The following is a 57671-nucleotide window of genomic DNA, read 5'->3' as shown; positions in this document are numbered from 1 at the left end:
TATTGTAGCAGTCTTTTTACGGGGTTGTCAATAAATATAAGCAAAATTCGACAAGAAGGTAAGACCTGAGTTTTCCCCTTATCCGATGACTAACCCGCTCTAAGACTCCCTCTTCTAGAAGTGGGAGTTAAGAGCGGATAAGTCCCTGGATAAGGGCGACTAACCTTCAGGTGGGGTTAAAACCCCATCTGAAGCTAAGTCTACTTTATAGTTCTCCGCAATTAGATTATTCGAGAGGTGTTTAATTTGCCAGAAATGAATGAACAAGACATATTTCCTGCGAAAGAAACTCATAAGTTGGTCTTAAACTATCAAGTAATATTATTCGACTTAGATGGAACGCTGACAGACCCCAAAATTGGCATTACAAAATCCGTACAGTATGCTCTGGCAAAATTCAATATTAACGAGCCGGATTTAGACAAGTTAATCCCGTTTATTGGTCCGCCGCTCGTAGAATCCTTTCAAGAATTTTATTCGCTGAGCAGAACGGAAGCCGATGTGGCGGTTACGTATTACCGGGAGTATTTCACTCAGTCCGGTATGTATGAGAATGCTGTTTATCCTGGAATCAAGGAAATGCTCGCAAAACTAGTAGATGCCGGTAAGAAATTAATAATCGCAACATCCAAACCTACTATATTCTCTGAAAAGATCCTAGAGTATTTTGGTATGACATCGTTCTTTAAGGTTATCGTGGGTAGTAACCTTGATGGATCACGCATCCACAAAACTGAGATTATTGATTATATACTGTCAGATATTCCACATATTGCAAGGGAGAGCATTGTAATGGTTGGCGATAGAAAACATGATATTATTGGGGCGCAGAATAATGGCATTGATTCTATTGCTGTGAGTTATGGCTATGGGGGCCTGGAAGAGCTTCAACAAGCAGGCCCTACTTTTATTATTTCGTCGGTTAATGATTTGGAACAATTATTCACACGCAAATAATAGGTGAAGCTTGACTCGGCATGTTAAAAACTGCTTCGCATTGAAAAAGACATTTGGCAGAAACTATAATTAATAGTTTTGGGAAGGAGGCGAATTTGAGTGAACCACAAAGTGCATCACAAACACAGTAAATCTCTTAAACGTAGACTCAAACGCATGGCGGCAGCTGCGGCAGTTGCTGGTGCAGCGTTTGTATCATCTGCATTCATGCCGGGCTTACCGGCTACTGCTCATGCTTCGGCTCTTCCTGATAATGTTATCCAACCAGAAACTACCGTTCAGCAGATGGTAAAAACCTCGAAAGGTACCTTTAATCTTCAGACAGACAGCAGAACTCCTCTTAAGAAGCTGGCCAGAGCACAGGCCAAGGCTGCAGCTCAGCAGGCTCAGCAAGTTAACAATCAAGCTATGGCAGACAAAAGGGCAGCCAATAAGCAAATAACGAAAAAGGTCCAGGCTACTCCAGTAACTGCTAAAGCAGCAACAAATGCCCCTGATAATTTCCAAAAGGTATTAGATGTCAGGGCCACTGCTTATGCACCTGGCCCGCATGATAACGGCCCATGGGGTGACAAAACCCATATCGGCACGACCGTTCGCCCTGGTATCATTGCGGTAGACCCTAATATTATCCCTCTGGGTTCGCGTGTATATGTTGAGTATCCTGATGGCACTGGTCAGTATGCGGTAGCAGAAGATACGGGCGGGGCCATCAAAGGCAACCGTATTGATGTTGCTTTAAGCTCAGTCGGTCAGGCCTATGATTTTGGCATTAAGAACGCAAAGGTATATGTATTAGGACCGAAAGCGTAGGAACATTTCTCGGTTCCTCAAGTTTTTGATAATAGTAAAACCTGCAGACCCGCATAAAGGTTTGTAGGTTTTTTTCTGTTATAGCCAAAATGATGCACCGGTTATAATGTTTGTAATGTACGAAAAAGGGTAGTACCAAGGATGTACCAATGAAGGAAAATTCTAACAATGACTTTGGAGGCAGTACATAAGAGTGGCGTGTACTTGCAGGGGGAACAAACAGTAAAAAAAATACTAACAATCAGTGAAAGTTATCACTGATTGTCTTGAAAAGTATAAACCTATGTAATATAATGTAGAACTATAGCGGACGAGATTATAAAAATACTATAAAAGTATCTTGGTAGTATACTTTTATGCGTGCGTTTAAGGTCGTGTAGCAACATGACCAAAAAGAGGGGGAAAATTTTTATAATGAGTAAGAGAAGTGTAAGACTGGCAGCTGTAGTCACGGTAATGATGTTTATGACCGGTATGTTGGCCGGTTGCGGTGGTCTGGCCTCAAATGACATTAAAATTGGTATCCTTAATGAAATGACTGGCGGTAACGCAACTTTTGGCACCTCGTCAGCAAACGGAGCCAAGATGGCTATCAAGGAAGCAAATGCTAAAGGCGGCTTACTTGGCAAGCAGATTCAAGCCGTTATTGCCGATAATAAAAGTGAACCGTCAGAATCGGCCAATGCCATGACAAAGTTGGCAACACAAGACAAGGTTGTGGCTGTAACTGGTATGTTTGCCAGCTCTAATGCTATTGCGGCATCGAGTGTGGCTGAATCAACCAAAATACCTTTCCTTGCTGTAGGTGCGACAAATCCCAAGGTTACAGTTGATGAGAAGAGCGGTAAGGTAAAAGACTATTCTTTCCGTGTATGCTTTATTGACCCGTTCCAAGGCACCGTCGGTGCAAACTTTGTACTCAATACTTTAAAGGTTAAAAAAGCAGCTATCCTGGTTGATAGCAGCAGCGATTACAGTAAAGGGTTATCAGCCTTCTTTAAAGATGGGTTCACTAAAGGCGGCGGCAGCATTCTGGCGGAAGAAGCTTACTTACAGAAAGACCAGGATTTTAAAACCATCTTAACCAAAATAAAAGCGTTAAATGCCGAGGTTATTTATGTACCAGGCTATTATGAAGAAGTAGGCAAGATCGTAAAGCAAGCCCGTGAATTAGGCATTACCGTCCCTGTTGTCGGTGGTGATGGCTGGGATTCGCCTAAATTAGTAGAAATAGGCACTGCAGCAGCTTTGAATAATACTTATTTTACTAATCACTACTCAGTGGATGATACCAGTGCGGCCTCCAAGACCTTTGTCGATGCTTATAAGAAAGAGTATGGACAAGCACCTGATGCCATGGCTGTACTTGCTTATGATGCCGCCAATGTACTCATTGATGCCATCAAACGCGCTAACAGCACAGAACCTGCGAAAATTCGCGAGGCTCTGGCTGCAACCAAGGATTACCCGACTGTAACAGGATCAACCACCTTGAATGCCACCCATGACGCTGTGAAAAATGCAGTCATTATTGAAATGAAAGATGGAAAGCAAGTATATAAGGCTACTGTTAAGCCGTAGGATAGAAAGCCTGCAGTTCTTTAATGGACTGCAGGCTTTTTTAGTCTACCAGAATTTATAATGCAATTCTGTTGACATAAGAACGACTAAGGCTTCTGCCGGCGTCCTGAGGGACTTGGCACAAGCCAAGTCTTTTCTTATCTCAATTGTCTTGACGCAAAGGGAGCTCCTTTGTTATAATGACCACAGTTACATACGATGAACGGTTAAGGTGCCTCCCAAAACCTGGGGGGAGAATAGGGAAGTCGGAGTATGGGAGATTCCATACATACGCGCGGGCCCACCACTGTACCGGGAAGACCTTACATATGTCACTCGCAAGGGGAAGGCGTAAGAGTTGATGAACCGGGAGCCAGGAGACCTGCCTTACACCGCTAAACCATCCTTCATGGAAAAGAAGGCTTTTTTGGGATTACCCAAAAGAGCCTTTTGTTTTTTCTCTGTCATAATTGTATTTAAGATGCGGGGGGTTATTATGAGTTTGCTACAAGAAACATTACTGAGAATTACGGCTCCGGACACTGCTCTGATGCAGCAGGTACAGGATAGACTGGATGGGCAGCTAAGGCCGGCCGGCAGTCTTGGACGCTTGGAACAAATGGTGCGGCAGTACGCAGGGATAATCGGCCAGTTGCAGCCTGAGGCGCCTCGCACCTGCATGGTTGTAGCCTCGGCAGATCACGGGGTTGCCAAGCAAGGGATAAGCGCATACCCAGTAGAAACCACCATCCATATGACGGCCAATTATCTAATATCAAAAGGCGGCAGTGCGAATGCTTTTGCTAATTTCTGTGGGGCCGATATGGTGGTGGTTGATATGGGAGTAGCTGGTGACTTATCGCATGTCCCAGGGCTGTGGCACCGGAAAATAGCCTATGGCACTCAGGATTTTACCCAAGGCCCGGCTATGACACGGGAGCAGGCCGTGCAGGCAATAGAAACAGGTATTGAAATTGTCAATGACCGGGTACGGCAGGGGTATACCTGCTTTAGCCTTGGGGAGATGGGGATTGGCAATACGACAGCCAGTGCAACCATTGTCGGGGCGTTTACTGGTTTGTCACCCGAACAGGTTACCGGACGGGGTACAGGGATTTCTGACAGCCGGATGCAGGTGAAAATTGATATTGTTCGCCGCGCGCTGGAATTAAATAAGCCTGATGCCAGGGACGGACTTGATGTTCTGGCTAAGGTGGGAGGGTTTGAAATCGGGGCATTGGCAGGTGTTGTTCTGGGATGTGCAGCCAACCGGTGTGCCGTTGTGATTGACGGGCTCAATACCACGGCAGCAGCTTTAATTGCCAACGCCATTCACCCCTTGAGCAAAGAGTATATGTTTGCTTCTCATCTGTCAGGTGAACCAGCTCACATTATTGCGCTGCGGTATCTTAATCTGGAAGCCTGTCTAGATATGGGGGTACGCCTAGGTGAAGCCATTGGGGCCTCAGTAGTTGTTGATATGCTCGAAGTATCCAGCAAGCTGCTAAATAACATGGGGAGGCAAGGCTAATGTTTAAAGAGACAATTGCGGCAATCAAGCCATTAGATACAGAAGCCATGGAGAGGTGTCAGCTAAGGGTTGACAATTTGACAAAACCATTAAACAGTCTATATTCCTTTGAACATATTGCTTGTCAGCTGGCAGGCGTCACCGGCAACCCCCGCCCCGGTAGTCTGGAAAAAGCTATTATTATTATGGCTGCAGATAACGGGGTAGCTGCTGAAACTAGCTATGAGCAGCAGGTGACAACAGCTCAGCGGGTGATTGGCTTCTGCCAGGGCAGTGCGGCCATTAACGTATTTGCTGAGCATGTTCATGCTAGGCCGGTTTTAGTAGATATCGGCGTTGCCTCAGACCTGCCGGTGCTCTCGGCGATCCGGCATGAAAAACTAGCTTATGGTACAAACAATAGTAGTCAGGGCCCAGCCATGACACGGGAACAGGCTGTCCAGGCCATTGAGGTGGGCACAAGGCTGGCCCGCGAAGAAGTTGCCAAAGGTGTACAGATCATAGGCTTAGGTGAGATAGGGATGGCAGGTATTATTCCAGCTCTTGCTGTTACCGCTTGTTACAGTGAGCAACCGTTGGCCGGATTATCCCAGCAAGAAGCAGCGCTTATTAAGAAAATATTAGAAGTCAACAGTCCTGACAAAACCCATCCCCTTGATGTATTGACAAAAGTGGGCAGTTTAGCCATAGCTGGGTTAGTAGGTGTCATATTAGGGGCGGCAGCTGGTCGGGCGGCGGTGGTCTTAGATGGCCTTGCCACTAGCGCGGCGGCACTGATTGCCATTAACCTGGCACCTGGGGTTAAGGACTATTTGATTGGTTCACATTTTGCTGCAGAGCCGGCCCACCAGGCTGCTCTCAATATTATTGGTATACCTGCATATCTAAAGCTTGAGATTAATCTAGGTGAGGGAACAGGTGCTGCTCTTGGAATGTCGCTCATTAATGCTGCGTTACACATGTTAAATGATATGAAAACCTTTGGCGAGGCCGAAGTCGCTGTGGCGCAAGACGGGCCAGGTGCATTAAAGCAAAGCAAGGATGTTAGAGATTAGGCTAACGATGGCAAACGCATATGGTTTTTGGGTACTATGGATTGGTACAGTAGCCTCCTTGTTGTTTAAATCTGTCCTGCTTATAGGGGTTGTGAACTATACCGAATTTTTTAAAGCCGCTTTCTGGGATGTTTGCTCTGTTGTCCCCACATATACTGTCTATCTGGCTTTTTTAGTCATTCTCTTGTCGACCTGCTTTTTGCTGCCGCGCCGCTGTCGTCTATGGTTTTTGCTTGCAGTCAACTGCGGGCTTTCTTTTATATTTCTCTTTGATTTATGGCATTTCAGAGCTTTCGGTACTTTTCTATCAGTCCATGTGGTAAGTCAGGCTGCCAACCTCCAAAACCTTGGCAGCAGCGTACTGTCGATGAGCCGGGAAGAGGATGTCCTGCTGTTTTTGGATATCCCTCTCTTATTGGTTGGTGCCTTATTTGGCCATAAACGCCACTGGCAGACCGCTCAGAGCAAACGGCTATATTGGCTCTTGACAGGTGCTGGTGCAATCTATCTGCTTTATGCCCATTATGTGTTTGATATCTCAGCAGAGCGCGGGCAAAAGCAGTTCCTGTTTGCCATGTGTTGGGCTCCCAGCCAGACTGTTACCGGGTTATCGCCTTTGGGATATCATGCTTTTGATGTCTATAACTATCTTGCGGAATGTCGGACGCTGGTGCTGAGTAATCAAGAAAAAGAGGGGATCGAAGCCTGGTACAGTCAGAAAAGGGAAGTGCTGCCAGCTAATGAGTATAAAGGGCTATTTAAAGGGAAAAACCTTATCTTTATCCAGGTTGAATCCCTAGAGAGCTTTTATTTGAAAAACTTATTAAACGGTCAGGAGATTACACCTAACCTTAATAAGCTGCTCAGTAACAGCCTCTATTTCTCTAATTTTTATGAACAGGTCAGCAATGGCACCACCGCTGATGCTGAGTTTATGGCGAATACTTCCATCTATCCCTTGCGCCGGGGAACTGAGTATTTTCGCTATCCCAATAATACATACAATTCGCTGCCCAAGCTGCTCGCCAAGCGAGGCTATTCAACGTTGGCCATTCACCCTGACAACAAAGCGTACTGGAACTGGCAGTACAACATGGAGTCAATTGGCTATGACCTATGTCTGGATTCTTCAAACTTTGTTATGGATGAACAAATCGGGTTAGGGCTAAGTGACGGCTCTTTTTTTCGTCAGACATTGCCGATTATCCGAGAGCAAAAGCCGCCATTTTTGACGTTTATGATTACCCTGACAAACCATAGTACCTATGAACTTCCCGATAAATATAAGGAGCTTGTACTAGACGAAAAATTTGCAGGAACAATGCTGGGGAAAAGCTTTCACACGGTGCATTACACCGACCAACAAATAGGAAAATTGCTGACCAACCTGGATGAAAGCAAATTATTGGATAATACTGTTGTTATTATTTATGGCGATCATACTGGTGTACATAAACTATATCCCCACCAGATAAATAGTATTATACCTGCTGAAGACTGGTGGCTTGATAATCATCGACAAATCCCCCTGATTATTTTCCAGAAGGGGCTAGTCGGACAGGAAATAAAAATCAGAGGTGGTCATATCGATATATTACCGACAGTGGCCTATCTGATGGGGGTCGACGAAGAGGCATATGGTCATACTGCTATGGGGCGAAATCTGCTCAATACTGGCAAAGATTTCGCTGTGCTGGCTGACGGACAGTTTGTTGGTTATGCGGCAAGCGAGCAGGAAAAGGAGCAGGCCGTTCAAGGCTGGGAGCTGGCAGACAAAATTATTAGCAGCAGTTATTTTGGTACACGAGACTGAGGGGAGCTTGCTTCACCCTGAATTTCTGGCAGCTATGCATGCAAGAAGAACAGCAGGTGGTATTTTGTGAAAATTGTATTGATGTTTGCATGAGTGATCCGTTCCGGATTGTAACGTGGAACACGTTATAATCATCAGGAACGGATTTGTTTTTTTTAAATATTTCCATGATATAGTATTATTTTTCATGATGTGGAATGAAACGTGGCAGGTATTTTAAAAATCTTGTCAAATTATTAGTTTCTGTTGTCATCTGTCTTGATCATTAAACGCAGATGTTTTAAATCAGGACTAACAGGCTCCAATTCTGGCAGGGGATATAATCCCAGAAAGCAATGTGAAAAAAACACAAAAAAATCTAAATTTTTTCGTATTTTTAATATATATTAGTCATGCTAGTATGGTAGTGTGTGATTGTGGAGACGAAGGAGGCTGCCGGAAAGTTGCTGATTATAGAGCAAAACCCTCACGAGTCAATTCGCGAGTATGTATACAGGTTTTTGAAGTTAAATATTATAGATCTCAACCTTCCGCCAGGGCAAAGTATTTCGGAACAAGATGTGGCAACTCAATTAAGGGTCAGCCGCACTCCGGTAAGAGAAGCTTTTATCAAGCTGTCACAGGAGAATCTATTAGATATTATTCCACAAAAGGGAACCTATGTTTCCTTAATTGACACAGATCAAGTCGAAGAGTCTAAGTTTGCTAGGGAAACGCTGGAAAAAGAGGTTATTCAGCAGGCTTGTGCTGATTTTCCCAGTGAGGAATTATTTCAACTACAATCTTGCTTAGCACTCCAAGAGTTATGTATCAGCGAAAAAAACTATCATCGCTTTTTTGAACTTGATGAAAATATGCATAGCATTATTTTCAAGGGGTGCAAGAAGGCTCGCATCTGGAATATGCTGCAGCTGATGAATGCACACTACAATCGGGTTCGCATACTGAATCTTAAAGGAAAGGAATTTGAATGGGATCAGCTGCTTGAACAGCACCGCGAGCTTGTTAAAGCTATTCGGGAAAAAGACGTAGCCTTGGGCAAAAGGACAATTGATTTGCACCTAAATAAAGTAGTTGTTGATTTGGAGCACTTAAGAAAAGAACAGGGACATTATTTTTTGACGACTAAACAGCAAGTATTTACTGTGACTAACAAGTAGGAGGATGTTATTATGCTAATGTCTTTTCGATGGTATGGTAATAAGCTGGATAAAATTCCGCTCAAGTATATCAGACAAATTCCAGGTATGAAAAATGTGGTCAGTGCCATATACCATATCCCTGTGGGCGAAGTGTGGCCTTATGAGGATATCCTGGAGATTAAAAATCAGATTGAAGCAGCCGGTCTCACGTTTAAGACTGTTGAAAGCGTAAACGTTCATGAGGATATCAAACTTGGCCTGGCGACCCGTGACCGTTATATCGAAAATTACTGTATTACATTAAAGAATCTGGCTAAAGCAGGTGTCGATGTAGTCTGCTACAACTTTATGCCGGTCTTTGACTGGACGCGGACCGAATTGGCGAAAGAGCTGCCTGATGGTTCTACTGCTCTTTTTTATGACGAGAATATTATCCGCAACCTAGAACCTTCAAAGATGGTTGAGGAAATGGAAAAAGGATCTAATGGTTTTGAACTTCCAGGCTGGGAGAAAAGCCGTTTAGCCTCCCTTAAACAGTCATTTGAGTTATATAGAGATATCGATGAAGAAAAATTGTTTGCAAACCTCAAATATTTCCTGGAAGGCATTATTCCCACTGCCGAAGAGTGTGGCATTAAAATGGCCATTCATCCGGATGATCCCCCCTGGTCTGTGTTTGGTCTGCCGCGAATTGTAACCTGCAAGGAAAACCTTGAACGAATTGTCAAGCTTGTTGACAGCCCGTCTAATGGTCTTGCGCTGTGCAGTGGTTCGCTGGGAGCAAATCCGAATAATAACATTCCAGAGATTTTTGGTCACTTTGCTCAAATAGGTCGTCTCCATTTTGCCCATGTGCGCAACATTAAGATTTATGAGCCAGGTGTGTTCAGTGAAGTTGCGCATAAAGACGATACTTCCTCGCTTGATATGTACGCTATTATGAAAGCGCTCCATGATGCAGGTTTTACCGGTCCGCTGCGTCCTGACCACGGTAGGATGGTGTGGGGTGAGGAAGGCATGCCAGGTTACGGTCTCTACGACAGGGCGATGGGTGCTGTATACCTATATGGCTTGTGGGATGCGATCGACAGGTGTTCCAAAGGTTCCTTTTCCGCTAAATGATGATTAAGGAGGCAAAGACTTGGAATCTCTAAAAAAAGTTGCTTTAAAAATTGACACGCTATTTGAAACTTGCGCAATATTTGCTTTGCTTGGTGTTATTATCGTCATGGCTGTTCAGGTATTGACTCGCAAACTGTTTAACTTTGTTTTTTTCTGGTCAGAAGAAGCCATTCTGTTGTGTCTGGTATGGTTTGCTTTTATGGGTATTGCCATTGGCTTCCGCGAGGGTGTGCATATGGGCGTCGAAGCGTTGACTGACCGCATGTCTCCTAGGGTTAACTTCTGGCTTGACAAGTGGATTGAGATAATGGGACTTCTCTACGGCTTATACTTTGTTGTCTACGGCTGGGAGTTTACTGTACTCATGTTTGACTCCACCCTGCCGGCCACCAAATTGCCTAACAGCATTGTGTATCTGGTTATGCCAGTAAGCGGCCTTATGGTTTGCGCTTATTCGCTCTTGCACCTTGCCGGCATTGATACCAAGCGCCACACAGGTTCTGATCTTGAGATTGGCGGAGACATGGAGGGCAAAGCGTAATGGACGTAAATGATATTGCAGTATGGCTGCTGGGAATTAGCTTTATTGGAACCGTACTTCTTAAACTGCCTGTAGCCCAGGCGTTATTTGCCTCATCTTTGTTAACCATGATATTTCTTGATGTTCCCCTTCCTACTATTGGGCAGCAAATGATTAACGGTGTTAGCACCTTCTCCTTGTTAGCTATTCCGTTTTTTATTCTTACCGGCCAAATCATGGGTGAAGGCGGCTTGGCTCAGCGACTGGTCAATTTCGCCAGTCTGTTGGTAGGCAGGATTCGTGGTGGTCTTGCGTTGGTAAACTGTATTGCCTGCATGTTTTTTGGCAATATTTCTGGCTCAGCCGGTGCTGACGCTGCTTCTGTCGGTTCAGTTATGATCCCGGCCATGAAGAAAAAAGGCTATGATGCCGACTATGCGGTTGGTCTTACCATTTCTTCAGCCATCCAAGGTGTTGTTGTACCGCCTAGCCATAACTTAGTATTGTACTCTATCGTTGCTGGTGGTATTTCTATTAAGAGTTTGTTTCTTGGCGGTATTGTTCCCGGTTTTATTTTACTTGGTTCACTTATGACTGTAGCTTATTTAATGGCCAAGCAACGTAATTACCCAATCAGTGATCCAGTTGACAGAAAAGATATACCTCGTATTGTATTTGACGGACTGTTATCTATTTCACCGGCCTTCATTATCCTTGGTGGTATTATTTCTGGGGTGTTTACTGCCACTGAATCAGGGGCTTTGGCGGTTGTCTATTCCTTTATTCTGGCTTTCGGCTTTTACCGTGATGTACCGGTAACACGTATGTGGAGTGTGCTTAAACGTACTTTGCGTACGGTATTGATGGTGTACTTCCTAATTGCCGCATCGGCTGCCTTTGGCTATGTAATGGCCTACCTCAGCATACCTGATATGATTACCTCTTGGTTTTTGAGTATATCAGACAATAAATATGTTATCTTAATGCTTATGAACATCTTGCTCATAATTTTGGGCGGGCCGATGGATATGGCACCGATGATTCTGATTTTGACACCTGTCCTGCTGCCAGTAGCGGTAGCGTTTGGCATGGATCCGGTTCACTTTGGTCTTATGCTGGTATTTAATGCCGGAATAGGATTATTGACGCCTCCGGTTGGAACAGTATTGTTTATCGGCTGCGCTATCGGCGGCGTCAGTATATCCCAAGGTACGAAAGCCATGATGCCATTCTTCTATGCTATGCTGGTAGTTCTGGTCCTAATCACCTATGTTCCGCAAACTGTTCTATGGCTGCCATCTCTCTTTAAATAGAGTCTAATTAGGGTTTGCAAACGGATGGCAGAGGGGGCGATTTGTACAGAAACTGTCACGCTTTATAGGTATCCGTACTAATATTAAGGGGGAGAACAATGAAAAGTAAAAAATGGTTAGCAGCATGTTTAGCAGTTGTATTAGGGGCAGGCGTTGTAGTCTCAGGCTGCGGCGGTGCTAAAAAAGACGCACCTGCAGGTGACGCTCAGAAACCTAAGTACACTTTCCGTTTGGCAGAAGCCCATCCATCCGATTATCCGACGACTCTTGGTGACAAAAAATTTGCCGAGCTGGTAAATGAAAGAAGTAAAGGTCGCATTCAAATAAAAGTATTTGATTCTGCTCAGCTTGGTGATGAGAAGTCAGTTGTTCAGCAGATTCAAATGGGTTCTCTTGAATTCACCCGGGTAAGTACTGGTAACCTGGCCGAGTTTAATAAGGCATTTGGTGTTTATTCCCTGCCGTATATCTTTAATGATGATGCCCATGTATGGAGATACCTTGACAGCGAATCAGGTAAGCAAATGTTAGCCAGCCTTGATAAATCCAAGATGGTGGGACTTGCCTACTATAGCTCAGGCTCACGCAGCTTTTACACCAAAAACCCTGTTAAGTCGCCTGATGATTTAAAGGGTATGAAAATCCGTGTTATTCAAAACGCTATCAACATCGACCTGATGAAAGCCTTTGGTGCTAGTGCAACTCCGATGGCCTATGGTGAAGTATTCAGCGCCCTGCAGACAGGGGTTATCGACGGTGCTGAGAACAATGCTCCCAGCTACCTGACTGCCAGCCACAATCAGGCTGTAAAAAACTATGTTTTGGATAGCCATCAAAGAGTTCCTGAAGTGTTGATGATGAGCAAGCTTGCTTGGGACAAACTGTCTGAAGAAGATCGCGCGCTTATCAAACAAGCAGCTCAAGATTCTGTCCCATATCAAAAAGAACAATGGAACAAGTTTGAAAAAGACGCTATGGATAAGCTTATTAAGAGCGGCGTAGTTGTTACTGAAGTTAAAGACGTTAAACCTTGGCAGAATGCTGCCAAGCCAGTTATTGATAAATACGGCGTTGACTTCAAAGCCGAACTGGAAGCTATCCAAAAATTAGCTAAATAGTAGAGTGTAAAAAAGTATATGTGCGGCGGCTGTTCATCCAAATGATGAACAGCCGTTTGCTTACTAATTTGTGGTAATTGGCAGGTATGGTATAGTTGTCCTGTGCTAATAATTTTAGCAGTAGTATTTGGCTTTTCAAACAGGTAACAAGAGAAGAAGGGAGTCAACTAATGTTACATTTAAACAAAGATAGTATCAAAAATACCGCCATGTGGGAACAGGCAGGTATCGAAAGTATGAAATTTAATTATGATCAAATGACAGCTATGACACAGGCAAACCCAACATGGGTACACTTTGGGGCTGGCAATATCTTCAGAGGTTTTATCGCCATGCTGCAGCAAACATTGCTAAACTCTGGCAAAGCCGATACCGGCATTGTGGTTGTTGAAACCTATGATTATGAAATCATAGAAAAAATTTATGCGCCTTATGATAATCTAGGATTATTGGCTATTATGAATACAGATGGCAGCTTAGAAAAAAAGATCATCGGAAGTATTAGCGAAAGTCTAGTAGGCGATCCTGCTAGAAAAACTGACTGGCAGAGGCTGAAAACCATATTTGCTAACCCCTCATTACAACTAGCCAGTTTTACGATAACCGAAAAAGGTTATAGCCTAAAGAATGCCGTCGGCGATTACTCAGCCGATGTCCAAGACGATATGGAAAACGGGCCGGAAAACCCGAAAAGTGTCATGGCCAGGATTACCTCCTTAGCATATACACGCTATCAAAATGGAGAATTGCCGATTGCTTTTGTAAGTATGGATAATTGTTCCCATAATGGTGATATCCTTCATAGCTCAGTTGCGGCAATTGCTGAAACCTGGAGTCAAAGGGGCTTAGTCGCAAAGGATTTTGTACAATATATAAATAACCCTGCCAAGGTATCATTCCCTTGGAGCATGATTGACAAAATTACCCCCAGACCTGCCGAGAGTGTTAAGCAAGGCTTGAATGAAAGCGGTTTTGCCAGCACCGAGATTCTGTGTACAGCTAAGAATACCTTTATTGCACCTTTTGTTAATGCTGAGAAATCCGAATATCTGGTCATCGAAGATAAATTCCCGAATGGCCGGATGCCGCTTGAACAAGCTGGGGTAATCTTTACCGACCGGCAGACTGTGGATCGGGTAGAAAAGATGAAGGTATGTACTTGCTTGAATCCTTTACATACCTCACTGGCTGTTTTTGGCTGTTTGCTTGGCTATACGTTGATTGCAGACGAGATGAAAGATACCGAATTAAAAAGGCTGGTAGAAAAAGTAGGTTACGAAGAAGGCATGCCAGTTGTTGTCAATCCGCAAATTATTGATCCCAAGGCTTTTATCAAAGAAGTAATTGAAGTAAGGTTCCCCAATCCGAATATTCCTGATACACCACAGAGAATTGCCACAGATACATCCCAAAAAGTCGGCATACGGTTTGGCGAAACCATTAAGGCCTATGGCGAAAGAACAGATTTGGATGTTAAAAGTCTTACTTATATCCCCCTTGTTATTGCGGGCTGGTGCAGATATCTGATGGGTGTCGATGATCAGGGCAAGGAGATGAATTTAAGTTCAGATCCGTTATTGAGTACCCTGAAATCTCATGTTGCAGGAATTAAATTTGGGGACAGTGAATCTGTACAAGATCACTTGAAACCAATACTATCTAATAAAGATCTGTTTGGCTCAGATCTTTACAGTGTCGGCTTAGGAGAAAAGATTGAAGCCTATTTTAGCGAAATGATAGCTGGAGCCGGTGCGGTAAGAGCTGCCTTGCAGAAGTATTTATCTTAATAAAAACAAAGCTCAAGCAGTGGTTTGATGCCTGCTGCTTGAGTTTTACTATTTGAATGGAGCAATAACATGGAGATCAGACAATTGGAGTATTTTATTGAGGTTGCACGTCAGAAAAGTTTCAGTAAAGCGGCTGAAACGCTGCACGTGTCGCAGCCTTCTATTAGTAAGGCCATCAAAGAGCTGGAAAATCAGCTCGGCTCAGTATTGTTTTACCGGAATCCTAAATATGTTGAACTGACAGATGCTGGCGATGCAATCCTTGAACAGGCTCAACAGGTTATTTCCTCTTTTCAAAATATCAATGCACAGCTAAGAGGAATTACCCAGATGCAGACAGGAAAAATCCATATAGGGTTGCCTCCTATCACTGGCGTGAGTGATTTTGCCCAACTGTTGGGAAGATTTAAAAACGAATATCCCAATATCCAAATTAACTTGTATGAATATGGTTCCAAGAAAATAGAAATGGGAATTCAAGATGGTACGCTGGATATGGGGATAATCTATGTACCCTGCGAAGCAGAACAGCTTTATGAGGCAATCTCTTTTGTCCAGGATCCGCTCAAGATTGTTATGCACCCGCAGCACCCGCTAGCTAGCAAATCTATTGTTACCTATCAGGAACTTAGAAATGAGCATTTCGTTTTGTATAGCAGTGATTATATCCTGCATGACAAAATTATTGAACGATGTAAAGAGGCTGGTTTTTCACCCCATATTATCTTTGAAACATCACAGCGAGAGCTGATGACTCAGATTGTTGCCGCTCGTCTTGGTGTTGCTTTACTTCCAAGCAAAGTCTGCCAGGAACTGAATGCTGGCACCTTTACTACGCTGCCTATGGCTGATCCCCAGGTTTTTTTAAGATTAGCTATGGTTTGGAAAAGCAGGCGGTATTTATCACATGCGGCCAGAGCACTCATCGATTTTGTAAAAAAGCAGCTTTGATTTATCCTAATAATTTGAAAATTACTAAGTTTAATAAAGGATTAAGCAATAAAGCGTGGAATATATAAAAATATAGCGAAAATACCATTAATTTCCAGGAGGAGCTCGGATGAAAAACCATGATAAAAACGATTTATCTGCAGAATCAAGAGAGCTTCGGCACCGAATAAGTCTGTTAGAGAGGGAAAACGCGCACATAAAGAATGCATTATTGGAAAGTGAGGAGAAACTAAGTACCCTAATCTCTGCCGCTCCGGACCTGCTTTGCTTCAAAGATCAGTATGGCAGATGGCTGGAGGCCAATGAGTTTACGCTTAATCTATTTGGCTTAGACCAGTATCAATACAAAGGCAAGTCTGATTTGGAGTTAATGGAGATTTGCAGTAATTACCCCGATGCGTTAGACTACTGTGCCTGTACTGACAAGCAAGCGTGGTTAGCCGGCAACCCGATTAAAGTGGAATTGGATATCAGTACAAAGAACGGTTATACAATTACCTTTGACATTATAAAAGCGCCTATTTATTATCCTGATGGATCTCCTAAGGGGATTGTCGTTATGGGCAGAGATGTTACTACTCGTAAACAGATGGAAGAAGCTTTACGGCAGCGGCAAAAAGAGTTTAGAACCTTAGCCGAGAACTCTCCTGATGTCATTATCCGTTTAGACAAGAATCTGACCTACCTGTATGTTAGTCCGTCAGTCACCCGTTATACAAAGATTGACCCTAGAATGTTTATCGGAAAAAGTATGGGTAAGATAGCCCCCAGTAAAGAATATATAACCACTTTCCAAGAATGGAAACGAGAAGTTTTAGCCGTAATAAATACAGGTAAACCATCGACAATCGAATCTGAGATGAAGCTTTGGTGGCGTAGAGGTGAGCTAGTCGCTTATCATGCCCGCTTTATTCCTGAGTTCTCCGAAAGTGGTTTAGTAGAGTCGGTGCTTTGCATTATACAAGATGTTACTGAGAAAAGACTATTGGAAAAAGAGTTTGCCCGGCTGGATAGGCTCAATGTAGTTGGAGAAATGGCCGCTAGTATCGGCCACGAAGTAAGGAATCCAATGACTACTGTTCGCGGATTCCTGCAGATGCTTAGCAAAAAGAGTGGCTGTGTTCAATATAACGATTATTTTACTATCATGATTGCAGAATTGGACAGGGCTAATTCGATCATATCGGAATTTCTGGCACTTGCCAAAAATAAAGCAATAAATCGCGAGCTTTACAATATTAATGAAATTATAAATTCTATGATGCCTTTGCTAGAAGCTGATGGTCTAATGGCCAATAAATATATAAAAACAAGCCTGGGTGAAATTCCAGATATACTTGTTGATCACAAAGAAATCCGCCAATTGATTCTTAACCTTGTAAGAAATGGACTAGAAGCAATGGAAGCTGGCGGAACGCTAACAATTAGAACCTATTTAGAGGGTAATGATATTATTTTAGCTGTTGAGGACGAAGGGAGCGGAATTGAGCCTGAAGTAATGGATAAAGTAGGAACGCCATTCTTTTCCACCAAGGAACAGGGGACCGGATTGGGGCTGGCCGTATGTTATAGTATTGCTAATCGCCATGATGCGATGCTTAGATATGATACCAGTTTAAAAGGTACAATCTTTTTTGTCATTTTTCAAGACCGCAATGGTACAGCCAAAGAGGCGATAAGCTGAAGGGGCATGCCAAAATAAAATCCTGCGGGAGTTATAGTCTGAACCCATAGGTTGGGACTATAACTCCCGCAGGATTTTTATTTGAGAAAACAAGCCACTGGAGATATAAAAAGGTCGAGGCTGCTAGCTTTGAAGGGTCATCCAGAATCTTTTCTCTCAGTAGTGTTGCCAAGTAGCAGAAAAAACACGTTTTCGAAGCCTTTCTCAAAACGCAGAGATCTAAGTATGCCGTGCTGCTCAGAGAATCGGCTGTCAATGATGATTATATCAGGCATTAGGGATTTAGCTCTTTTTATGCAGTCGTCACTATCATCGGTACTAAAGACGATATAGCCGCTTGCCGCCAGTGATTGGGTTAGATGTTGAAGAAGGGTCTGGTCGTCATCGACAACTAAGATGTTTTTTCGATGACTTTCAAGAGATAATAGGGATTTGATCTCGCTCAGTAATACTTCGATATTGACTGGTTTGGTCAGATAACGGTCAACACCAATTGAGTAACCGCGCTGCTGGTCTTCAATAATCGAAAGCATAACAATCGGGATATGCATGGTATCCGGGTTATTTTTTAGTATAGCCGCAACGTCAAATCCACTCATTTTTGGCATCATGACATCTAAGATAATAAGGTCTGGTGTGGTTCTGTCAGTACGGAGCGTATGGTAAATGCGTTCTAGAGCCTGCAAGCCGTCACTGGCTTCTTGTACTGTATAGTCTGAAGCTTCCAGTTCCTGACGAAGGAGGGTGCGGATGTTGGCCTCATCGTCTATGACCAGGATGTTTTTAGCGCTTTCATCACCTCTTTTGCTGTCTCGTGTGTGGCATTTGACCTGGTACAGTAATAGATCTCGATTAATACTGCTTAATTCTCTATTTGCCTGTGGCGAGACTGGGAGCGTGAAACAAAAGCTGCTTCCTTGGTCAGGTTGGCTTTCTACCCATATCCTGCCACTGTGATGTTCAATAATTTGCCGGCAGATAGGCAGTCCCAGGCCTGTGCCTCTAGGTTTCTCGGTAAGAGTGTCACCAATTTGTTTGAACTTTTCAAACACTGTCTGCTGATCTTCCTTGGCGATACCGATGCCAGGATCGCTAACTGTAACTAATACCCCGTCTGCCGTCTTTACGGCGCGGCAAGTAATAGAGCCTTCGGCTGTAAATTTGACTGCATTGGAGATGAGATTGATGAGCACTTGAATCAATCTATCCCGGTCAGCAGGCACAGGGGGGAGGTCTGATTGGATCTCGGTAATAATCGTAAGCCCTTTTTGGGAGACAAGAAATTCAGTGGAATTAACTGCTCTAGTAATGATATCTTTTATAGCTTGCGGTTCTATTTTCCAATTAACCTTGCCTGCCTCCATCTTAGCTAAATCAAGCACATCGTTGATTAAATCGGTCAGGCGTTCGCCTTCTGCGACAATAATATTAATATTGCCGTTGATTTGTTGCATAGCTTTAGTTACTTTTAGGTCATCGGTAGTGATTTGCGGCAAGATCACAGTTTCTAATTTTTTTTGGATAATCCGGGCGAATCCGAGAACAGAGGTTAATGGGGTTCTTAGCTCATGAGATACCGTAGATAGAAAAGAAGACTTCATTTCATCCAACTGTTTTAATTCTGCGTACGCCTGTTTCAATTCAAATGTCCGTTCGCTAACCAAATCCTCGAGGTTTTGGTTGTGGAGTCTAAGTTTTTGCCTCATTTGCTCAAATGTCTTAGACAGGTAGCCAATCTCATCTTTGGAATGGGCAGTAATTTCAGTGTCCAAATCGCCAACAGCCAGGCGGTTTGCTGCACTAACAAGTAGTTTGACTGGTCGAATTAAGGAACTGGTTAGCAACCAGATTACAGCAAGTATAACGAACCAGCCAAGTAGAAAGGATTTTGTTACACTGCGTATAGCATCTCCGGTAATTTTGTCGACAAAACTCTTATCGGCTCCTACATACCATATACCAATAATCTTGCCTGTTTCATCCCGGAGAGGCCGATAAGCTGCCTGATATTTAACGCCTACTACGTCAGCCTCGCCGAGGAATTCCTGTCCTTCACCAAGCACAATTTGAGATACTTCAGCAGAAACTTTTGTACCAATTACCCTTTTTTCCGCCCTCATTATGTTGGTGGCAACTCGGGTATCTCCCTGAAAGATAGAACAGGTGTCTCCTGTTTGCTGCCCTACTTCATCTACAAACACAAAATCCTCATTAATGAGGGTAGCGCCTTTATATAGTTTGCCATCACGAATTGCCCAAGGACCAGGATAGCGGCTGTGGAGCAGAGCTTCAGTCAAATTCAAATCGCCACGCACTTTCTCCATGGCAACTAATTCGGCTTCCTGGCGGATTTGCTCAGTGGTCCATAGTATCGTCATACATAGGCCTAAGACGACTGCGAGACTAATTGAAATAATAAACCGCCAGCGGATGGAATAGATTCCGAAGGAGTGACTGTTTGTCACGCCCAACCCTCCCTAGATTTTTAGGATTTGTGCTGCCTTTGCCAGAACAGCATCTGGATCAAATGGTTTAAAAATGTATTCATCAGCTCCGGCCTGCAGGCCTTTTTGACGGTCTGTCTCCTGACCTTTGGCAGTCAAAAGTATCAGATAGCAGTCGGTCTGTTGTTTGATTTGTCTACAAGCGTCATAACCATTTAGTTTAGGCATCATAATATCAAGAAAAATAAGTTCTGGTGATTCTTTTAAGGCGAGAGCCAAACCCTCTTCTCCGTCTTTGGCAAATAATAATTGAACTCCTGAATCATCAAGGTCTTCCAGCGTTTGTTCCAGCAGCGCCCGGATATGAGGCTCGTCATCGACGATGAGTATCTTTTTGGTCGTCACAGTTTTTTCGCTCCTTCCATTCAGGATTAATATTATTAATATCTTGCCACCAGTGGGTGTCGGTGTTTAGAATGCTTGAAAGGACATCGACGATCAGGGGATCCAGATAACCAGCCTCAGCCTCACCGCGTAAAATGTCCAGCGCCTTGTCGGTAGTAACCGGTGACCGATAGGGACGGTCTGACGCCGTGAGTGCTTCAAATACATCAGCTACACAGAGTATTTTAGATTCTAACAGTATTTCTCCCGCAGACAAGCCGTTGGGGTAACCATTTCCATTCAAACGTTCATGGTGCTGGTAGGCAATATCGGGGATCTGGTGTAAATGAGAGGGAAAAGGTATTTGTTTTAATATTCGGTAACTTTTTTCTGCATGGGTTTGTATTTTTTCAAACTCCTGCTGCATCAAATTACCCCTTGATACGCAGAGCGCTTCTGCTTCTTCCGGTAATAAGAAGGGTTGGGGCAGCTTCTCCAGATCAATATAAGTCCGCTGAGTCAGTTCTTGTACCAGACGACATTCGGTAGCTGACAGGCTATGGGCCTCGTTTATACCTCTTATGAAAGACAGTTCCTCAGACATGTTTTGCCCAGTAGTCACTGTGATAAAATCAAACCTGGTCTTGATGGCCAGCAGCCGGTCCGGGGACAGTCTAGCCCGTTTAGTCAAGATTGCTTCAGGCACGCCGATCTTACCAATATCATGAAGAAGGGCGGCATATTCCATCTCCTGTAGTTTGATGAGCGGCGCTTTTTTAGGGCGCCCTTCTTTTTGCGCAGTATCATATAGTTGGTTTAATTTTTTTGCGATAGCTAAAGAAATATTGGCAACCCTGCTGGAGTGGCCAGCAGTACAAGTATCCCGTTCATCGATGGTAGCACCGGCCACAAGGATAATGGAATAGGCCATATCCTCTATTTCATGGAACAGTCGAGCTGTCTCAAAGGCTGTTGCTACCTGAGAGGCAATGACCTCAGTAAGTTTCAAGTCTTCTGATGAAAAGCAGTCTGAGTCTGATTTATGGCTTAAATTAATAACACCTAGAATGTGATTATCCAGCTTTAAGGGAACACATAAAAGTGGTTCTGGGCAGTCTGTAACTACTGCCAAACGAGGATCCAGGCAGGCATCATCCACTATTTCTGATTTGCCACTGGTGAGTACAATCTCTGCTAGTTGATAGGCTGCATTAGTCAGAGCACCAGCACAAGAAGCTACTCCATAGCTGGCAGTAACCCCTAGTTTGCCTGTTTTCGGGCAAGTTAGCATTAAGGAGCCAGCCTGCGCTTTAATAAAGATTCGAACCTCTGATAGTATAATTTCTGCTAGCTTATTTTGGTCAAGACATGAGCCGATTTTTTCCCCAAACTGATATAACAAAGCAAGCTCGCGATAACGCGTCAGGCTGTCATGGGTGATACATCGCTGTTCCCATTGCTTCTGAGCAAGCTGAGAAAGCAGTTTGCCCCCGAAATCAGCTAACACAGCTTGCAGCCCAGCAACCCCTTGGTGGCAGCCCGCAGGCAGACTGGTTCTTACTGTGCCAACTAGTTGATTATCCACTACGATCGGGCTTTGGGCGGTTGGCTTAGTTGCTGTCTCCGGCCCGGATAAAAAGAATACATTTTCGTCCAAATCAAAAACGCCTAAGATAATATCGGGGAAAACAGGAGATATAGATGCGAACAGTGTTTGCACAAAAGTCCTATCAAGCAACCGGCTGAGCCGGGTTGTTGTCAGAGATGAATTCATCAAGGCCCGCCCTTTCACCCCAAGTCATATTTGCTCAAAAATGTACAAGTAAGTACTACTTCCATGGAAATATTTAAATTACCTGCAGCATTTGTCTAACTTTTGGAAAAAAATACTACAAAAAATGGCACTTGGAAATAGCTATATATGTCAAAAGAAAGGGCTTAGTCCTTTTATTAAATCCACAAGCTAAGAGTGTATAAGTCCAAACATAGAAGGATAATGAAGGTAATTGTCGAATAATAGCTGTGGTTCGAGAACCTATTCTTTTTTGAGGAGGTTGTTTTTCTTATGGAATTGAATCTGCTAGACCTTCAAAAATTATTGCAGAACTTCGGTGTGTTAATCAGTTTTTCGGGTCGTTTTACTCAGGCAATTATCGAAGAGTTGGGCGATGCGGTGAAAAAAAATTTAGAAACAGAAGCTACATCGCAGAATGATACATATAATGTCTTTTCTGTGTTTATTGAACAGACACAGAATATTAAGAACTATGGTGCCCAAAAGAGCGGATCTGCTATGGGGGACCGGATAGCCAGCTCTGGTATTGTCGCAATCGGTAAATCAGAGGCTGGCTACTTCGTTTCCTCAGGAAATCTTGTTGAAAATAAGGATATTGCTTTGCTTACGCCAAGGTTGGATGAAGTTGCGACTTTGGATAAGGCAGGATTAAAGAAATTATATAAGGAGCAAATGAAGAAAGATGTTCCACCAGGCAGTACCGGAGCTGGTCTTGGCTTTATTGATATGGCGCGACGCGCTAGCCGGCCATTGAACTACTCAATGGTGAGATTAGATGAACACGTATCATTTTTTACATTGAAGGTCTACGTTTAGGAGGATTGGCATGAAAGGTTTATATGTTGAAAAGACGAAGTCAACACCTGAGATTCAATTTGAGCCCGAAAAGTTTAAACTGCGTATTGAGGGGCAGTCTTATCCCGAAAATGCCTTTAAGTTTTATGAACCAATCTTTGCATGGATAGATGATTACTTACAGCAACTAGAGGCAGAAGTGGTGTTAGAGATATATTTTCACATGCCTTATATCAATACAAGCAGCTCTAAATGTGTGATGATGCTGCTGGAAAAGCTAGAAGACGCATATCAGGCAGGGAAAAAGGTAGCAATCCGCTGGTATTATGACGTGGAGAATGAAACGGCATTAGAATGTGCGGAAGAATTCAGAGAGGATCTAACAATACCTTTTGAGATAAGTTCTGTGGAGGAAGTAAAATGAGTAGGATGAACAACGACTTGGAACCGCAGGTTCCACCTCCTGATCGAACAGGCATTATCCACGACAGAGGAACGATCAAGGTCGTTGTTTTTGCATGCTTTATTATTGTACTGGCAGTAGTGCTCACCGGAGGCATAAGCTATTTTATAACCCGAAATGCTGTAGTGGACAAGCTGAAATCCCGGGATCTCGTATATATTATCGAATCTATATCCGCTAAAATTGACGGTCGCGTTGAACGGGCGAAAGAAACGTCCTTGATCTTGGCAAAAGATCAAGCGATAATTCAATGGATCGCTAGCGCAGAAAAGGATGAGAAATTAGGAGAATATTCCAAAGCAAAGATAAATGAAATTGCTCAAAATTACGACTATGCCAATTCATTTATAGTCAGTGCTATAACCAAGAACTATTGGGCAGAAGGGTCAAAAATAATCAAAGTCATGTCTAAAACAGACCCCAATGCGAGCTGGTTCTATGAGGCACTTAAATCTCGCAAGGCTGTTGATTTGAAGATAGACTACGATAGCGGCAGACGAGACACGTTTGTCTTCCTTAATGCTTTGGTTGGTGATGTAGAGCATCCTATCGCGGTAACCGGTGTGGGGCTCAGTCTCAAAGACATTGCCCAAGAATTCCAGCGGTACAAATTCGGCGAAAAGAGCAATTTGTGGCTAGTAGATAGTAAAGGAAAAATCCATTTGTCAGATGATTTCAGTCACAATGGCAGATATCTCAATGATTTTGTTCCAAGTAGCGTAGTTTCTCAGGTTATTCAGGACAAGGATGACATTTCCTCCAAGCCACAAATCATTGAATACATAGATGCACATGGAGAAACGGTAGATTTGGCCTATCAATCGACAAAATCGACAGACTGGAAAGTCGTGTTCCAAATCCCTCGTAGCGAAAGCATCGCTATCCTTGGTAATATCAAACTTAATACTGCAATTGCCAGCCTAGTAGCACTGCTATTGATGATATTTGTCTTTTATACTGTGTCTCGCCGAATCGCCGATCCCTTAAAACGTGCGCTGCTGCTTACTCAAGAAATGGAAAAACAGGTAAATGAACGTACCCGGGAGTTGGCTGAGAAGAATCAACGAATTATTGATAGTATTGATTATGCAAAAAGGCTTCAGGAATCAATCCTGCCGACGGCAGAGGAGTTGCGGACCATTCTCGGTGACTATTTTATCCTTTGGAAACCTAGGGATATAGTTGGCGGCGATTTTTATTGGGTACGGCGGATTGATGACGACAGAAGCCTGGTTGCGCTGGCAGACTGTACTGGTCATGGCGTCCCAGGCGCCTTCATGACCATGGCCGTGAACTCCATCCTTAATCATATTGTTGATCAAAATCATACAGATCCTGCCGACATCTTGGCAGAATTAAACCGCCGGATGAAGGCGACCCTGCATCGGAACGACCAGTGCCGGATGGTCGACGATGGCTTGGATATTGCTATCTGCTGTATCGAAAAAAACGAGAGATTGACCTTCGCCGGTGCTAAAATCCCGCTTTATATCAAGCGCGGGGATCAGATCCATGTGATTAAGGGGGATAAAAGGAGCATTGGCTACCGCCGTTCAAGCAACGATTTGGAGTTTACCAACCACAGTTGGGAGATTGAAGCGCAGGATAGGTTCTATCTGACAACTGACGGTTATATTGACCAAAATGGTGGGGTTAAGGATTATCCATTAGGCAGGAAAAAGCTGATTCAGGCTATCATCGAGCAGGATGCCAAGCCACTGCCTGAGCAACAAGAAGCCTTTGAAGCGGTGTTAAGCAATTACATGGGAAATGAGTCGCAGCGGGATGACATTACGATAGTGGGATTCTCACTATGACTACAGAAAGGTGGTTTGGTCATGGGCAGAATTAATGAAGAAAGCTTGTTTGAAGCTGAGCAAGAAGCGTTGCAGATAGCCATGGCTGACGTTGCTAATGACCAATACTCTGGCAATGAACTTTTGCCACGCTATAAATCCCTGGTCACCCATTACCAACGGTTGCTGAAAACTACCAAAAAGATTTTTTACATCAGTGACAGCCAAGGCCAGGTCTTGCAACGGCACCAACACGAGATTCAGAACTTGTTGGATAACGCGAATCAAGGTTTTTTGACTTTTGGTCAGGACCTAAAAGTAGACCGGCAATACAGTGCTGAGTGCACAAAGATTTTTGGCAGAAAACTTGCTGGCATTCCAATCGTCGAGCTCCTGGGTCAAGGGAGCAACGTTTCCCAGGAGACATTAGCGGAAATATTGGATCGTACTTTCTCCTGTCCCGAAGACCTCAGACAGCTGGAGTTGCAACAGGTTCCCCACATTTTTCGAATTGGTAATAAAGACATTCGCGTAGAGTGTAAGCTGATATCGCAACCGGATAATGGCGTCGAGCGCACTCTAGTTATGATGATTTTGACAGACATAACCGAGCGGCTGAGAGCAGAAGAACAGATTCGTTTCCTCAGTTATCATGATAAACTAACAGCGCTCCATAATCGTGCCCATGTTGAGGCAGTACTGCCAGAGCTGGAGAAACCGGAATCTTTACCCCTGAGTATTATAATGGCTGATGTGAACGGACTAAAACTGGTCAATGATGTGTTTGGTCATCAACAGGGGGACTTGCTATTAGTCGCACTGGCTAAGGCACTGAAAAAATCATGCCGGCAGACAGATATTATCGCCCGATGGGGAGGCGATGAATTTCTTATTTTACTTCCAAAGACTGACAAGGATGACTGCTTAAAGGTCTGTGAGCGAATTCAAAATAGTTGTAATGAGACGGTAGACTGTGCCATTCCGCTCAGTGTAGCAGTTGGAACGGCAACAAAAGACGCAGGGGTTGCTCACCACGCGGAACTGTTTAGTGTTGCAGAAAATAGGATGTATAATGACAAACTGATAAAAAGTAGGAAAGTACGAAAAAATATTACCGCTAGCTTGGCAGGTATGCTCCAGAACCGCTGCTTTGAGAACAATGGTCATGGCGAAAGAGTGAAACAATTAGCTGTTAATTTTAGTGCCTTTCTCGGCCTTGACCTGGAGGGGCCTGAATTACAACCATTGAATCAGCTTGTTGCGCTTCATGATATTGGTAAGGTTGCTATCCCCACGGAGATATTAGGAAAAGCAGGACCATTGACACCAAGCGAATGGGAGATTGTGAAAAGTCATAGTGAGATAGGTTATCGAATGGCGCAGTCTATCGGTGAGCCGGCTGTGGCAGATATCATCCTTGCGCTCCACGAGCGATGGGATGGTGAAGGATATCCTTGCAGACTCAAAGGAGAGCAAATTCCTTTCTTGGCTCGTATTTTTTCTCTGGTAGATGTTTATGACGTTGTTACTCATGAACGCCCATACAAGGCAGCGATGGATAGAAAAGCGGCTTTAAGAGAAATTGAGTCTGGAATGGGTTCTCAGTTTGATCCAGCGCTGTCCAAGAGTTTTATCGAGTTTATGACCAGGAAGCATTAAAACGTAAAAGCATTTTCCGCTATAAAGCTGGCAATAGAGTCAAAAATTTGCAAATTGGCTAATGGTTGTAATATAATAGAATAACTAGTTAGTGATCGGCGTTAAGTTTAATCATATTGTGCGGATGATAATGTAACGTTGAGTAAAAACTAGGACCTAACGGGGTCCTAGTTTCTAATTTTATCCGATGACTAAGCCGCTCTAAGATTCCCTCTTCTATGAAGTGGGAATTAAGAGCGGCTAAGTCATCGGAAGTTAAGGCTTAGTGAATAAAAATTTTTATGGAGGTTCCTGTTGAACAAGAACGACAAACTTTTAATTATACCACTCGGGGGTCTTGGTGAGATCGGGAAGAATATGACGGTGTTTCGCTACGGTGATGACATTGTTATCCTGGATTCAGGGCTGGCCTTTCCCGAGGAGGACATGCTGGGTATTGATTTAGTCATACCTGATATGAGCTATCTTATTGATAACAAGGATAAAATCAGGGCAGTTGTTTTAACCCATGGCCATGAGGATCATATTGGTTCCTTGTTTTATCTGCTGCGCCAGGTCGATGTACCTGTGTACGGTTCCCGGCTTACCTTAGGTTTAGTGGAGGGGCGGCTTAAGGAATATGATGTATCAGCCCATAATCTCACTCCGGTTGCTCCCGGAGATTCTATCACCCTTGGGCAATTTGAGGTCGGTTTTATCCGGGTTAACCATTCGATTGCCGATGCTTTGGGTATTTATCTAAAAACTCCAGTGGGAACGGTTGTTCATACTGGGGACTTCAAAATAGATCAGACCCCTGTTGATGGTAAAATGATCGACATTCACAAATTTGCCGAGCTCGGGAATCAGGGGGTACTGGTCTTGATGTCTGACAGTACCAACGCCGAGCGTCCGGGCTACACTAAGTCAGAACGAACCGTGAGTGTGGCGATAGATGAGCATTTTCGTGTGGCTAAGGGGCGAATTATTTTAACAACCTTTGCCTCTAATGTACCTAGACTGCAGCAAGCCATTACTTCGGCCTGCAAATATGGGCGCAAAGTGGCGCTGCTTGGCCGAAGTATGGTAACGGTGATAACCAAGGCTCAGGAACTGGGTTACATGACGATACCAGATGGAATCCTGATCGGTGTTGATGAAATCAGCCGTTATCCTGACAACCAGATGGTCATTCTGACGACAGGCAGCCAGGGCGAACCCATGGCTGCGCTCAGCCGGTTAGCATCAAGAAATCATCGTAGTTTAGAATTGGCTCATGGTGATACTGTGCTGATCGCGGCAAGTCCGATTCCTGGCAATGAACGGTCAATTGGCCGAACGATTGACGCCTTACTCAGGGCAGGCATACATGTCGTTTATGAAAAAACGTCAGGAATCCATGTTTCAGGTCATGCCAGCCAGGAAGAGCTTAAGCTGATCTTAAACCTGGTCCGGCCTAAATTCCTCATCCCGGTTCATGGTGAGCACCGGATGCTTAAATACCATGGAAAACTGGCAAATGAACTAGGGATACCTAAAGAAAACGTCTTTATTGGTGAGAATGGCCATGTTTTTGAATTTACTGCAGAGACCGGACGTATGGCCGGTAAAGTAACTGCTGGGAAAATATTTGTGGACGGCTTAGGTGTCGGTGATGTTGGCAATATAGTTATCCGGGATCGGCGTCAACTATCTCAAGATGGCGTATTGATTGTTGTTGTTACCCTCGACAAAAGCCGGGGCTGCGTTCTAGACGGCCCGGATATTGTTTCCCGGGGATTTGTCTATGTACGGGATTCAGAAGCCCTAATTGACGAGTCACGTAAAATAGTAAAAGGCGTTTTAGAGCGGTTTGAAAATCAGCCAATCACCCAATGGGCGCCACTAAAGGCAGGCATTCGTGAAGCTTTGGCTAAGTATCTATTTGCTAAAACCGGACGCAGGCCCATGATTTTACCAATTATCATGGATTTATAAACCGCGAATTAAGTACCAAAAGACCTACAAGCAATTTTTTGCTTGTAGGTCTTTTTTATGCGAACCACCAACCTGTTAAGCATCTGCAGTCTGTGTTGCTTTTTTGAAGAAAGCCACAGTACCTTGCAGGATTTACTATGGCGTGTTAGAAAATGATAGTAAAATAAAGTGTTTAGGGAGGTTGTTCGGATGTCGGCCAAGACGGTAAAAGTTTTGCAGCTCATTGATCATGATTTTGAAGACCTGGAATTGTGGTATCCTGTCCTCAGATTGCGCGAAGCCGGTGTAGAAGTGCACTTAGCAGGTGAAAAGTCACAGGAAACCTATATAGGCAAATACGGCGTGCCTGCAATAGCTGACTGCAGCTTTTTACAGGCAGTTTCCACCGATTATGATGCCTTGCTGGTGCCAGGCGGTTGGGCGCCTGACAAGTTGAGGCGTTATCCTGCAATCTTAAAGCTTGTGCAGGAGTTTAATGCCAGTGAGAAGCCTATTGGTCAGATCTGCCATGCAGGTTGGGTACTTATTTCAGCTAAGATTTTAACAGGCAGGAAGGTTACAAGTACCCCTGGTATTCGCGACGACATGGAAAATTCGGGCGCGATTTGGTTGGATGAGCCAGCTGTTATCGACGGACATATTGTTTCAAGCCGTCGGCCGCCTGATTTACCACAATATATGCAGGCCTTTTTAAAGGTTCTGTTAGGGAAATAATAAAGTAGACTTAGCTTCAGATGGGGTTTAACCCCACCTGGAGGTTAGTCGCCCAACTTCCAGTGAAGCCTCCTAAACTCCCACTTGTTGAAGTGGGAGTCTTAGAGCGGGTTAGTCATCGGATAATATTGAATAACAGAATGGACCTCCGGCCTTAGTAAAAGGTTGGAGGTCCATTTTTATTCAAACGTAAAATTCTGAAAATAAAAAAATTTAATTTATAGGTAGGAATTAGAGGGAGCAATGTAGAATGTGAACAATGGGATTAATTAACAACAATGACACATTGTTACATAGATGGATGGTATTGCTGTCTAACTTGGAGTCGGAAAGTAAAATGCAATGCGGGAATATAGATCTTGTGCTTATTTAAGTATGGAGTAAATTGCATTTTAATTACTCTTAAAGCGTACGGAGTTTAAATTTATCAGAGTTTTTTTGTTTTCCGATTCTAGGTTTTACATTAACAAGTCGCCGGTTACTTTACGGTGACTAATGGAAACAGAATCAAAAAAACTGGGGGGTGTTTGTCAGAATAAGTTCGTGAAATAACGTTGTTGTTTGGATTAAACGATCTGAAAACACAAAAAAAGAGGGGGATATATTTTTATGGCTTGGAATCCTACCGAATTGAAGGACTGGCAGATAGCAGAGTTAGCAGAAGCAGCGGGAGCTATCCCTAGTACCGAAAAGTACATGGAAATGATGGGGCTGCAAAAGGACGAAATAATTCCCTATGGCAAGACTCCGAAAGTTGATTTCCTGAAGGTTATGGACCGCCTGAAAGATAAGCCAGATGGCAAGTTTATTGAAGTAACTGCTATCACTCCCACCCCGCTAGGTGAAGGTAAATCAACTACCTCCATCGGCATTATGGAAGGTTTGGGTAAACGTGGAGTAAACGTTGGTGGCGCTCTGCGTCAGCCTTCCGGCGGACCGACTATGAACGTAAAAGGTACTGCTGCTGGCGGCGGTAATGCACTTTTAATTCCAATGACTGAATTTTCCCTCGGTTTAACAGGGGATATCAATGATATTATGAACGCTCATAACCTGGCTATGGTTGCTATGAACGCTAGAATGCAACACGAAGCCAACTACACTGATGCCGAGTTAGCCAAGAGAGGCCTAAAAAGACTCGATATCGACCCCAAGAATATTGAAATGGGCTGGGTCTTAGACTTTGCTGCTCAGGGCCTGAGAAACATCATTATGGGTATTGGCGGCAAGAAGGACGGCTTCATGATGCAGTCCAAGTTTGGTATTGCTGTTGGCTCTGAGTTGATGGCTATCCTGGCTGTAGCCAAGGATTTAGAAGATATGCGCGAGCGTTTCAAACATGTTATAGTTGGCTATAACAGACAGGGTGAGCCGGTTACCACTGGCGACCTGGAAGTTGACGGCGCTATGGCCGCCTGGATGCGTAACACAATCAATCCTACACTTTGTGCTACTGTTGAAGGTCAGCCCTGTTTCGTTCATGCTGGTCCGTTTGCCAATATCGCCATTGGGCAGTCGTCCATTATTGCCGACCGCGTTGGCTTAAAGTGCTTCGATTACCATGTTACCGAGTCTGGTTTTGCTGCCGATATCGGTTTCGAGAAATTCTGGAATGTCAAAGCTCGCTTAAGCGGCATGACACCAAACGTCTCTATCCTGGTTGCTACTGTTCGCGCCTTGAAGATGCATGGTGGCGGACCTACCGTTGTTCCAGGCCGTCCGTTGCCTGATGAGTATACCAAGGAAAACCTGGGACTGCTCGAAAAGGGCTGCGAGAACATGGTACACTTGATCAACGTGATCAAGAAATCTGGCATCAAGCCAGTTGTTTGTATCAATGCGTTCTACACTGACACCCCTGCAGAGCATGCCCTTGTTAAGAGAATTGCTGAACAGGCAGGCGCTCGCGCCGCTGTATCCGAGCATTGGCTCAAGGGTGGCGATGGCGCTCTGGATCTGGCAGATGCCGTTATGGACGCTTGCAAAGAAGAAGTCAAACTACAGTTCCTGTATCCGCTGGAAATGCCGCTTAGACAGCGTGTTGAGAAGATTGCCACAGAAGTCTACGGCGCCGACGGCGTTGATTGGGCTCCACTAGCTGAGGAGAAAGCCAAGCGGTTTGAGGCTGATCCTAAGTATGCAGACTTCTCCACTATGATGGTTAAATCCCACTTGTCCCTGTCGCATGAGCCGACTTGGAAGGGTGTACCTAAGGGCTGGAGATTGCCAATCAGAGACGTACTTGTCTACGGTGGCGCCAGGTTCCTCTGCCCGATGGCTGGTGCTATCAGCTTGATGCCTGGAACTAGCTCTGATCCTGCTTATCGCAGAATCGACGTCGACGTTCATACTGGTAAAGTTAGCGGTTTATTCTAATAGAATAGTTAAAACAAAAGCCCTGGAAATCAGGGCTTTTGTTTTGCAAAGGAATGGTCTAACCCCGCTTAATGTGGGGTTGGGCCATTCCTTTGCAAAACAGGAGGGTCTATTGAGTCTGGGAAAAAGCTATGATATTATTGTTTGTGAAGTGGAAAATATTTCCCAGGAAAAAGGAGTTATATGCTGCTCATCCATCTTCTACAAGTGGGAGTTTAGGAGGCTGCCCTGGAAGTTGGGCGACTTAGCTTCAGGTAGGGTTAAAACCCCACCTGAAGCTAAGTCTACTTTATAAATTGTATGTAAAACCTGAACTAATAGGGTGTAACCAAATAGGGAGGAAATCATGCTAGGAAAATGGTTATCCGGGCTTATGCGTGTTGATTTACCTCAACCTCGCCCCGCGGCAGCAGCGGTTGAGCTTTTAGCTGTGTTTAAAACGTATGTAACAGGAGCCGGTGAATTTGCGGCGCTAAAAGGGATAGACCTGCAGGTTGGGGCTGGTGAGTTTGTTGCGGTAGTAGGTAAATCAGGCAGCGGCAAATCTACATTGATTAATATGATTACAGGTATTGACCGACCTACCGGCGGCGAAGTATGGGTTGCCGGAACGCCGGTACACACCTTGACCGAAAACCAGATTGCCGTTTGGCGTGGGCGAACAGTAGGGGTCGTTTTTCAATTTTTTCAGTTACTGCCCACATTAACTGTTCTGGAAAATGTTATGCTGCCAATGGATTTTTGCAATATGTATGATCGGTTGGAAAGACCTGAGCGAGCGCTCAAACTGCTGGATCTGGTGGGCGTTAGTGAACAGGCGTTTAAGCTGCCGGCCAATTTGTCTGGTGGGCAGCAGCAGCGGGTGGCTATTGCCCGGTCTTTGGCAAATGACCCGCCGCTCTTGGTCGCTGACGAACCGACAGGTAATCTTGATAGCAAAACAGCCACAGTTGTGATTGATTTGTTTAAAGAGCTGGCCGCCCAGGGAAAAACAATTCTGATGGTAACACATGACAACGATTTGGCTGCCCGGAGCGGACGGATCGTGACAGTCTATGACGGGCAAATAATGACAGCTGCGGCTGAGGGTGGCAGCAATGCTTGACTATGCGCTTGTTTCGCCGCGCTGGCGCAAGGTGTTGGCCGATTTATGGGGGAACAAGCTCCGGACGTTACTTGTTGTGCTATCAATCACAGTAGGGGTATTTTCGGTAGGGATGGTCTATAGTTCTTATCTGATGTTTGAAAGAGATTTGGCTTTAAGCTGGAAGACGGCAGCGCCGGCTAGTGCCAGTGTGTACGCTGATCCGTTTGACGAGGAGCTGGTGGACAGTATTCGTAGTCTGCGCGGTGTGAAAGAGGCCGAGGGACGGCGTAATGTTGACCTCAGGGTGCACACTGCCAATGGCGAATGGCGGCAAATGTTTTTGACAGCTATCCCCGACTATAACGAACAAAAAGTGAACCTTGTTAGAAGTCAAAGTGGTGTCTGGCCGCCTGGTGATGGTGACGTTTTGCTGGAACGGTCTTCGGTGGCGGAGCTTGGGGTGACGACCGGCGGCAGCATTCAGGTGGAAACATCTGCCGGACGCAAGCGAACGCTTAAGGTGACCGGAACAGTATACGATTCCAGTCAGATTCCCAGCCTATTTAGCGGCCGTTCATACGGCTATATCAATATGGATACCTTGGAGAAACTGGATGAAGAGCGGCGGCTTGACCAAGTGAATTTTGTCGTTGAGCCCTGGGTATTACAAGGTAAGGAGACGGCGCCGATTGAAGCGGTAGGCCGCCGGGCCTGGAGTAAGCTGGAACAGGGGGATACGACAGTGTTCTGGCTGCAGGTAAATAAACCGGGTGAGCATCCGCTCCAGGGTATCATCAATGCACTCATTATGCTGTTAACAGTCCTGGGTGTGCTGTCACTGCTGCTAGGTACCTTTCTGTTAGTCAATACAGTATCAGCCATACTAGCGCAGCAGGTTCGCCAGGTCGGCATCATGAAGGCTATTGGCGCACGGCGTAACCAGATTTTGCGTATGTATCTGATTTTGGTAGGTGCATATGGTGTGTTAGCCCTTGCTGTTGCTGCCCCGCTTGGGGCGCTGGCAGCCAGTGCTGTGACAGGGTTTATGGCTCAGGTATTTAACTTTGACTCTGGCGGTTTAGAACTGCCGCCAAAAGTAATTATGTTAGAGGCGGCAGCAGCCATTGTTGTGCCTATTCTTGCGGCCATCTGGCCTGTATGGCGCGGTACAGGAATAACCGTCCGTGAGGCAGTTAGTGATTATGGCCTTGGCAGTGTGGCGGCCAAAGGCCGGCTGGACACCTGGATAGACAAGCTGCTTGACAAGTTAAAACGTCTGCCACGGTCGGTCCTGCTTTCCCTGAGAAATACCTTTCGCCGCAAATGGCGTCTGGCTCTAACCCTGTTGACCCTAACGGTGGCAGGAACGGTATTTATGGCCGTCTTTTCCATTAGGGCATCATTGTATTCTACCTTGGATGATGCATTAGACTATTTTCGTTATGATGTGTCTGTCGGGTTTACTGAAAATTACCGGGCAACAAGAATTGAGCACGAGGTTCTTAAGGTGCCTGGTGTCAAGGCCGCTGAGTCGTGGGGATTTTCATCAGGACGGATACTTAGGGATGAGCGAAAACTATCAGAAGATGATGCCAGTAAAAATGTATTTATTTTGGCACCGCCGGTAGGCACTACGATGATTCAGCCTAAGATTATTGAAGGACGCTGGCTGGTGAGCGGGGATGAGAGTGCACTGGTCGTTAATACCGAGGCATTAAAGGATAGCCCCCAGCTCAAGGTAGGCAGCCCGGCAGTTATTAAAGTTGGTTCCCGCAAGCTAGTGTTTACCGTAGTTGGTATCGCAAAAAGCACATTGACAGGGCCGATTGTTTATGCCCCTTATCCCTGGTTTACCGGAGCCATCCAGGAAGCGGGCGGAGCCAGGTCTGTCCAGATTGTTGCGCAGTCGACCGACCCCCAGGACCAAAGTAATTTAGGCCGAAAGCTTGAAGAGCACTTGAAGAAAAACAACCTGCGCGTTCAGAATGTTGATATTACCTGGGAACAAAAACAGCGCATCAGGTCACAGTTTGATATTTTGACCATCTTTTTATTGCTAATGGCGGTATTATTGGCTGTTGTCGGCGCTCTGGGCCTCATGGGCACGATGGGAATCAATGTGCTGGAACGTACACGCGAGATTGGGATAATGCGAGCCATTGGTGCGTCAGGTGTGGCTATAGGCAAGGTTTTTGTTGTAGAGGCATTATGTATTGGTGTCTTAAGTTGGTTGTTAGGGGCTATTTTAGCGCTGCCGGTAGCAGCTCTGCTTAGCTATCAGGTAGGGGTGCTGTTCTTACAGAGCCCGCTGGCATTTTCATTTAGTTTTCTGGGGGTAGGGATTTGGCTGGCGCTTTCGACTCTATTGTCAGTATTGGCTAGTTTACTGCCCGCATGGAATGCTGCCCGGCTGAGTGTGCGAGAGGTATTAAGTTATGAGTAAACTCGCGATGGTCTTACATCGGAGTTATCAGATAATGTGGTTTTAGAGCGCCTGTTTTATATGAGGAATAGCGCGAGCGCTATTCCTCATCAATTACTAATGATTATTTAAATATTAGAAATTTTTTAAAAAAACAGCCAATAAATAGCAGGAATTTTGCAGTAAACCTAGAAGTATACTTGTGTAGACATGTAGGCAGCCGCGCAAATGCCGATGTGACATGATCAAATTATTAAGGCGAGGAATTGGGGTGATTTTTAAGGGTAGTCGTAATTGGGTTAGCCTACAGAATTGTCCGCTTTCGGTATGGGTTATATGGCAAGCTACGATGCAGGGTTATGGTTGCGGGCGATTAATGGCTTGTGGGAGCCGGGGATAATAATTACGGCAATTCTTTAGAAATGCCGCAGATGCTTAAGAAATTTTATCCGATGACTAACCCGCTCTAAGACTCCCATCTTCTACAAGTGGGAGTTAAGAGCGGCTAAGTCCCTGGATAAGGGCGACTAACCTTCAGATGGGGTTAAAACCCCACCTGAAGCTAAGTCTACTTTATAAAGAAAGAGAGTGATGTCAAATGTCCACAGACATGAAAGAACTTTATGAACAAAGGCTAGGCAGATACCAGGCTGCTATGGCGTTGGAGCCGGTGGATCGAATCCCAATTGCCATTGGCAGTAATAACTTTGCTGAGTCTTACACCGCCAGCAACCAAGAAGTCATTTATGACCCACAAAAATGGCTTCAGAGTGAGATGGATTTCATTCGCGATTATCCCGAGTTTGATATCTTACGAAATAACCGATTTTGGGCTCCGATTTATGATGTTCTTGGTGTTAAAACGTATAAATTTCCCGGACGCGATCTAGCTCCCCATGTTGCTATCCAATTTTCCGAAGCGGAGTATATGCTAGCTGATGAATATGACGCCTTAATTGCTAATCCAGGGCAGTTTATGATGGAAAATTTTTTGCCAAGAGTATTCAGTGAAATGGACAAAGGTTCAACTCGTTCCCATTTTGCCTTCCTCAAAGCCGGGATGGCACAGGGCATGTTTGCTGAGATTATGCGCAATAGATCTATACAATTACAAAACCAGTGCGGTATGCCTCAACCCATGACCGGAGCTTTTCTCGCTCCCTTTGACCTGCTTGGCGACGTTTTGCGCGGTCTAACCGGAATTCTTCGCGATATCCGCCGTCAGCCAGACAAAGTACTGGAGGCATGCGATATATTGGCACCTATTATGGCTCGACATGCGTTGGCGACTGCCGATCCGCTGCGCCGGTATCCAATATTTGTGCCTACCCATAAGCCAACGTTTATGTCACCAAAACAGTTTGACACCTTCTACTGGCCTTCTTTCAAGAGAACAATGGAAATGATTATTGCCGCCGGGTATAAAATTAGGCTGTATATGGAAGGGGATTGGGGCAGGCATTGGCATCATATGCTGGAACTGCCGAAAGGTTCGGTAGTTTGCGATATTGATGACCAAGGCGATATTTTCAAGGCAAAAGAAGATATTGGTCATCACATGTGCATCGTTGGCGGCATTCCTAGCCAGATGTTTATTCTTGGTACTCCGGAGGAGATTGATGCCAGAGTTAAGGTATTGTGTGAAAAGCTTGGTGCAGGTGGCGGCTATATGATGGGTGGAGGATGCTATCTGCCGGTAAATTCCAAACCTGAGAACGTACGGGCCATGGTTGATGCAGTCATGAAATATGGCTGGTATGACAAGAATCTCAAACCAAAACCACTGCCGCCATTACCTGTCAGCAGCGAAATAGCCGGACTGGGCCCGCAGCAGGTGCTTACTCCCTGGGAGGTTAAGAAGGCTGATTTGGGCGGTGTTACCGGTGACGAAGCACTGATCCGTAAACCGTGGGAAACTATCGAGGGTATGGCTTTCAACTGGTTATGGAGTTGGGCATTCTAATTAGGCCAGGTAACATTGAGTACTGGTGGGAAGGGCTGGTCTAAGCAGTTCTTAGACCACCCTCAAATTAAAGGAGGGAATTGTAATGGTTAGCCAAGTTCAGAAGGAAGAATACAGCCAGTATCGCTGGGTAATAATGGCTCTAATGTTTGCCAGTTTTGTGCTTACCTTTCTGGCGCGTTTTGCCTGGCCGCCGTTAATCCCGGTAGTTGTGCCGGTGCTGAACATGAACATGTCGCAGGCAGGCGCTTATATGACGGCGTTTTACATTGGATATGTTATAACTCAGATACCTGCCGGCATATTAGCCGACCGCTTTGGTGTTCGTACTATTTTAGGGGTAAGCTTGGTCATTGAGGGAATATCTACATGGGCAATGGGGACAGTAACTTCTTTTGATATGGGCTTTACCTTGCGAGTTGTGACAGGTTTAGGCGCCGGGGCCATTATGTCCAGTTGTGCCCGGGCGCTGATGGAATGGTTTCCAGCCAAGGAACGGGGAACTGCCTTTGGTTTGCTGCTGGCAGCACCATCGGGTGGCTTGTTACTGGCCAACTATGTTGTACCTGCTTTAAACAACGCCTTCAATTGGCAGGGCGCATTCCAGGGAATCGGTATTGCAACAATATTACTCGGAGTTTTAATTTACTTTATGGTGAAGACGTCAGACGAGCCTAAGGGAGAAAAAACCTTTTTTGGCGGCTTCAAGGTATTTTTTACAAACCGCAATATCGTGCTTGTTGCTATTGCCGGTTTTTGTTTGATGTGGATGGAACTTGGTTTGGCCACCTGGGCTAATGCCTATATAAAGAAATTGGGATTCTCGGTAAAAGAAGCGGGAATGGTACTAATCTGGTACAGTCTGGGCGGTCTGATTGCACCGGCAATATCAGGCTGGGTATCTGATAAAATCGGTAACCGTAAGAATATCCTCATCGCCGCTTATGCCGTAAGTATTCCGCTTACTGTATATTTTGGCTCGCTGACAACTCTATCTATGTTAAATATCGTAGGTTTTGTGTATGGTTTTTGCTCCTATTTTTCTAATCCGCATTTAAGTATTATGATCTCAGAGTATGCAGGAAAAGAATGGGCAGCAACAGCTAATGGGATCGCCAATTTTATCTTCCAGCTTGCGTCCATGATTGGGCCGCTGGTATTCGGGGGCGTTATTGATCTTAGCGGTAGCTTTAGCACTGTTTGGTATATGATGGCGGCCGGGCCGCTAGTGGGAATACTGGTACTTTTCTCCATACGCCCACCTTCTGCGGAATAAGTTTTATCCGATGACTAACCCGCTCTAAGACTCCCAGCTTCTACAAGTGGGAGTTATACCCAAAGGGCACAGGCGAGCGGCTAAGTCCCTGGATAAGGGCGACTTAGCTTCAGGTGGGGTTAAAACCCCATCTGAAGCTAAGTCTACTTTATGTGATATAGTTTTACTATCCGCCCCGGGCCAGCTCGGGGCTCTTTCCTTTTATGAGGAAGGAAAGAGTAGTGGTCATGTAGAAGTAAATTGCAACAATAGACAGCTGTGATAAGGTGGATTCTAGTATATATGGAAAGAATTAATAAAAATTCATTTACCCCTCCCTTTTATCAATTGGCAACTATCCTGGAAAATAAAATACTGTCAGGACAGTTAAAAGCTGGTGAGTCGCTGGCATCAGAAAACGAGCTTAGCCGGGAATATGAGCTTAGCCGTACCACTGTCCGCAAATGTCTGAGCCTGCTTGCCGAGCGCGGGCTTATTAGTACGCATCAGGGAAAAGGGACATTTGTTTCAAGACCGTCATTGGATCGAGCTGAATTTTTAATGGAAGAATTCCATACTCACTTGACGAATATGGGCAAAGAGCCCGGATACCGGCTGGTTCATGTACAGTTTCTCAAAGAACTCCCTGAATTTGCTGTGAGGCTAGGTATGAAGGCTAATCAGGGTATATTGTATTACTGCAGGCTGCTTATGGCTGACAATGAACCTATTGCCGTTGAACATAAATATATGCAATACATCAAGGGGCGCCCTATTTTAGAGAACGAGTTTCAATATAAGGCTTTTTCTGAGGTTATTATGATTCACACCGATATTTTACCAGTGAGAAGTCAAGCTATTCTCACCGCCGAAATTGCCGGTGAATTTGATGCCAAATTACTTAATGCAGCGCAAGGGGCGCCTGTACTAAAATTGCAGCAGGCATTGTATGCCGGCGATAACAAACCTATTGGGGTTGGGATTTTCTACTATCGGGGTGACCGGTATTCACTTGTTTCGGATATTCATCCGCTAAGGGGGGAACGGTGATGGTGTTAGACCTTCTGGCAAACGCTATCAGTGAACTTGATGAACCATTGACGCTCGAATTGGTTAGAAAAAGTCTGGATTCTGGCATATCGCCACTGGATATTGTTGAGGAATGCCGGGCCGGCCTGGTGGCTGTTGGTGAAAGGTACTCCAGGGGGGAATATTTTCTCGGCGATTTAATTCTATCTTCAGAGATATTTTCAGAAATTATGGACATCCTGGGGCCGGTTCTTGAAACTACTGAAAAAAGGCCGATTATCGGCAAAATTGTTTTTGGTACGATTGAGGGTGATATTCATGATGTCGGTAAAAACTTGGTAGGATCTTTGTTACGCTGTTACGGTTTTGAAGTATATGACCTCGGGGTTGATGTGCCGCCAGATAAGTTTATTCTTGCTTTGACCGAAACAGGTGCCCGGGTACTTTGTCTATGTAGTTTGCTTACTCCAGGCATTGAGCCTCTAAAGCGAACCATTCAATTGGTTCGACTAATTGAGCGTAATAACAAAATAAAAATTCTTATTGGCGGGTTAGTTAATGAAAGGGTGAGAGAATATACTGGTGCCGATGCCTGGGTCGATGATGCTAGGCGGGGAGTGGAATTATGTCTAGAATGGAGTCGGGAATTAGCTAAAAAATAGGCGCTAGCACAGCTATGCCAACACTATGTTTTTGAAGCGAGGAGAGGAAAGTTCATGAAAACAAAGGGCTGGCTGTTTGTTTTGACAGCCATTATTGGTGTGGTACTGCTCGCTGGCGGGTGGTGGGTTTATAACGGACGCCAGGGAGAAAAAAAGGATATAGCGCCTGTTAAGGCAGATAACAGGGTATTGTCAGAGGGTATTATCTTCCCAGTGCGTTATTCGCAGATGGTTATGCCGGTAGATGGAATGATTGGTGAGGTTTTAGTCCGGGAAGGCGATACGGTGAAAGCCGGTCAGCCGTTAATCAGGCTGGTGAGACAGGATTACCAGGCGAGGGTTGGCAGTACCAGCGCTGATGTCAGCCGCGCTGCCGCTGCTGTGGAACAGGCGAGAATCAATCTGGCAGATGCCGCTCGTGAGTTAGAACGGCAAAAACGCCTGGAAACAGCTGGCGCTGCCTCCAGGCAGCAATATGATCAGGCTAAAACGCTCGCAGATAGAAATCAGGCAGCGTTAGCACAGGCTCAGGCCGAACTCAAGACCCAGAAAGCCCGGTTAGTCGAGTCTGAAGGGCTACTTGACAAGACCGAACTCAAAGCGGCCATTAGCGGTACAGTGGCATTCTTAGATGTCAAAGTCGGCGAGCATGCAAGTATTGGCACAGTGTTGGTAAGAATCGCTGATCAAAGCGAATGGGAAATTCGCAGCGATGATTTGACTGAACTCACGATTGCCAAGGTAAAGAAAGGTGATCAGGTAGCTGTAACCTTTGATGGCATACCTGAACTAGAGATAGCAGGCAAGGTAAAATCAATCAGAGCCTATGGAGAAAAGAAACGGGGCGACATTACGTACACCGTCACGATCGCGCCTGAGCGTTGGGACGAGCGGCTGCGCTGGAATATGACAGCCCAGCTTGCCATTACACCGACAAGCTTGTAGCATGATAAAGTAGACTTAGCTTCAGATGGGGTTTTAACCCCACCTGAAGGTTAGTCGCCCTTATCCAGGGACTTAGCCGCTCTTAACTCCCACTTGTAGAAGAGGGAGTCTTAGAGCGGGTTGGTCATCGGATAAAATTATGATCAAACGTTCCGTGAATCGGAAAAAATGGCCTCAACCATTGCACAATGTAATGGTTGGGCCATTTTTTCACCTTTCGGACACATAGAGGTGTGAGGATTGCAGGTTTATATAGTTACTTGGCAAGAGCTGATTGCTTATGATAACCTTTGTCACCATAAGGCTGCAGATCATTTAACCATTTTTCTTCTAATGTCGATACAGTTTTGCGCCAATCATCCTGCGCTACTTTCTCAGTATTGACTGTTTCAAGGATATCAAAGGTAAAAGCGTCGGCACCATACAAATCCCAGTCTGCCTGTAACTCTTTGTTGCGATGGCTTTTCAGGTTTAACTGAAAACGCTGACTATTAAAGAATGCGGGTAAGTTCATACTGCCGCAGATGAAGACTTTTCCGTTAACCTGATTTTTTATTTGATAAACACCCATAGGACGTGGGGTTTGTTTATAGGCTAATTTTAGTTCTTTACGTTTATCCAAATTGTCCAACTCCTTTTTTAGGGTTTAATCCAGTATGAACTGCCATCTTGGGTTCGGTCCATGAAGCCATGTTCAATTAGATGGCGGCGCAGTAGCACATAATCATTGTAGAAGGGTTTCAAAATAGCATTTACCTCTTTCTCGGTATAGGTTGTGGTTGGTTCGAAATACTTAACAAGATGTCTGAGGATGGCCACTCGCTTTTTTTCCTTAAGGGGAAAGGCGTCAAGTGGGCCATCAAGCCCTTGGGGAAAGCTGGCAGCCAATATTTTTTCATTTTCTTGCTCCGTAATAGCAAACCGGTCATCAATATTCTTAGAACTGCGTGGAATGTTAATAAAAGTATTCTTTTTGGGGACTTGCTCTCCCAGTAGTTCCATGATGGCTAAAAATACCTTGGCCTGTTTTTGCTTTTCTCTTAGGGTGAAGCGGTGATTACGGATGGTTGAGGTGCTGCCGGTTCCAAGCTCCTTTGCCACTTCGTTATCACTGTGTCCTTGGTAAAAAAGCTCGAGAATGGTTTTCTGGTGATCGGTCAGACCAGTTAATTTTTTATCAAGGCTGAGAAGGAAATGAAAGGCTGAATGGTGGCATTGTTCAATATGCACTTCTACATATTTTTTTGCTTCATAGAGCTTAGTATCATGGGGGTAAATGATGCCGTTAGTAAAGGTTTTACCGCAAATGAGGCAGGTAAACTCATCGCTATCCTGTTGGTAGGTGTAACCTTGCTTAATTTCCTGCAGTGTTGCCTGCCAAAATAGTTCAGATATATCATTCATATAAACACCTCGTTATATTGTTTGCTGGCTACGTAGATATTATAAGCGAACATCTAATTAAAATCAAGACGTTATGATGAAATGTTTATAATTAACATAGACGATATGTTGTTTTGTCTTGCGCAAGATAAAAGTAATGACTTATAGAAACCTCCAATTGAGCTAAAGGTTGTTTTTCCCTTTTCAAAAGTTTTTCTAAAATTAGTGGTTCATAATACAAACATAGCTTCTGCTAAGAAATACAAAATTGGAGGATGTTAAATATGATGAACACAAATAAAAAATGGCTGCTTGCAGTAGGGGTTGCTGCGATGATTACTGTGAATGGAATAGCCATGGCGGCTGTTACTCCAGCACAACAAGACACACCTAACGGGAAAAAACATGCGTTTGTCGGTAAAGGTGATTTTAAGGACAAAGGATTTAAGGAAGGTTTTAGTGAGCTGATTGAATTGCTGAAGATCGATGAACAAACCTTAAAAGCTGAACTGAAGGCTGGAAAAACCTTGAATGCCATTGCTGGCGAGCATGGTGTATCTGAACAAGTTTTGAAAGACTTTGCAATTAAGCAAATGACCCAGCATGTTGAAGAAGGCGTAAAGGCTGGCCGCATTTCTGCCGAACAGGCAGAAAAAATGAAAGACAATATGGCAGAGCGTGTGTCACAGATGATTAATGGTAAAGGCCCGATGGGTCAAGGGCATGGGCGGATGGCTGGGCACGCCCCGTTTGGAGACTCAAAACTCTTAGAGTTATTAAAGGTTGACGCAGAAACCCTGAAAAATGAGCTTAAAGCTGATAAAACGTTAGTTGCTATTGCCGGGGAACATGGTGTTTCCGAACAAGCACTTAAGGATTTTCTTGTTGAGCAAATGACCCAGCGAATTGACGAAGGTGTGAATGCAGGACGCATTTCTGCCGAAAAGGCTGAAAAAATGAAAGCCGATATGGTAGATCGCGTGTCGCAGATGATTAATGGCCAAGGCCCAATGCATAAAGGCCATGGCCCTATGCATGGACATCAAAAGAGTGATAACTCTTAATTAACAAGCAAAATACAAGAAGCACTTGCGGTTGCAAGTGCTTCTTGTATTTTATGGTAATCAGCATTTTCAAAAAGAAAACTAAAAATCTTAAGATATAATCCAAGAATAAGTTAAACGGATAACAAATAGCTAAAGGGGAATGAATCATGAAAAGACTAATACAGCATCTACTAAATAGCATTCTAAGCCTTGTCACAACATTCTTAATCATGGCCTCGCCTATAGCGGCAGTGGTTTATGCGTCAGAACCCGCAGAGTCAATTGAAAGTTTTAGTTTAAGCGAGCCAACACTGGTAGCTTACGCGGAACCAGCAAAAAACGATTCCAAGATGTTTGATATCTATGAAGAGAATGACGAATTGTTGATTCTTACTTTTTCCGCAAAATAACTATGAAAAGCCAGGTTGCCAGTCAATTCCGGATGAAAGGCTGTTGCCAGCATATTGTTTTGTTCAACTGCCACAATCTTATCATCGACGGTAGCTAGCACGTTTACGCCAGGCCCCGCACTTTCGACATAAGGCGCTCTAATAAACACCAGGGGAATCATTGCGGAAGATACGCTGGGGATCAGCAGGTTAGTGGTAAAACTATTTAGCTGGCTGCCGTAGGCGTTTCTCTGTACGGAAATATCCATAAGGCCAAGGTGACAGCTTTTTTCGCCGACGATATTTTTTGCAAGCAGAATCATACCGGCACAGGTTCCCCATACTGGCATACCTGATTGTATTTTATCTGTTAGAACTTGAGTGAGCTCAAACTGGCGCAGTAGCTTGCCCATAGCGGTAGATTCGCCGCCCGGCAGGATGAGACCATCAATGCTCTCAAAATCTGCAGCTTTTTTTACAATCACTCCGGTGACATCTGGGAGTGCATTGAGGCAGTCAAGATGCTCTTGTACCGCCCCCTGCAGCGCTAACACACCAATTGTCAGCATATTACCACCCTCTGGCAGCCAGTCGCTCAGACGGGTCAATCTTATCAATCTCAATACCTACCATTGGTTCGCCTAAGTTCTCGGAGATTCTCGACAGTAGTTCAGGATCATTATAGTGGGTAGTGGCTTCAACAATGGCTTTGGCACGCTTAGCCGGATCGCCTGATTTGAAAATGCCTGAGCCGACAAAAACGCCGTCGCAGCCAAGCTGCATCATCAAGGCAGCGTCAGCCGGGGTGGCAATGCCGCCTGCAGCAAAGTTAACGACAGGTAATTTGCCGTGTTCCCATATGTATTGGATCAAGTCAAAGGGTGCACCCATTTCTTTAGCGAGGCTCATGAGTTCTTCCGGCGGTGCTGCTTTAACCCGCCGCATATCGGCCGACATTGTCCGCATATGCCGTACAGCTTCGACGACATTACCTGTGCCGGCTTCTCCTTTGGTACGGATCATGGCCGCTCCTTCGCCAATTCGGCGTAAGGCTTCGCCCAGGTTTCTGGCGCCGCAGACAAAGGGGATTTTGAAATCGCGCTTATTGATATGGTATAAATCATCGGCAGGGGTTAAGACTTCGCTTTCATCAATATAGTCAATACCGATGGCTTCCAGGATTTGTGCCTCAACAAAATGACCGATCCGCGCCTTGGCCATAACGGGAATAGTAACAGCCGCTTGGATTTCCCGAATCATTTTGGGGTCAGACATCCGGGATACCCCGCCTTCACGACGAATGTCAGCAGGTACCCTCTCTAAAGCCATAACCGCAACAGCACCGGCTGCTTCGGCGATTTTTGCCTGCTCTGCATTGGTGACGTCCATAATGACGCCGCCTTTTAACATTTGGGCCAGGTTTTTGTTAAGTTCATACCGTTGTTGCATAATTGATTTCCTCCTATTTGCGTAAAAAATGATTTGCTGAATTTATTGTACCGATACAATTTTTCTGTATCGGTAATTAATTTTTGTAATTATAGCAATATGAGAAATGGAATTCAATATGTAAAGGGATTTTTATTGTTTTGTATCGATACAATTAATATGTGATGTGAATAAAAATTGTTCGATAGCCGAATAAAGAATGATTAACTATTATTAATATGATTAATTTTTGCAAAAATAATCATCTGTTTTACGTGAAAGTGGAAATGGAAAAACCCTAAAGCTTACAGCTTCTAGGGTTTTTCCATTCAATTATTTAGACTCTGGGCTTCTTTAGCCCATGCCAATACCTAGACGTTGAACTTGCCCACAGCTTGAGATAACGGGTCTGTCCAAGGTATGGTGTTTTCAACATAGGACTTAAAGTGTTTCGCTGCAGGCGACATATAGCCGTTTTTTCGCCAAACCATGTGAATTCCTACTAAACAAAGAGGGTTACGGACGCGAATAAGTGAAACTTTTTTTAGATCAAGTCCTGGTATGAACGGAATGAGTGAAACGCCAAGCTTAGCTCCGACAAGACCAGCAGCCGTCCTGTCTTCAAAAGCTTCGAAAGACATTGTTGGATGAAACCCAGCATCATGGCAAAGTTTCTCAATTACATCGCGTAATGCAATTTCAGGTTTATAAAGCACAAAGGGATCATTAGCTACCTCGCACAAATCAACTTGCTCTGCGCCGGCTAGCCTATGGTCTTTATGAACAATTAAAAATAGTTCTTGGTTCATAATGGGGAAAGAGCTTAAATTTTCAATTGGTTCTTGCGGCGAGCAAAAGCCAATGTCGATTTCCGCAGACTCTAGCTGGCTCAGAATGATCTTTGTTGTATCTTGGGTTAGCTGGAATTTTACTCCTGGTGCTTGTTGTTGAAATGCGCCAATCAAATCAGGTATAAAACTTGATCCAAGTGGCTGAATGAACGAAAGTAAGATGGTTCCATGAAAGGGATCAACCAAATTGTTAATTTCCTGCTTTGCTTCGGCTATTTCCGACAAAGCCCGGTTCGCATGCTTTAGGAAGATCTCCCCATATCGGTTTAAGACTACACCACGACTCTTGCGTTCAAACAATGAAACCCCTAGCTCTTCTTCGAGCCGGGAGATTGACCGGCTCAGTGCAGATTGTGAAAGAACTAATTCATCAGCAGCCTTTGAAAAGTTACATATATTAGCCAGTGTCTGAAAATATTTAAGTTGATGCCAATCCATGTATGATTACCTCTACTAAATTATTTGGTATTACAATTATGCATCAAAGTCATACCAAAGACAATTAGGTGTGCATAGATTCTCAGGGTATAATGGTTAAGTTACTTAAAAACTATATCTGGAGTGATTAAGGTGCACAACGAAAAATTATGGACTAAGGATTTCATTAGCATAACAATCATCAACTTTTTCATTTTTCTCGTCTTTTATATATTACTTACAGTACTCCCATTGTACCTGGTAGGCACATTTCATGCAGGTACCGATAAAGTTGGATTGGTGATTGCATTTTTCTTAGTAGCCGCTATACTAATTCGGCCTTTTGCTGGGCAGTGGGTTAGCAAAGGTTCGCAGAAAAAGATTTTCATATATTCGGCTATTGCGTTTTTATTAGCTACAATGCTCTATCCCTTTGCAACGAATCTGATGGTGCTACTCATTCTACGTGTTTTTCATGGGTTGACTTTTGGGATTATCACAACGGCAATGGGAACGATCTGCGCTGAACTCATTCCGTCCTCAAGACGTGGAGAAGGGTTAAGCTATTTCTCAATGGCTATGAGCCTGGCTATGGTGTTCGGTCCATTCATTGGGATTACTCTTGTAAATATGAATGCTTATAATGCCGCTTTCATCATTTGCATGATTAGTTCAGCCGTGGCTATCGTTCTTGCCCCGCCTATGAGAATTCCTGAAAGAACAAAAGAATCAGATATTCTGTTAGAAAAAGGTGATATTTCGTGGAATGACTTATTTGATAAAAATGCTGCGCCGTTCGCCTTTGCCACATTTATTTTAGCGTGTGCATATTCAGGTATTTCGGTCTTTTTACCGTTATATGCTAAAGATTTAGGGTTAGTAGAAACAGCCAGCTACTTCTTCATTGTTCTGGCCGTATTTATTTTGATTTCCCGCCCATTTACAGGACGCTGGTTTGATCAACGGGGTGCAAAAGTTATTATTTATCCTTGCTTGATTCTTTTTACGGTCGGAATGTTTTTGCTAAGCCAAGTTCACTCGAATGCCATGTTCTTGGTAGCTGCAGCTATTATTGGTATCGGTTATGGTTCGGTAACGCCTATATTTCAAACACAAATTATTAACTCGGTAGAGCCGCATCGGGTAGGATTTGCTACTTCTTTATTCTTTAACTCATTGGATGCGGGAATGTCACTTGGTGCGTATGTTTTAGGGATTGTAGCCGGTGTTGCTGGCTATCACAGTATTTATTTAGTTGGAGCAGTGTTTATTGTCTTCGCAGTACTTCAATATTTCGTGCTAACACAAAAGAAAGAAGTTCTGTCAATCCAGTCTAATCCTTCTCTCGTGAATGAGCGTTAGTCTGCCGTGTGGTACACATCTCTTCGGTCTGGGATGGATAATTTTCCTATGCTGTCATAATTTTGTCGCATTTCCAGATTATGATTAGAGTAGTAAATGTGGGGGGAATATAGGAGGGAATGTTATGAACGGTTTGGCTAAAAAAGCGATTATTTATTCAATGGTCGGGATAATGCAAGTAGGCATATTTGCTACTGCAGCCGAGGCATCCGCATTATATAATAATGGTTCAGGGCAAATAGTAGAGTTAAGATCTGATCGTCATGACCGTGATCATGACCGTCGGCGCCACAATGATGAACGGCGGCGGCAGCACGACGAAAGACGCCGCATAGAAAATGAGCGGCATGAAAGAGAAATGAAGCGGCGCCCTCATGAGAGTCGGCGAGAATGGCATGAGCGGCAAGCGCGTGAAAGAGACCGGCATGATCGTGAAATGCGTGAGATTGCAGCTCTGATAATTGGAATCTTAATTGGCTCGTCAAACGATTAGAGCAGCTGCTCAGAAGTCGCTCATCCTACGGGGTGAGCGACTTCTTTATGGCTTTGCACAAAACAATTTATCTGGTAGAATGATTGTACCGATACAATTTTATTGTATCGGTAATAAATTTTTGTAATTAAGCAAGTCAGAAAGGGTAATCAAGATGAGTCGTGATTTTTTTGATTTTGTATCGGTACAATTAGAAAAAGAAAATAAAAAATCATTATATATTCAGTTGTATGATCAATTACGGGAGTTAATAGTAACTGGTAAATTGAGCTATGGCTATCTGTTGCCGCCTGTACGGAAACTGGCTGCTTTTTTTGGGGTTAATCCCAGTACCGTCGTGGGAGCTTATAAGCTGCTGGAACAGAACGGCTATATTTTTTCCCGTGCCGGCAGCGGCAGTTATGTTGCCGAAATAACCGGGAGACCGGATGAAGAGTGTCCGGCTGTCCCAGATGTCCACGAGGCTGAGGTCATTCCCTATAGACCGGTTAAGTTACATAAAAATTGCATCGATTTTGCTACCGTTATGCCGCCGCCTGATTTATTGCCGATAGATGACTTCAAAAATATATTGATTGAGGTACTGGACAGAGACAAGGGCAACGCCTTCAGCTATCAGGATAGTCAAGGGTTTGGGCCGTTACGGGAAGCTATTTCCGCATATCTCAAAGAGCAGGGGATTAAAGCTCAGGCAGATAATGTCCAGATTATATCAGGTGCCCAGCAGGGGATTGATATTGTTGCCAAATCCCTGCTGAATTTTGGCGATTATGTGTTTACAGAGAATCCCACATATCCTGGAGCAATCGCTGCTTTCCGCTCGCGGGGGGCTAAGATTGTTGAGATAAACATGGAGGACGATGGAATTGACATTCAGGACTTAGAAGCAAAAATAAAATGTTTTCGTCCCAAACTCATCTATGTAATGGCTAATATTCAAAATCCCACAGGCTACTCCTACTCACTGATCAAAAGAAACAGGCTCATCGGTCTTGCCAGGCGGTATAATGCCGTCATTCTCGAAGACGATTACATAAGCGAGCTCGATTTTTCTGATATGCCGCTGGCTCCGTTAAAAGCGCTTGACCGTGACCATAGGGTAATCTATCTAAAAAGTTTTTCTAAGATTTTTATGCCTGGCCTTAGGCTGGCTTTTTTACTAATGCCACCACAAATGGTAGCTCAAGTATTAACTGTGAAACATCATTCTGATATTTCTACCTCCGGACTAACCCAGCGGGCTTTTGATTTGTATTTGCGCAAAGGCATTTGGCAAAAGCATATTGCTGCCGTCCAGCGCATCTATTTGGAGCGCTATCAGATAACCCAGGCTACTATCGAACAGTTTTTGCCTTCGTCTGTAACCTGCCACCGGCCCCGGGGAGGGCTTACTTACTGGCTAGCTTTGCCTGAAGGGGTATCGGCGAAAAAGGTTGCCCAAGCTGCCGAGAAGCAGGGGGTACTGTTAACGCCTGGAACAGCCTTTTTTCCGCGTCATGCGCCTGACCGCTTTATTCGTCTTAGTTTTGCTGTGGTCTGTTCAGAAGAAATACTGCATGGAGTAAAAATATTAGGTGAGATTATTTCGAGGAATCTATCAAATAGGTGAGACGCGGTAACAGTCCTGGTAACGCGAAATATTACAAGGACTCTTCAGTGATAAATCCCTAGTTTTGCAAGGTTACAATTCAGAATAACATGGCTTTGCCAAACACATTACTATAAAGAAAACACGGCTTGCGCCGAGCCTTAGCGAAAGTGGAAGCCGATGTTGCCCTTATCCAGACGGAAAGTTATACTTTCTAACAGGATAAAGAAAACACGGCTTGCGCCGAGCCTTAGCGAAAGCGGAAGCCGATGTGCCCTTATCCAGACGGAAAGTTATACTTTCTAACAGGATAAAAAAGGAGGTGCAATATGGAGGAAGGAATTTGTGATGTTTGTAAGCAAAAGAAATCTTGTTATGTGCAAAAAAGTGAGTATGTTGATAAAAGTGGCGTTAAACATCATATCAAAGAACTTTTATGTCCAGACTGTTTATCAGTGAATGATGTTGATTAAGCTGGCCAAAAAGACTCGCGAAGGACTGTGCCTGCCGCGAGTTTTTTTTGACTCAATATAATTCCAGAAAACGTTATTGACGTGCTAGTTAAAATATGTTTAGAATCAGATAGAACAATTAATTATATTAATAAGAGAAAGGCCGCAAACTTGTCGGGAGAGGATAAGCCTGCGCTGTTAAACCTAATATGAATTATGTAGCAATCGATTTTGAAACAGCCAATAGCAGCCGTGCGAGCGCCTGCAGTTTGGCTGCTATTACGGTGGAAAATGGGAAGATTGTGCGCTCTGCGTATTCGCTTATTCAGCCGCCTGTACTTAAATTTGATTATTGGAATACTAAGATTCACGGAATAACCGTCGACGATGTTGTCGACAAACCGACCTTTGCCGAATTATGGGATAGAATAAGGCCCCATCTGGAAGAAAAAATCGTGATTGCCCATAATGCGTCTTTTGATATCAGTGTTTTGCGCAGTATGCTGAATGAGTACGGACTCCCGCATCCTGCCTTTCGTTATGCTTGCACAGTTGATATTGCCAGACGCGTTTGGACAGATCTGGACAACTACAAACTGCCAACATTGGCTAAGCGTTTTTCGATCGACTTCGAGCATCACAATGCATTGCATGACGCGCGTACCTGTGCAATGATTGCACTTTTAGCCAGGGCAGACACCAAGGCAAGTAGCTTTTTGCATTTAACTGATATGATGGAGATTGCTGTTCGAGAATTTTAAAATCGAGAGTAGGTGAGCAAGGTGAGAAAACCACAAACCTTTTTACAGATTTTCTTTCTTGTGATTGTCTTATTATTAACTTCTTCATCAGTGCTTTTCTCCTCAATAGCCCATGGCGCTACCGCCATCCCTGATCATGTTACTTTAACCTGGGCAGATGATCCGCGGACGACCCAGACCATCACCTGGAGAACAGGGGTTACTACTGTGGGCGGGCAGGTGGAATATGCAGAGGTAGCAAATACGCACTCTTTCCTTAATAATGCCAGGGTTGCCGCTGCTGGCATCGCAGGATTAAAAACTAACCTAGGCGATATGGCCATTCATTCAGTTACATTAACAGGTCTCAAATCAGGCACTCGTTATGTTTATCGGGTGGGAGGTCCAGGTTGTTGGAGTGAACCACGAATTTTTACTACAGCGTCTGCCGCCATTTCTGGATTTAAGTTCCTTGTATTTGGGGATTCCCAGAGTATTAACTATGATGTTTGGAAGTCTACGATAAGAAATGCCTACCAGGCGCATCCTGAGGCAGCATTTTTTGCTAATGTTGGGGACCTAGTTGATGTGGGGCAGGATTATAATGAATGGAATAATTGGTTTTCGGCTGCGCGCGGGGTTATTGATACCATTCCGGCTATGCCGATCACTGGTAATCATGAGACATATACGTTAGAACGGCAGTTTTCCATGCCGGTATTTTTTACTGCCCAATTTAACTTGCCGCCTAATGGCCCTGAGAGACTCAAAGGGCAGGTATACTCGTTTGACTACGGTGATGCGCATTTTGTTATGTTGGACAGTCAGGCGGGAGAACAAGCCAAGTTTGTACCTGGCATGCTGAGCGAACAGAGAATATGGCTTGAAAAAGATCTAAGAATGACTAATAAAAAATGGAAGATAGCCTTTATCCACCGGCCTCTTTATAATAATAAAAATACTGAGGCTAACGAAAATATCGAGAGGGTATTTAGGCCGCTTTTTGACCAATACCATGTTGATGTAGTATTTACAGGCCATGACCATGTCTACTCCCGTACCTATCCCCTCCGCGATGGTGTTAGGACCGACACTTCTGAGAAGGGAACAGTCTATGTAGCTTCCGGCCGTAGTGGTACAAAAACGTACAGAAATACAATATCTAAAGATTGGAATGAATTTTTTTACAGTCCAGTGGATGAACCTAATTACATCACAGTAGAGGTGATGGGGGACGTTCTTACTGTCAAATCATTTAAACAAAGTGGCACATTAATTGATGCTTGGGTGATCAGGAAAGCAACTAAATAAAAGCAAAAAAAAACATCCTGGCCAATTTAGCCCAGGATGTTTTTGCCGACCGTCTTATTTGGCATTGAACATTTCATCTAAGAAATGAGTGGCCTGTTCATGGGGAATGTCTTTTACCAATACCACTTCGCTGATAAGAATCTGCCGGACATTATCAAGCATGTTCTTGTCAGCCATTCCCAATTTCCGCTTATTTTTGATTCTGAGCAAATCCCGTATGACCTCAATCTCATCATAGATGTCGCCGGTTTTCATCTTGCTCATGTTCAGTCGCTGTCTTTGTGTGTCATTCATTACTAACTCAGTCTCGCCGTTATCATGGAAAGTACTCAGTACATCATCAAGCTTGTCAGGATCTACGACTGGTCTCATACCCAGCTTCTCCGTTTTATCAAAAGGGAGCATTACCTGCATGTTTCTGTGAGGTATGTTCACAACATAATAAAGCTGTGTTTGACCGAAGATTTCTTTTTCTTCGATCTTTTCAATAATACCTCCACCATGCATCGGGTAAAAAATCTTATCGCCAATTTGAAACATGAAGTCACCCCCTAGTAACGATGTAACTAAGTATACCACAATAATCAGAGAATATCAACTCGAAAACAATTATTATATCATTGGGGTTTGAGTCCGTCAATATATTATTATACATAATCTAGAGAGTAGCCTTAAGCGGAGGACTGGGGGCGAGATTCAGTTTACTGGGCGAAATGAGCTTGTAATAAAGTTAATGAAGGCTCGTGCGGCATTTGATAGGTATCTGCTGTGATTCCAGGCCAGAACAATCTCAAAGTAAATTGGATTCGTAAGGGGGCGGCTTTGGACAGTATCATGCTTCCGGGTAATTGCATCAAAGAGAAAAGCAATGCCTGCTCCCTGTTCAACAAGACCGATGATGGTTTCGATCTGGCTGGAGACAAAGACGATCTGCGGTGTAAACTGATGCTTAGCACACTCTGTTGTAATGATTTGCCTGATATAGGTATCTTCTTTTAACAAGATAAATGGCTGATCGCTGAGCTGGTTGAACGGGATGTTTTGAAGGCTGCTGAAAGGATGGTCTGGAGGCAAGCAGACATGGATTTGACCTGAGGTAATAGGGAGCAAGTCTAATTCGGCCGTAGTGGTAGATTTAGTGATAATCCCTATATCGAGTTTGCCTTGTTCGACTAACTTTTGGATGGTTAAAGAACCGCCTTCAATGGCGCTAAGCTCAAGCAGCGGGAATTGTCGGTGAAACTGGGAAAAAATATGAGGGAAAAGAAAGGCCCCAATCATCGGTGGAATTCCAATCTTAATCGAACCCTTTTGCAACAGTCGCAGGTCGTTCATTTCTGTTACTGAGTCATCAAGGCGAGTGAGGATTTCGTTAACTCGCTGGATAAATATAAGTCCCTCGGAAGTCAATTGGATTTGTCGTTGGCTGCGGTCAAAAAGCAAGACGCCAAGCTCTTCTTCTAATTTTTGAATTGCAATTGACACTGATGGTTGAGCAACACGCAGTTGTTCGGCTGCTTTTGAGATGCTTTTTAAGCGGCTAGCCATTTGAAAGTATTCTAATTGCCGTAGATCCATAAGATAAGCTCCTTGCGATAGTCTATAATTATAGTAACATATTTTAGTGAAGTTGCTTAGAAAAAAATATATATAAAAAATATTGAGAAAAATTAGAAATCATGAAAGAATTCAAAGGGAAATGGAGAATACAATTTAACATAGACAAGTAGGCAACCATACAAAAAACCTATATGATAAAATTTGAGTTTTTCTATTAAACAATAATGCGACCCCGTTCTTTCGGGGTCGCCTCTGTTGATTATTTACAAAATTTGTACTGTTAAGAAGGGAAGATTGTCGCAGCGTAGAAAACATTACATATAAAAGATGCTATCATAAGGTGGATGCAAAAAAAATTCATGGACAGAATTAATAAGAATTCATTTACACCTCCCTTCTATCAGTTGGCAACCATCCTAGAGAAAAGGATATTATCAGGGGAGTTGAAAGCTGGCGAGCCGCTGCCGTCAGAAAACGATCTTGGACGTGAATATGAACTCAGCCGGACGACTGTCCGTAAGTGTTTAAGTTTGCTTGCCGAGCGCGGCCTTATCAGTGCACAGCAGGGCCGGGGGACTTTTGTATCAAGGCCTTCTTTGGACCGTGCTGAATTTTCAATGAATGAGTTCAATGTACATGTAGCGCAAATGGGGAAAGAGCCAGGATACCGGCTGATCCATGTGCGTTTTCGCAAGGAACTCCCGGAATTTGCTATAAAGTTAGGCATGGTGGCCAGTCAGGGCATTTTATATTATTGCCGGCTGCTTATGGCAGATGATGAACCGGTCGCGGTTGAGCACAAATATATGGCATATATCAAGGGACGGCCTATTCTAGAAAATGAGTTTCAGTATAAAGCTTTTTCCGAAATCATTACCATCCATACAGATATTCTGCCAGTGCGAAGTCAGGCCATTCTCAGTGCTGAAAGCGCCAGTGAATTTGATGCCAATTTACTTACTGTAGCGCTGGGGTCGCCTGTCCTAAAGCTGCAACAGGCTCTGTATGACAGCGATAACAGACCTATCGGCATTGGGGTATTTTATTATCGCGGCGATCGGTATTCGCTAGTTTCAGATATTCAACCGTTGAAGGGAGAGCGATGAAAGTGTTAGCACTTCTGGCAAATGCCATTAGCGAGCTTGATGAGCCGCTGGCGCTCGAATTGGTCAAAAATGGTCTGGAATCTGGTATTTCTCCGCTGGATATTGTCGAGGAATGCCGCTCCGGTTTGGTAGCTGTGGGCGATAGATACTCTCGGGGAGAATACTTTTTAGGTGATTTAATCCTTTCATCAGAGATTTTTTCCCAAATAATGGATATTTTGGGGCCGGTAGTTGAACCAAACGAAAAAAAACCATTCATTGGCAAGATTGTTTTTGGTACTATCGAAGGCGATATTCATGATATTGGCAAAAATTTAGTAGGTTCATTGCTGAGATGCTATGGCTTTGAAGTATACGATCTGGGGGTGGATGTGCCACCAGATCGGTTCATGTTGGCTTTGACTGAGTCAGGTGCCCCAATACTATGCCTGTGCACCTTGCTGTCTCCCGGTTTTGAAGCGTTAAAACGGACAATTCAATTGGTACGGCTGATTGAACGCAACTCAAAAATTAAAATTCTCATCGGCGGATTAGTCAACGAAAAGGTGAGAGAGTATACTGGGGCAGACGCCTGGGTAGATGATGCACGGCAGGGAGTGGAAATATGCCTGGACTGGAGCAGAGAGTTAACACAAAAGTAGTTATCGATTATCAACCTATTGGCAAACGGGTGTATGCAAATATTGGACAAACTGTCTTAGAAGCGGCTCAAGGCTTAGAACTATTTGAACATGGCATTAGTACGCCCTGTGGCGGCAAAGGACTGTGCGCCCGGTGCTTGGTAAGGCTGGTAACAGGCGAGTTAGCACCAGTGTCGCCGACCGAAAAAAATATGCTTACACCAGAACGCCTTGAACAGGGATACCGCTTAGCTTGTCAGGCTAAAATTGACGGCCCCTGCAAGATAGAGATTCCGGTAACATCCCTGATTGGCCGTCAGCAGTTACAAGTAGCAGGCTGCTTGCAGGCTGTAGAGGTTGATTATGGGCTAAAGCGGTATATTATTTCAGGTTTGGTAAGGACAAGTATTCATTACCCCTATTCACTGTGGCAACAGATGGAGCAAATCTTTAAAGATAGGTATGACCTGACTGGACTCAAGGTTGGTTTGAATTTGTTACGTAGTGTGAATCCGGCTGCCGTTGCCGGGGAGCTGGCGGTTACTGTTCATGATAACCAAATTGTGGACGTAGCTGACTTAGATACCAATTATGAGCCATTAGGCTTAGCTGTTGACTTAGGCACAACCAAAATTGCAGCTTTTCTTATTAGGCTGGATACCGGAGAAACTGTGGCTGCGGAAGGAGTTTTGAATCCGCAGATTGCTTATGGCGAAGATTTGATGAGTAGGTTAGCGTTTGCAATGGAGAGTGAAGAGAATGCCCGGCAGATGATCAGTGCCGCTGCTGACGGCATTAATGAGTTGGCGCAGCGCCTGACTGCCTCGATGAGTGTAGGTGTTGAACAGATCAGTCAGGCTGTCATTGTTGCAAATACGGCCATGCATCATTTATTGTTAGGCCTGCCAATAAAGCAGCTGGCTTTCTCCCCCTATGTCCCGGCGGCGACTCTTCCTATTGAGACGGTAGCAGAGGTGATTGGTCTGAAATTAGGGGAGCAGGCACGGGTTTATATGACGCCCCCAATCGGCGGTTTTGTCGGTGGCGACCATGTTGCAATGATTCAGTCCAGTAGAGTTGATGAAGCGCAAGGAATAACACTAGGTATTGATATCGGAACAAATACCGAGGTTGTTCTGGCTGTTAACGAGAGAATGATTTCCTCCTGCTCTTGTGCATCAGGGCCAGCCTTTGAAGGCGCTCATGTTTATCAGGGAATGCGGGCAGTAAATGGAGCCATTAGCGAGGTAAGGCTTTCAAATAATGGCGAAGAAGTGAACTGGCAGACAATCGGCGGGCAGAAGCCGATCGGGTTGTGCGGCTCAGGTATTATTGACGCGATTGCCGAGTTAAACAGGGCAGGTATCATTGCAGTGAATGGCAGGCTTGACCCTAATCACCCGCGGGTAAGAACCGAGGCGGGGAAAGTGCCTGAGTTTCTCCTTGTGACGCGTGAAGACAGCGGCTGTAATAGTGATATCGTCATTACCCAGAAAGATATTGGCGAGATACAATTAGCCAAGGCGGCTATTGCCAGCGGGATTAGCACATTATTGAGCGCCTGCGGCGTTAAAGTGGAAGAGATTGAAAACGTAATTATCGCTGGTGCTTTTGGCTCTTTTTTGCGACTTGAGAGTGCTATTGCCGTGGGCATGCTGCCAAACCTTCCGCTTGAACGGTTCGCTCAGGTTGGCAATGCTGCCGGCGCTGGGGCATGTATGAGTCTGGTATCTGAGCAGGAACGCCGCCGGGCTGAACGTTTGGCGACTACTATTAAGCACTTGGATTTGGCGGTGCAGCCGGAATTTAAACGG

At 44.4% G+C, this 57671-nt stretch carries 49 protein-coding genes and 1 riboswitch (1 of these 50 cut by a window edge); of the genes, 39 read left to right on the top strand and 10 right to left on the bottom strand.

The window, feature by feature from the left end:
• Nucleotides 1–255 precede the first annotated feature (255 nt).
• The 14 genes from B9A22_RS06300 (at nt 256) to B9A22_RS06235 (ending at nt 17366) form a co-directional block, all read left to right on the top strand.
• Nucleotides 256–957 (top strand): HAD family hydrolase, encoded by a 702-nt coding sequence (locus tag B9A22_RS06300; protein WP_084574941.1) that lies wholly within the window; start codon nt 256–258, stop codon nt 955–957.
• Between the two features lie 99 nt (nt 958–1056).
• Nucleotides 1057–1770, top strand: a complete 714-nt coding sequence (locus B9A22_RS06295; RefSeq protein WP_245823844.1) for a 3D domain-containing protein — start codon at nt 1057–1059, stop codon at nt 1768–1770.
• A 414-nt stretch (nt 1771–2184) separates the two neighbouring features.
• The gene (locus tag B9A22_RS06290) at nt 2185–3351 is read left to right on the top strand and encodes an ABC transporter substrate-binding protein (protein ID WP_084574858.1); all 1167 of its coding nucleotides are present in this window, start codon (nt 2185–2187) and stop codon (nt 3349–3351) included.
• Between the two features lie 193 nt (nt 3352–3544).
• A riboswitch (cobalamin riboswitch) is annotated at nt 3545–3734 on the top strand.
• Nucleotides 3735–3826: 92 nt separating this feature from the next.
• Nucleotides 3827–4861, top strand: a complete 1035-nt coding sequence (cobT, locus tag B9A22_RS06285) for a nicotinate-nucleotide--dimethylbenzimidazole phosphoribosyltransferase (RefSeq protein WP_084574939.1) — start codon at nt 3827–3829, stop codon at nt 4859–4861.
• On the top strand, nt 4861–5916 hold the full coding sequence (locus B9A22_RS06280; RefSeq protein WP_084574857.1) for a nicotinate-nucleotide--dimethylbenzimidazole phosphoribosyltransferase: 1056 nt from the start codon (nt 4861–4863) through the stop codon (nt 5914–5916). Before cobT ends, B9A22_RS06280 begins: the two co-directional genes overlap by 1 nt.
• Before the next feature lie 7 nt (nt 5917–5923).
• The gene (locus B9A22_RS06275) at nt 5924–7729 is read left to right on the top strand and encodes an LTA synthase family protein (protein WP_176215416.1); all 1806 of its coding nucleotides are present in this window, start codon (nt 5924–5926) and stop codon (nt 7727–7729) included.
• Between the two features lie 443 nt (nt 7730–8172).
• Nucleotides 8173–8889, top strand: a complete 717-nt coding sequence (locus B9A22_RS06270) for a GntR family transcriptional regulator (protein ID WP_245823842.1) — start codon at nt 8173–8175, stop codon at nt 8887–8889.
• A gap of 12 nt (nt 8890–8901) precedes the next feature.
• Nucleotides 8902–9993, top strand: a complete 1092-nt coding sequence (gene uxuA, locus B9A22_RS06265) for a mannonate dehydratase (RefSeq protein ID WP_084574854.1) — start codon at nt 8902–8904, stop codon at nt 9991–9993.
• Nucleotides 9994–10012: 19 nt separating this feature from the next.
• Nucleotides 10013–10534: a TRAP transporter small permease gene (locus B9A22_RS06260; RefSeq protein WP_084574853.1), complete on the top strand. Its 522-nt coding sequence runs from the start codon at nt 10013–10015 to the stop codon at nt 10532–10534.
• Nucleotides 10534–11826: a TRAP transporter large permease gene (locus B9A22_RS06255; protein ID WP_084574852.1), complete on the top strand. Its 1293-nt coding sequence runs from the start codon at nt 10534–10536 to the stop codon at nt 11824–11826. The genes B9A22_RS06260 and B9A22_RS06255 overlap by 1 nt, the downstream gene beginning before the upstream one ends.
• Before the next feature lie 98 nt (nt 11827–11924).
• Nucleotides 11925–12944: a TRAP transporter substrate-binding protein gene (locus tag B9A22_RS06250; protein ID WP_084574851.1), complete on the top strand. Its 1020-nt coding sequence runs from the start codon at nt 11925–11927 to the stop codon at nt 12942–12944.
• 170 nt (nt 12945–13114) lie between these two features.
• A complete protein-coding gene (locus B9A22_RS06245) occupies nt 13115–14731 on the top strand; it encodes a mannitol dehydrogenase family protein (RefSeq protein WP_084574850.1) in 1617 nt (538 codons plus the stop codon).
• A 69-nt stretch (nt 14732–14800) separates the two neighbouring features.
• Entirely contained in the window at nt 14801–15682 is an 882-nt protein-coding gene (locus B9A22_RS06240; RefSeq protein ID WP_084574849.1) for a LysR family transcriptional regulator, read from the top strand.
• A gap of 109 nt (nt 15683–15791) precedes the next feature.
• Nucleotides 15792–17366 carry a PAS domain-containing sensor histidine kinase gene (locus tag B9A22_RS06235; RefSeq protein WP_084574848.1) on the top strand — a complete coding sequence of 525 codons (1575 nt, stop codon included), beginning with the start codon at nt 15792–15794 and terminating at the stop codon, nt 17364–17366.
• A gap of 137 nt (nt 17367–17503) precedes the next feature.
• Here the strand turns inward: B9A22_RS06235 and B9A22_RS06230 are convergent, their stop codons facing one another.
• The 3 genes from B9A22_RS06230 to B9A22_RS06220 are packed head-to-tail and all read right to left on the bottom strand — an operon-like array spanning nt 17504 to nt 21968.
• A complete protein-coding gene (locus tag B9A22_RS06230) occupies nt 17504–19831 on the bottom strand; it encodes a cache domain-containing protein (RefSeq protein ID WP_084574847.1) in 2328 nt (775 codons plus the stop codon).
• Between the two features lie 12 nt (nt 19832–19843).
• Complete coding sequence (locus B9A22_RS06225) at nt 19844–20215, bottom strand: response regulator transcription factor (RefSeq protein ID WP_084574846.1); 372 nt, start codon at nt 20213–20215, stop codon at nt 19844–19846.
• Complete coding sequence (locus tag B9A22_RS06220; RefSeq protein ID WP_084574845.1) at nt 20184–21968, bottom strand: HD family phosphohydrolase; 1785 nt, start codon at nt 21966–21968, stop codon at nt 20184–20186. The genes B9A22_RS06225 and B9A22_RS06220 overlap by 32 nt, the downstream gene beginning before the upstream one ends.
• 291 nt (nt 21969–22259) lie before the next feature.
• On the opposite strand from B9A22_RS06220, the gene B9A22_RS06215 reads away from it, so the two are divergent.
• The 14 genes from B9A22_RS06215 (at nt 22260) to B9A22_RS06145 (ending at nt 41111) form a co-directional block, all read left to right on the top strand.
• Nucleotides 22260–22805 (top strand): SiaB family protein kinase, encoded by a 546-nt coding sequence (locus B9A22_RS06215; protein WP_084574844.1) that lies wholly within the window; start codon nt 22260–22262, stop codon nt 22803–22805.
• Nucleotides 22806–22815: 10 nt separating this feature from the next.
• Nucleotides 22816–23208: a DUF1987 domain-containing protein gene (locus B9A22_RS06210; RefSeq protein WP_084574843.1), complete on the top strand. Its 393-nt coding sequence runs from the start codon at nt 22816–22818 to the stop codon at nt 23206–23208.
• Entirely contained in the window at nt 23205–25064 is a 1860-nt protein-coding gene (locus B9A22_RS06205; RefSeq protein ID WP_217805890.1) for a SpoIIE family protein phosphatase, read from the top strand. The genes B9A22_RS06210 and B9A22_RS06205 overlap by 4 nt, the downstream gene beginning before the upstream one ends.
• Before the next feature lie 21 nt (nt 25065–25085).
• Nucleotides 25086–26702, top strand: coding sequence for a diguanylate cyclase (locus B9A22_RS06200; RefSeq protein WP_084574842.1), 1617 nt, complete (start codon nt 25086–25088; stop codon nt 26700–26702).
• A 294-nt stretch (nt 26703–26996) separates the two neighbouring features.
• Nucleotides 26997–28658, top strand: a complete 1662-nt coding sequence (locus tag B9A22_RS06195; RefSeq protein ID WP_084574841.1) for a ribonuclease J — start codon at nt 26997–26999, stop codon at nt 28656–28658.
• A gap of 189 nt (nt 28659–28847) precedes the next feature.
• Nucleotides 28848–29372 carry a type 1 glutamine amidotransferase domain-containing protein gene (locus B9A22_RS06190; protein WP_084574840.1) on the top strand — a complete coding sequence of 175 codons (525 nt, stop codon included), beginning with the start codon at nt 28848–28850 and terminating at the stop codon, nt 29370–29372.
• Between the two features lie 609 nt (nt 29373–29981).
• A complete protein-coding gene (locus B9A22_RS06185) occupies nt 29982–31748 on the top strand; it encodes a formate--tetrahydrofolate ligase (protein WP_084574839.1) in 1767 nt (588 codons plus the stop codon).
• Between the two features lie 346 nt (nt 31749–32094).
• A complete protein-coding gene (locus B9A22_RS06175) occupies nt 32095–32853 on the top strand; it encodes an ABC transporter ATP-binding protein (RefSeq protein WP_084574837.1) in 759 nt (252 codons plus the stop codon).
• Nucleotides 32846–35278, top strand: a complete 2433-nt coding sequence (locus B9A22_RS06170; RefSeq protein ID WP_084574836.1) for an ABC transporter permease — start codon at nt 32846–32848, stop codon at nt 35276–35278. The genes B9A22_RS06175 and B9A22_RS06170 overlap by 8 nt, the downstream gene beginning before the upstream one ends.
• Before the next feature lie 589 nt (nt 35279–35867).
• The gene (locus B9A22_RS06165) at nt 35868–37220 is read left to right on the top strand and encodes a uroporphyrinogen decarboxylase family protein (protein ID WP_245823840.1); all 1353 of its coding nucleotides are present in this window, start codon (nt 35868–35870) and stop codon (nt 37218–37220) included.
• 85 nt (nt 37221–37305) lie between these two features.
• Nucleotides 37306–38496 (top strand): MFS transporter, encoded by a 1191-nt coding sequence (locus B9A22_RS06160; protein WP_084574834.1) that lies wholly within the window; start codon nt 37306–37308, stop codon nt 38494–38496.
• A gap of 282 nt (nt 38497–38778) precedes the next feature.
• Nucleotides 38779–39525 carry a GntR family transcriptional regulator gene (locus B9A22_RS06155; protein WP_084574833.1) on the top strand — a complete coding sequence of 249 codons (747 nt, stop codon included), beginning with the start codon at nt 38779–38781 and terminating at the stop codon, nt 39523–39525.
• Nucleotides 39525–40166: a cobalamin B12-binding domain-containing protein gene (locus B9A22_RS06150; protein WP_176215415.1), complete on the top strand. Its 642-nt coding sequence runs from the start codon at nt 39525–39527 to the stop codon at nt 40164–40166. The genes B9A22_RS06155 and B9A22_RS06150 overlap by 1 nt, the downstream gene beginning before the upstream one ends.
• Nucleotides 40167–40220: 54 nt before the next feature.
• Entirely contained in the window at nt 40221–41111 is an 891-nt protein-coding gene (locus B9A22_RS06145) for an efflux RND transporter periplasmic adaptor subunit (protein ID WP_084574832.1), read from the top strand.
• Between the two features lie 256 nt (nt 41112–41367).
• On the opposite strand, the gene B9A22_RS06140 is transcribed toward B9A22_RS06145, so the two are convergent.
• Together B9A22_RS06140 and B9A22_RS06135 are read right to left on the bottom strand one after the other, a co-directional pair.
• Entirely contained in the window at nt 41368–41733 is a 366-nt protein-coding gene (locus B9A22_RS06140; RefSeq protein ID WP_084574831.1) for a GIY-YIG nuclease family protein, read from the bottom strand.
• A 17-nt stretch (nt 41734–41750) separates the two neighbouring features.
• On the bottom strand, nt 41751–42515 hold the full coding sequence (locus tag B9A22_RS06135; RefSeq protein WP_084574830.1) for a DUF2087 domain-containing protein: 765 nt from the start codon (nt 42513–42515) through the stop codon (nt 41751–41753).
• A gap of 263 nt (nt 42516–42778) precedes the next feature.
• On the opposite strand from B9A22_RS06135, the gene B9A22_RS06130 reads away from it, so the two are divergent.
• Both B9A22_RS06130 and B9A22_RS24950 read left to right on the top strand, forming a co-directional pair.
• Nucleotides 42779–43558, top strand: coding sequence for a hypothetical protein (locus B9A22_RS06130; RefSeq protein WP_084574829.1), 780 nt, complete (start codon nt 42779–42781; stop codon nt 43556–43558).
• A 149-nt stretch (nt 43559–43707) separates the two neighbouring features.
• The gene (locus B9A22_RS24950) at nt 43708–43950 is read left to right on the top strand and encodes a hypothetical protein (RefSeq protein ID WP_139796185.1); all 243 of its coding nucleotides are present in this window, start codon (nt 43708–43710) and stop codon (nt 43948–43950) included.
• On the opposite strand, the gene pdxT is transcribed toward B9A22_RS24950, so the two are convergent.
• From pdxT to B9A22_RS06115, 3 genes are all read right to left on the bottom strand, one after another.
• Nucleotides 43902–44546, bottom strand: coding sequence for a pyridoxal 5'-phosphate synthase glutaminase subunit PdxT (gene pdxT, locus B9A22_RS06125; protein WP_245823838.1), 645 nt, complete (start codon nt 44544–44546; stop codon nt 43902–43904). The two genes, B9A22_RS24950 and pdxT, sit on opposite strands and share 49 nt — an antisense overlap.
• Nucleotides 44500–45378 carry a pyridoxal 5'-phosphate synthase lyase subunit PdxS gene (gene pdxS, locus B9A22_RS06120; protein WP_084574827.1) on the bottom strand — a complete coding sequence of 293 codons (879 nt, stop codon included), beginning with the start codon at nt 45376–45378 and terminating at the stop codon, nt 44500–44502. The genes pdxT and pdxS overlap by 47 nt, the downstream gene beginning before the upstream one ends.
• A 350-nt stretch (nt 45379–45728) precedes the next feature.
• Nucleotides 45729–46646, bottom strand: coding sequence for a LysR family transcriptional regulator (locus B9A22_RS06115; protein WP_084574826.1), 918 nt, complete (start codon nt 46644–46646; stop codon nt 45729–45731).
• A 132-nt stretch (nt 46647–46778) separates the two neighbouring features.
• Here B9A22_RS06115 and B9A22_RS06110 point away from each other — a divergent pair, with 132 nt between their 5' ends.
• The 6 genes from B9A22_RS06110 to B9A22_RS06090 all read left to right on the top strand — a co-directional run bounded on the left by B9A22_RS06110 (nt 46779) and on the right by B9A22_RS06090 (nt 52571).
• A complete protein-coding gene (locus B9A22_RS06110) occupies nt 46779–47987 on the top strand; it encodes an MFS transporter (protein ID WP_084574825.1) in 1209 nt (402 codons plus the stop codon).
• A gap of 124 nt (nt 47988–48111) precedes the next feature.
• Nucleotides 48112–48480 (top strand): hypothetical protein, encoded by a 369-nt coding sequence (locus B9A22_RS06105; protein WP_084574824.1) that lies wholly within the window; start codon nt 48112–48114, stop codon nt 48478–48480.
• 154 nt (nt 48481–48634) lie between these two features.
• The gene (gene pdxR, locus B9A22_RS06100) at nt 48635–50089 is read left to right on the top strand and encodes a MocR-like pyridoxine biosynthesis transcription factor PdxR (RefSeq protein WP_084574823.1); all 1455 of its coding nucleotides are present in this window, start codon (nt 48635–48637) and stop codon (nt 50087–50089) included.
• Between the two features lie 308 nt (nt 50090–50397).
• Nucleotides 50398–50541: a hypothetical protein gene (locus tag B9A22_RS25285; RefSeq protein ID WP_176215414.1), complete on the top strand. Its 144-nt coding sequence runs from the start codon at nt 50398–50400 to the stop codon at nt 50539–50541.
• 188 nt (nt 50542–50729) lie between these two features.
• On the top strand, nt 50730–51281 hold the full coding sequence (locus B9A22_RS06095; protein WP_084574822.1) for a 3'-5' exonuclease: 552 nt from the start codon (nt 50730–50732) through the stop codon (nt 51279–51281).
• 21 nt (nt 51282–51302) lie between these two features.
• Nucleotides 51303–52571 carry a purple acid phosphatase family protein gene (locus B9A22_RS06090; protein ID WP_245823836.1) on the top strand — a complete coding sequence of 423 codons (1269 nt, stop codon included), beginning with the start codon at nt 51303–51305 and terminating at the stop codon, nt 52569–52571.
• A 54-nt stretch (nt 52572–52625) separates the two neighbouring features.
• Here B9A22_RS06090 and B9A22_RS06085 read toward each other — a convergent pair whose 3' ends face one another.
• Both B9A22_RS06085 and B9A22_RS06080 read right to left on the bottom strand, forming a co-directional pair.
• A complete protein-coding gene (locus tag B9A22_RS06085; protein ID WP_084574820.1) occupies nt 52626–53111 on the bottom strand; it encodes a CarD family transcriptional regulator in 486 nt (161 codons plus the stop codon).
• 156 nt (nt 53112–53267) lie between these two features.
• Complete coding sequence (locus tag B9A22_RS06080) at nt 53268–54149, bottom strand: LysR family transcriptional regulator (protein WP_084574819.1); 882 nt, start codon at nt 54147–54149, stop codon at nt 53268–53270.
• A 341-nt stretch (nt 54150–54490) separates the two neighbouring features.
• Here B9A22_RS06080 and B9A22_RS06075 point away from each other — a divergent pair, with 341 nt between their 5' ends.
• The 3 genes in view from B9A22_RS06075 to B9A22_RS06065 are tightly spaced (each overlapping or abutting the next) and all read left to right on the top strand, a layout consistent with a single transcriptional unit that may run on beyond the window.
• A complete protein-coding gene (locus B9A22_RS06075) occupies nt 54491–55237 on the top strand; it encodes a GntR family transcriptional regulator (RefSeq protein WP_245823834.1) in 747 nt (248 codons plus the stop codon).
• A complete protein-coding gene (locus B9A22_RS06070; RefSeq protein ID WP_176215413.1) occupies nt 55234–55878 on the top strand; it encodes a cobalamin B12-binding domain-containing protein in 645 nt (214 codons plus the stop codon). Before B9A22_RS06075 ends, B9A22_RS06070 begins: the two co-directional genes overlap by 4 nt.
• Nucleotides 55842–57671 carry the 5' portion of an ASKHA domain-containing protein gene (locus B9A22_RS06065; RefSeq protein WP_084574817.1) on the top strand. Its footprint extends 39 nt past the window's final position, so the window shows 1830 of its 1869 coding nt (coding positions 1–1830); it begins with the start codon at nt 55842–55844; the stop codon falls past the right edge of the window. The genes B9A22_RS06070 and B9A22_RS06065 overlap by 37 nt, the downstream gene beginning before the upstream one ends.

Origin of the sequence: Sporomusa malonica, assembly GCF_900176355.1 — a bacterium.
GTDB classification, from domain to species: domain Bacteria; phylum Bacillota; class Negativicutes; order Sporomusales; family Sporomusaceae; genus Sporomusa; species Sporomusa malonica.
Note: the sequence above shows the minus strand (reverse complement) of the source record. Positions and strands in the feature narration are given on the sequence as shown.

Bases quoted from the DNA above. Each gene is read 5' to 3' on its own strand.
- B9A22_RS06300 (WP_084574941.1), top strand. From the start codon at position 256: ATGAATGAACAAGACATATTTCCTGCGAAAGAAACTCATAAGTTGGTC.
- B9A22_RS06290 (WP_084574858.1), top strand. From the start codon at position 2,185: ATGAGTAAGAGAAGTGTAAGACTGGCAGCTGTAGTCACGGTAATGATG.
- cobT (WP_084574939.1), top strand. From the start codon at position 3,827: ATGAGTTTGCTACAAGAAACATTACTGAGAATTACGGCTCCGGACACT.
- B9A22_RS06280 (WP_084574857.1), top strand. From the start codon at position 4,861: ATGTTTAAAGAGACAATTGCGGCAATCAAGCCATTAGATACAGAAGCC.
- B9A22_RS06275 (WP_176215416.1), top strand. From the start codon at position 5,924: ATGGCAAACGCATATGGTTTTTGGGTACTATGGATTGGTACAGTAGCC.
- uxuA (WP_084574854.1), top strand. From the start codon at position 8,902: ATGCTAATGTCTTTTCGATGGTATGGTAATAAGCTGGATAAAATTCCG.
- B9A22_RS06255 (WP_084574852.1), top strand. From the start codon at position 10,534: ATGGACGTAAATGATATTGCAGTATGGCTGCTGGGAATTAGCTTTATT.
- B9A22_RS06250 (WP_084574851.1), top strand. From the start codon at position 11,925: ATGAAAAGTAAAAAATGGTTAGCAGCATGTTTAGCAGTTGTATTAGGG.
- B9A22_RS06245 (WP_084574850.1), top strand. From the start codon at position 13,115: ATGTTACATTTAAACAAAGATAGTATCAAAAATACCGCCATGTGGGAA.
- B9A22_RS06240 (WP_084574849.1), top strand. From the start codon at position 14,801: ATGGAGATCAGACAATTGGAGTATTTTATTGAGGTTGCACGTCAGAAA.
- B9A22_RS06235 (WP_084574848.1), top strand. From the start codon at position 15,792: ATGAAAAACCATGATAAAAACGATTTATCTGCAGAATCAAGAGAGCTT.
- B9A22_RS06220 (WP_084574845.1), bottom strand. From the start codon at position 21,968: ATGAATTCATCTCTGACAACAACCCGGCTCAGCCGGTTGCTTGATAGG.
- B9A22_RS06215 (WP_084574844.1), top strand. From the start codon at position 22,260: ATGGAATTGAATCTGCTAGACCTTCAAAAATTATTGCAGAACTTCGGT.
- B9A22_RS06210 (WP_084574843.1), top strand. From the start codon at position 22,816: ATGAAAGGTTTATATGTTGAAAAGACGAAGTCAACACCTGAGATTCAA.
- B9A22_RS06205 (WP_217805890.1), top strand. From the start codon at position 23,205: ATGAGTAGGATGAACAACGACTTGGAACCGCAGGTTCCACCTCCTGAT.
- B9A22_RS06200 (WP_084574842.1), top strand. From the start codon at position 25,086: ATGGGCAGAATTAATGAAGAAAGCTTGTTTGAAGCTGAGCAAGAAGCG.
- B9A22_RS06190 (WP_084574840.1), top strand. From the start codon at position 28,848: ATGTCGGCCAAGACGGTAAAAGTTTTGCAGCTCATTGATCATGATTTT.
- B9A22_RS06185 (WP_084574839.1), top strand. From the start codon at position 29,982: ATGGCTTGGAATCCTACCGAATTGAAGGACTGGCAGATAGCAGAGTTA.
- B9A22_RS06175 (WP_084574837.1), top strand. From the start codon at position 32,095: ATGCTAGGAAAATGGTTATCCGGGCTTATGCGTGTTGATTTACCTCAA.
- B9A22_RS06170 (WP_084574836.1), top strand. From the start codon at position 32,846: ATGCTTGACTATGCGCTTGTTTCGCCGCGCTGGCGCAAGGTGTTGGCC.
- B9A22_RS06165 (WP_245823840.1), top strand. From the start codon at position 35,868: ATGAAAGAACTTTATGAACAAAGGCTAGGCAGATACCAGGCTGCTATG.
- B9A22_RS06160 (WP_084574834.1), top strand. From the start codon at position 37,306: ATGGTTAGCCAAGTTCAGAAGGAAGAATACAGCCAGTATCGCTGGGTA.
- B9A22_RS06155 (WP_084574833.1), top strand. From the start codon at position 38,779: ATGGAAAGAATTAATAAAAATTCATTTACCCCTCCCTTTTATCAATTG.
- B9A22_RS06150 (WP_176215415.1), top strand. From the start codon at position 39,525: ATGGTGTTAGACCTTCTGGCAAACGCTATCAGTGAACTTGATGAACCA.
- B9A22_RS06145 (WP_084574832.1), top strand. From the start codon at position 40,221: ATGAAAACAAAGGGCTGGCTGTTTGTTTTGACAGCCATTATTGGTGTG.
- B9A22_RS06135 (WP_084574830.1), bottom strand. From the start codon at position 42,515: ATGAATGATATATCTGAACTATTTTGGCAGGCAACACTGCAGGAAATT.
- B9A22_RS06130 (WP_084574829.1), top strand. From the start codon at position 42,779: ATGATGAACACAAATAAAAAATGGCTGCTTGCAGTAGGGGTTGCTGCG.
- B9A22_RS24950 (WP_139796185.1), top strand. From the start codon at position 43,708: ATGAAAAGACTAATACAGCATCTACTAAATAGCATTCTAAGCCTTGTC.
- pdxS (WP_084574827.1), bottom strand. From the start codon at position 45,378: ATGCAACAACGGTATGAACTTAACAAAAACCTGGCCCAAATGTTAAAA.
- B9A22_RS06115 (WP_084574826.1), bottom strand. From the start codon at position 46,646: ATGGATTGGCATCAACTTAAATATTTTCAGACACTGGCTAATATATGT.
- B9A22_RS06105 (WP_084574824.1), top strand. From the start codon at position 48,112: ATGAACGGTTTGGCTAAAAAAGCGATTATTTATTCAATGGTCGGGATA.
- pdxR (WP_084574823.1), top strand. From the start codon at position 48,635: ATGAGTCGTGATTTTTTTGATTTTGTATCGGTACAATTAGAAAAAGAA.
- B9A22_RS25285 (WP_176215414.1), top strand. From the start codon at position 50,398: ATGGAGGAAGGAATTTGTGATGTTTGTAAGCAAAAGAAATCTTGTTAT.
- B9A22_RS06095 (WP_084574822.1), top strand. From the start codon at position 50,730: ATGAATTATGTAGCAATCGATTTTGAAACAGCCAATAGCAGCCGTGCG.
- B9A22_RS06085 (WP_084574820.1), bottom strand. From the start codon at position 53,111: ATGTTTCAAATTGGCGATAAGATTTTTTACCCGATGCATGGTGGAGGT.
- B9A22_RS06080 (WP_084574819.1), bottom strand. From the start codon at position 54,149: ATGGATCTACGGCAATTAGAATACTTTCAAATGGCTAGCCGCTTAAAA.
- B9A22_RS06075 (WP_245823834.1), top strand. From the start codon at position 54,491: ATGGACAGAATTAATAAGAATTCATTTACACCTCCCTTCTATCAGTTG.
- B9A22_RS06070 (WP_176215413.1), top strand. From the start codon at position 55,234: ATGAAAGTGTTAGCACTTCTGGCAAATGCCATTAGCGAGCTTGATGAG.